The following is a 57671-nucleotide window of genomic DNA, read 5'->3' as shown; positions in this document are numbered from 1 at the left end:
GTCGAAGACGCATTAGGCATATTAGTTGGGAAATGGAAGCCGATTATTCTTTTACATTTAATGAAGCACGGAACTCAGCGATTCAGTGAATTAAAACGAAATGTGCCTGGCATTACGCAAAAAATGCTCACCAAGCAACTTCGTGAACTTGAGGATGAGGATATAATTGAACGCGTGGTCTACCCACAGGTTCCTCCGAAAGTGGAATACTCTATTACGGAATACGGAAGAAGCTTGGATCCTATTTTAGCAGCCATGCACGAATGGGGAACGAATCATACCATTCATAAACAGCAAAAACTAATGAAAAAAACGACTGAGCAATCTTCTTAGTTTTTTACAGTATTTGTGCTACACTGACGGTAATCTATTACCCGTGAGGTGTTGTATATGAAAATCGAAGTATGGTCTGATTATGTCTGTCCATTTTGTTATATAGGGAAACGTCGACTAGAAATGGCTATTGAACAATTTCCACATCAGGATCAAGTAGAGGTTGAATTTAAGAGCTTTCAACTCGATCCAAATACTGCAAAGTATACAGAGCAAAGCATCTATGAAGCTTTAGCTGCAAAATTCGGTACAAGTGAAGCGCAGGTTCGAGAAATGAACAAAGGCATGATCGCACAAGCTGCTGAAATTGGTTTAACGTATAACTACGATAATATGAAACCAACAAATACGTTTGATGCCCACCGCTTAGCTAAATTTGCAAAAACAGTTGGAAAAGAAAAAGATCTGACTGAGAATCTTCTTCATGGTTATTTCACTGAATCTAAAAATGTCGGAGACCTTGAAACACTAGCAGATATTGCCGAGGCTTCTGGCATCGATCGAGCACAAGCATTAGAAATATTAAATGATGAAAAAGCATTTGCTGTCGATGTCAACAATGATCAAATCATTGCTCAGCAATTTAGAATAACAGGAGTTCCATTCTTTATCATCAATCAAAAATATGCTATTTCTGGTGCACAGCCGCTTGAAACGTTTACGAACGCTCTTGAAAAGGTGTGGGAGGAAGAAAATCCGAAGCCCCTTTTTGAGGATTTATCTCAAGACACGGGTGCAGTATGTACAGATGAAAGCTGCATCATCCCAACGAAAGAATAACGCAAAAATGCCTCCCCTTGTGGGAAGGCATTTTTTATTGAACTGCTTCGGAAACCACTTTTTTAGAAGGGCGAAAATTTCTAATCATTAGGAATCCATAAATTCCAAATACGACATATAGATACGCGGGGAAATTATAAAAGCCTACCATTGGTGAAAGAATGAAAATGGGTAAAAGCAAGGCTAGTAGAATGACGAGCCAAGTAGGAAAAACTTTTGCTTTCCAAAAGCAAAATGCTGCCCATAGCGGTCCAATTAAACTTAAAAGTATAACCGGGAAAAAGTAACCGAATGGGTCTTGATCATAAATCGTTGTGACGGCTGTATAGATTTCATCCTCCGTGCTAGTATTTGCTAACACAAACGGATAGGCGATGATACGAATAACAGGTTGAATCAAATCTGCGTATAAAATTCCAATTGCCGTTGCCGGATAGGCAATCCACCCCCACCACTTTAAGCTCCCACTTTGGCGAAGAAATATCCCAACTAACCCAAGAACAACAATCGGTATTCCAACGACAAGGAACGAATCTGATAATAAAGCCTGTGAAATAAACGGCTCAATTCCCGCTTCCGTTGTCGGCTCTTGTGGCTTCAACAAATGCCCAATCGCCGCAATTAACCCTCCAAATATTAACAGTACTCCTGAAAACTTAAAGAATTTTTCCGAAATCTGCATATTGCTCATTCCCCTTTACATGATAATTTACAATTTAAAATTACCATGCACCTTTTCCCGTCGTCATGGGAGTCGCGACCCGACTAGGTCGGGAATTTTTCAAGGAGGGTTCGGGAATAGCAAATCAGAATCTTTTCTTTCCCATTCCTTTGTTTTTCGCTTGAGCAATGGCCTCAGCCCTGTCAGCAACCTGGAGTTTACTATAAATATTAGATATATGATTTCGAACTGTTTTTAAAGTAATACCAAAATGTCTCGCAATATCAGCATTTTCTTTCCCAGCGACAATGAGCTCGAGGATGTCCTTTTCCCTCTCTGTTAATTCTGGAAAAATAAGAGTCGGTGCCGGCTGAAACACTTTAAAAAAGTCTAATAGATTGACAGCAATAGTTGGACTAAAAATCGACTCCCCATTTGCAATCGCTTGAATCGCACGGAGAGTTTCCATCCGGTTCGCCCCTTTTAACAAATAGCCTCTTGCCCCAGCCTTTAAAGCAGAAAAGACCGAGTCGTCATCATCAAACATCGTTAACACAAGGATGCCTACGTCAGGAAGAGAATTCGTGATGATACGAGTAGCGTCTATCCCGTTTTTAATTGGCAAATTCAAGTCCATTAAAATCACGTCCGGTTTAAGGCGTAAGGCTAAATCGATGGCTTCCTCACCATTCGTCGCCTCTCCTATAAGTTCAGCGATGTCTGTCGACTGAAGCAACGTTGCAATTCCTTCGCTAAACAATGGATGGTCATCTACTACAAGAACCTTTATCATAACAGGATCCTTTCATTCTAAATTGGTAAATCCGCTTGAATAACGGTACCACCGGTTGATTGAGACAAAATCGTAAATGATCCTCCGAGCTCTTCTGCCCGTTCTCTCATTGATTTGATTCCAATTCCATATTGAAGATGCTCTGGGAGACCTCTTCCATCATCCGTTATTTGGAGATGAAGTTTGTCATCTACCACTACAGAAATCGAACAATTTTTCCCTTTAGAATGTCGTGCAACATTTGTTATAGCTTCCTGAACAATTCGATAGACGGCAATCTCAACAGCTGCCGGGAGAGAAGGAAGCATTTCTGGACCATCAAGAGTGAAATGGATTTTACTCGTTTTATAATGAGAGATTAGTTCTTTGATAGCAGAAAGTAGTCCAAGGTCATCTAAAGTTGAAGGGCGTAAGGAGTAAACGATTCTTCTTATATCTTGGAGTAATTGCTTGATTTGCGTATCCATTTCGACGAGAAGTTCTTTTGATTTCTGAAGGTCCTTGGTCATGATACTGTTGGCAACATCCATTTTAATCGCTAAACTCGCTAGGCTCGGGCCCAATCCATCATGAAGATCTCGACGTAGCCTACGCCTTTCTTCTTCCGTTGCTTTCACAAGCTGTTGCCTCGACCACTGTAAATCTTTATGAAGTAGAATAGAATTTGCAACAATTCCTACTTGTCTCGCTAAATCTTGGAGCAATTTCTTATCCGCATGGCTGAAGGGTTCACTGGAAGAACGATTGGAAAGACTTAGTTTTCCAAGCTCTTGCCCTTGGTGAAAAAGTGGAATTTCCATTCCGACTTCGAGTGGTTCACCAATCGAAGCAATAACTTGATACGTCCCTCGTTCTCTTAGATGAATGGCGACATACGGAATTTTTAAAGCTTGGGAAATTGTTTTAACTACACGTGGAAGGACGTGCTCCGTATTTTTTGCTGCTTCTAATACGGTGTTTAACCGATTTAAAATCGAATACGGATTATCTCTGTCTCCATATATCATATGATTGACAATGGATTGAAGCTTTTCTTTTAATGGTTGAAAACAAACGGCGATGATTCCAGCCGTAATAATGGAAGCAAAGACATTCTCCTCTGTTCGCAATGCCCTGCTGATTAATCCAACGACGCCCACATAGAATAGGATCACAAATAGACTCAGCAATCCGTATAGGACTGTTCGGTGAATGACAACGTTAATATCCCATAATTTATATTTAAAAATCGCGAAGGTAATAGCGATCGGAATTAGAATCAATCCTCCTGTATAGATAAGCTCCGTGATCATTTTTAATACAACGCCAAGCTGACCTACAAAATTTAGGCATAGCAGGGAAACAAAAAAGATGACAATGCTGTAGATAACCCACTTGATTTGCTGTTTCTGTACCTGGGTTGATTTTTTCAAATATCGATACACTTGCGAAATAACGAGAACTAGGTGAAGGCCAATCCAACAAACTAGGTTGAGCCAATTCGGCCACGTTTCTACATCCAGAAAACTACTTGGAAAATAGATCGAACCGACTCCAGTTACTATCCATAGAATTGCTGCCCCTATTGTCCATTTGGGGACGAACTTTCCATCAGGAAGGACCAAAAATAAGATCAGATAGGTGCCACCAAAAATGCTGGTTAGGTGGTAAAGCACCGTTAATTCAGGATGATGGTCGAGAAAATAGTGAGAGATTTTAGCTCCAAGGGAAAGAAAAACAAGAGCCACATAGAGGTTGAATATGATTTTCTCCTTGCGAAAAAGTAGAAGTGCAGATACTCCGAAAAAAACGACAGCCACGACTATGTCGAGAAAAATTTTAAAACCAGTATACGCTTTAAGGGATAGACCAATTTCCTCTAATTCTGCGGCTTCTTTTGTTGTCAGTTGGCTCGTTTCCAAACAACCATTATTTATGGACTCACACACCGTCTCATAGGAATCCATGCGAATGGGAATATCTAAGAATAATAGATAAATAGAACACGCAGCCATGAAACCCCAGATCATTCGAAAGGGCCAATCTATCCCCTTTATACGTTGCATAGAACTCATAGGCATTCCCCATTCCCCTGATCATTTTATATAATTATTTGATCAAGTTTATGAGATTCCTACAAGCGAATATGTTACGTTGGAACATTTAATCCTCTTTTTTGCACATGACCATCCATTCATCTATCTGCATGGATTGGATTTCAGCATTTTCGCAAGAAATATTGAAGTATTTTTGAATTGCTTCGTTTGCGTCAAAAATATACTGGTTTACGCGATTAATTTGTTCCTGACTATTGGCAGTACGCTCGACCCAGGATGGAAAAGTATACGTCTTTTTCCGGAGCTGAGATTGAACTTCCTTTAAATTAGACTTAGAAAACAGCTCTTGCCACTCTTCTACAGACAAGCATCGTGAATGACTTTCATCTCTTAGTGCTTCAAGAGTATTCATAAATTGCGCTAAATGCTCTTCTTTAGGAGAAACATTATCAATCAGTAAAAATGAACCATTTGATTTTAAAACTCTTGCCACTTCTTTAATAAAGTCTTGAGGATTCGGAAAATGATGGGCTGCGATACGACAAGTAACAATATCAAAAGATTCATCAAGGAATGGAAGATTTTCCGCATCCGTAATTATGTAAGAAACATTGTCGCTAACTTTCTTTAAATGCCTTGCTGTATTCGCGAGCATATCTCTTGTTAAATCGGTCGCAAAGACATGGCTCACATGGGGAGATAAAGCCTTCGCTACATGTCCTCCACCAGTGGCAATATCTAAAACGAGCTCCGCTTTTTGCGGCTGTAACCATTCAACTAGAGTGTGAAGATCTGTACCCTTCGCGTGAATTTCACTTGTAACATACTTTTCAGCATGTTTTCCAAATTGGCTGATTACCTTATTTTTTATATTGTCCATTTCAAAAACTCCCCCTTCATCTTGTCATGTTTCTATTTTAGCAAAAAATTCCATAGTTCCAACTGCATAGATCATATTCAATACCATAAAATAAGGCTTAAATAACGTTCGTAATATAAAAACATTGGAGGTATTTCTTTTGGGGACTTCTAAAAACAATAAGAAAGAATCCACCCTAACCGCTTCAGAAATATCTGCCCTATGGCTTCAGTACTTAGGGGACAGCATGGCAATTTGCGTATATAAGTACTTTCTTCAGATCGTGGAGGATGAACAAATCAAGCCGATTTTAGAAACTTCATTACAATTATCTGAAAGTCATGTCAATACAATCGCAAAATTCCTAAAAACTGCAAATTTCCAAGTCCCACAAGGATTTACTGAGAAAGACGTCAATATAAAAGCACCGCGCCTTTTTACTGACCAATTCTTACTTTTCTACTCCTATATTATGACAATCCATGGGTTAAGCGCGTATAGCTTAGCCATTACTTCATCCCAACGCGAAGACATACAAAACTATTTTATGGAATGTCTACTTTCTTCAAAAGAACTATTCCAACATATAGAACGAATAGCAAAGAACGCACCAAACTTTTCAAGTGTACCCACTGTCCCCTCTCCAAATGGAGTACAATTTGAAGAGTCAACAGGATTTATTGAGAATTTAATCGGGGACAAACGGCCACTTAATATTACGGAGATCAGCAATCTTTTCTTTAATTCAAAAAAGACAGGCTTCATTCGTTCCTTAAGCTTGGGCTTCAGTCAGGTGGCTAAAAGCGAGGACGTTCGCAAATTTATGCTAAAAAACGTAAAACTAGCAGGACAAGACGCTGAGAGCTTTAATACAAAATTACTCGAGGACCACTTACCTATTCCTGAAAAATGGGATAACGAGATAACCGCCTCTACTGTAAGTCCTTTTTCGGACAAATTAATGATGTTTCATGCCGCTTTCTTAGTCAATACCGCACTCTCCTATTATGGAGCATCCTTAGGGTCTTCTTTAAGAACAGATGTTATTTTCATGTACAAACAGGTTTTTAATCACGCCATGCAAGCAGGAGCGATTTGTTTCAATATCATGGTCAAACATGGTTGGATGGAAAAACTGCCGGAGGCGATAAATAGAGGGGCTTTGGCGCTAGAAAAGAAAAATTGATATAGACTGAGGCGCTCCAATCAAGGAAGTGCCTCTTAATTTTTCCTTCTACCGCAAACAAAGAATGGCATGCGCCTTCTGTAATAGCTTTTGCAAGATATTGGAGAATCATAAACCTTGTAGGAATTTTTTCTATCTGCTATCATAGCTTTAATTCAATAGGATTTCCTTCGGGGTCGGGTGCAATTCCCAACCGGCGGTGATGAGGCTTAGCCCTCTTAGTCCGTGACCCGGGTTCATGTATATGAAAACGGTGGATTTGGTGAAACTCCAAAGCCGACAGTAAAAGTCTGGATGGGAGAAGGAAGATAGAATTGTTCAAAAAGCGCTATTTTTGACGCTTATTTGTGCTACGCTTTTTCTCCCTTACTAATTTTTAGTAAGGGATTTTGTGTTTCAATGGAGAATTTACAATAGAAAGGGGTTCCCTTTATTTGAAATGAATGATTATGACTATATGAATCTAGCGATTTCTCTTGCTCGCTCTACTTTGGGTCAGACTAGTCCAAACCCTTCGGTTTGTGCAGTTTTGGTAAAGGATGGTCGTTTGGTCGGGACAGGTGTGCACTTAGAAGCAGGTACACCCCATGCAGAAGTGCATGCAATTCGCTCAGCAGGAAGCTCTGCTAAAGGGGCGATTATGTATGTCACATTGGAGCCTTGCAGTCATCATGGAAAAACTCCTCCATGTGCTGACCTCATCATTGAGTCAGGCATTGAGAAGGTTTTTGTCGCGACGACAGATCCAAATCCTCTTGTTGCAGGCAAAGGGATCGCGAAATTAAAGAATGCAGGCATCGACGTTGAAGTCGGTTTATGCAAAGAAGACGCTTTACAACTTAACGAAACGTTTTTTCACTTTATCCAAACAAACACTCCATTTGTAACTATAAAAGCAGGCATGTCATTAGACGGAAAAATAGCAACAAAATCAGGTGATAGTAAATGGATTACTTCCCCTGAATCAAGGCAGGATGTCCATCAGCTTCGTCATGAGCATGATGGCATATTAGTAGGAATCAACACCGTCCTGCATGATAATCCCCTTTTAACCACCAGACGACCCCGAGGTGGAAAAAATCCCATTCGAATTGTGTTAGATACAAAATTAAAGATGCCTATTTCGGCAAATGTCGTGCAAGACACCTCTGCAAAGACGATTATTTTTACCGGAAATGAAATTGATTTGGAACGAAAGAAAGAGCTAGAAACACTGGGTGTTACCGTACTCACTCAAGATAGTCCACGCATTAAGGTAAAGGAAGTTTTGCGTACATTAGGCAAACTGAAGATTATGTCCGTATTAGTTGAGGGCGGTTCAGAGGTTCATGCTTCGTTTATAGAGGAAAGTGCCTTTCAACAAATCATTGCATATATAGCGCCAAAAATAATCGGCGGCAAAGATGCGATTCCTTTTGTTGGCGGAATTGGTCCTGAGCTTGTAAAACTCGGACCTCAACTTCATTTCACAACGGTTGTACATGTAGGTCCAGATCTTAAAATCATTGCAAAACCTCTGACTGAGGAGGCCAGATAATGTTTACCGGAATCATTGAGGAGCTAGGAACGATTCAAAATATCCAATCACAAGGAAACACAATGAGTTTAAAGATTCACGGAAAGAAAGTACTAGAAGACATAAAGCTTGGAGATAGTATCGCGGTCAACGGCGTTTGTTTAACGGTAACGGATTTTAACGCGTCCTCCTTTTGCCTTGATGTGATGCCTGAAACATTTCAGAGCACATCATTATCAGACTTGCAACGCGGCTCCCTTGTTAACTTGGAGGGAGCAATGAGTGCCAATGGTCGTTTTGGTGGCCATTTTGTCACTGGACATGTGGATGCTGTTGGAAAAATTGTTAAAAGAGTACCGAAAGAAAATGCCATTTATTTAGACATTTCTTTTCCAAAAGATTTTGGCCATCTCCCCCTACATAAAGGGTCGATTACACTTGATGGCACATCCTTAACAATATTTGGTGTGGAGAATGGGCTCATTACTGTTTCCCTCATTCCCCATACAGCTAAGGAAAGCGTCATTGGGCTTAAACAGATTGGAGATAAGGTCAATATTGAATTCGATATGCTTGGAAAATATGTTTATTCCTTTCTCCACCCAAAACAGGAAAGTCGGATATCAACGGATTTTCTTAGAGACAACGGATTTATATAGATGAAAGGAGCAACGAAACCATGTTCCATAAAATAGAGGATGCATTAGAAGACTTGAAGTCTGGAAAAGTGATTATAGTTTGTGATGATGAGGACCGGGAAAATGAAGGTGACTTTATCGGTCTTGGACAATTTGCAACACCTGAAATGATCAATTTTATGGCAAAAGAAGGACGAGGACTCATCTGTGTTCCAATTGCTGCATCGATCGCCGAAAGACTTGAACTTGGGCCCATGGTTGAGAAGAACACGGACAATCATGAAACAGCCTTTACTTGTAGCATTGATCACAATGAAACCACAACAGGAATTAGTGCCTTTGAACGAGCATTGACGATTCAAAAAATGCTTCTTGAAGATGCTGTTCCTAATGATTTTAGAAGACCAGGGCATATTTTCCCCCTAATCGCCAAGGATGGTGGCGTTTTGCGTCGAGCTGGACATACAGAGGCTGCTGTTGATTTAGCAAGATTAGCCGACTCCGAACCGGCTGGCGTGATTTGTGAAATCATGAAAGATGATGGAACGATGGCGCGAGTTGATGATTTGACAAAGATTGCGGAAAAATTTGATTTGAAAATGATTACGATAAAGGACCTGATTGCCTATCGACTGGATCATGATTCGCTCATTTCGCGGGAAGTAGAAATCAATCTCCCTACCGAATTTGGAGACTTCAGAGCAATCGGTTTTACCAGTCAAACTGATGGCAAAGAGCATGTAGCTCTTGTTAAAGGCGAAATTAGTGAGGATGAACCAATTCTTTTAAGAGTACATTCAGAATGCCTCACGGGAGATGTGTTCGGCTCGAATCGCTGTGACTGTGGTCCTCAACTCCATTCGGCCTTGGCTCAAATTGAAAAAGAAGGTAAAGGTATTCTTCTTTATATGAGACAAGAAGGCAGAGGAATTGGCCTTATCAATAAGTTAAAAGCTTACAAGCTTCAAGAAGAAGGCTATGACACGGTTGAAGCAAACCATAAACTCGGATTCAAAGCCGATTTACGTGACTACGGGATAGGTGCTCAAATCCTGCGAAATCTCGGTGTTCGAAAGCTGCGATTATTAACGAATAATCCGCGAAAAATCGCTGGTCTAACTGGATATGGTATAGAGGTAATCGAGCGAGTCCCTCTTCAACTAACTGCGAAAAAAGAAAATCTACAGTATTTAAAAACAAAGCAAGAAAAACTTGGACATTTACTAACATTTTAAGAGGAGTGAATCATAATGGTAAAAGTAATTGAAGGAAATTTGGTTGGGACTGGGTTGAAAATTGGGATTGTCGTGTCTCGTTTTAATGAATTCATTACAAGCAAACTACTCGGTGGAGCTGAGGATGCATTAGTAAGACATGGTGTGAATGATGAAGATATCACGGTGATGTGGGTTCCTGGTGCTTTCGAAATTCCTCTTGCAGCAAAAAAATTAGCAGAACAAGGTGGCTTTGATGCCATTATTACACTCGGTACTGTTATTCGAGGAGCTACGCCTCACTTTGAATACGTAAGCAGTGAAGTCGCGAAAGGTGTTGCGAACACAGGCATGGAAAGTGGCATCCCAATCATCTTCGGCGTGCTTACAACCGATTCAATTGAACAGGCGATTGAACGTGCCGGTACAAAAGCGGGCAATAAAGGTTACGAGGCTGCTGTTGGTGCGATTGAGATGGGCAATCTGTATAAAAACTTAAAGTAAGGTTTAGAGCAGTGATTTTTCACAATCACTGCTCTTTTTAATTGGCTGTTTTAGCACGGATTGTGTTTATGGAATGGTCCTATTGCCGGCCATTCCTCTTCATACCAAGCATATTGCCACGCATAGAAAGTCACGGCACTTTTCTCGTATTTTCCGATAAATCTTCTGCTTGAAATAACAATTTTGACTCTCAGTTTATCATTAAAAACCTACAATGTTTGAGAAAAGAGCCTTTTAATTACACCCATCCGAACAACTTAGCAGTTTGATATACGATAAACGGAACTAAAATCGCTAACACTGTTGGAATCAAAAATGCTAGGAACGTCCATTTCTTACTCTTAGTTTCCTTATAAATGTTTACTAAAGTTGTTCCACAAGGATAATGCAACAAAGAGAATAACATGACATTTAACGCTGTTACCCACGTCCACCCATGGTCAAGGAAAATTTGCTTCAAATCGACTAAGCTATCCACTTCTGTTAACGATCCTGTTGACAGATATCCCATTAATAGGATTGGCAGAACAATCTCATTCGCTGGCAAACCAAGAATAAACGCAAGCATGATATATCCATCGAGGCCCAACATTTTTCCAAATGGGTCAAGGAATCCGACCGCATGGAGCAGAATGCTTGTGTCGCCGATATGAATATTGGCAAAGACCCATGTTAAAATAGCTGCTGGTGCTGCAACTTTAACTGCTCTAACTAACACAGTCCAAGATTTCGTTAACGAAGAGCGAATTACTGTATCGAAAAATTTTGGACGGCGATATGGTGGTAATTCTAATGTATAGTGAGTTGGCACTCCTTTTAACAAGGTTTTGGATAAAGCCCAAGATACGAAAAAGGTAACGACTATTCCAAACAGTACAATCCCAACAATAACTCCAGTTGTCACCAGTGATTTGAATCCACCTGTAAAGCTCGCTGCCATGAATAGTGAGGCTAATACAATTAGGGTCCCCCACCGTCCATTACATGGAACAAAGTTATTCGTCAAAATGGCAAGCATTCTTTCCCTTGGTGACTCAATAATTCTTGAAGACATGACCGCAGCTGCATTACACCCAAACCCCATGGCCATTGTTAACGACTGTTTCCCATGAGCACCCACAAATTTAAATAATCGGTCCATATTAAATGCGACTCTTGGAAGATATCCATAGTTTTCGAGGAGGGCAAACGTTGGGAAAAATATCGCCATTGGAGGCAACATAACACTAATCACCCATGTTGAACCACGATACAAGCCTAAGACAAGGATGCCATGTAACCAATCTGGTGCATGCAAAAATTGAAAAGCGCTAGTTATATAGTTTTCTAGCCAGCCAAAGAACTCTGCAAGCATAGAAGAAGGAATATTTGCACCAGCAATCGTTAAGTAAAAGACCACTCCTAACATCGTTAGCATGATTGGAAATCCCCAAATCTTCGAAGTGAAAATAGCATCCAATTTTTCGGTACGTGTGTCAGCTTTTGTTTTTGTGTACGAAACCCCTACATCACAAAGCTCACGACTTCTGCTATACAATTGCTGAACGATGTCATCTCTTAATTGCGGGGATGATATCGCTTGAGCTTCTGAGTATAATTCTTTCATGTTCATGGTCTATGCCTCCCTTCTCACCTGATCATTCAATACCAATCGACGATTAAATTCATTAAGAAGTGCTTCGTCTCCATCCAATAATCTTAACGCCAACCATCTAGAAGAAATTGAATTCCCTACTAAACTACGAATCTTTGATTCTATAGTAGTAATCTTTTCTTCAATTTCTTCGCTGTATGTCGTCTGTACAGGGTTACACTCGATTGTTCCAGACACCAATCGGTCAATAGTATCTAAAAGCATTGGGAATCCAATTTTGTTTCGTGCTGATATTTTAACGACTGGAACTCCAAGTTTTCTTGTAAGAATCCGTTCGTTTATGTTAATTCCTTTTTTCTCCGCTTCATCGATTAAATTAATGCAGACAATCACATTTCTTGTCATTTCTAATACTTGCAAAGCTAAATTGAGATTCCGTTCTAAAGATGTCGCATCTAAAACGACGAGCGTCACATCTGGTTTTTCAAAAACAATATAATTACGTGCTACTTCCTCATCCACGGAATTGGAAAAGAGTGAATAAGTCCCTGGTAAATCAATAATTTGATAGGTCTTATCTTTATGTTTAACCGTACCTTCAGCTAACGAAACTGTTTTTCCGGCCCAGTTTCCCGTATGCTGCCTTAAACCAGTCAGAGCATTAAACAACGTACTTTTTCCTGTGTTAGGATTCCCTGCTAAAGCAATTCGATATGAATTAATCATGATTCACCAACTCCCCTTCAATTTTCATGCTTTCCTCTTTTCGTAACGCAATCGTGGTTTGACTAACTCGAAACGCAATTGGATCTCCCAAGGGACTTTTCTTTATAACTTCAACAATCGCTCCAGGCACAAACCCTAGGTCCAACAATCTTCTTCGCATTACACCTTCCAACGAGATCGATGAAATTTTAATTAGATTTCCCTTCTTTCCTTGAAACAATGAGATTTTGTTAGATTTGACCATATATCTTTCCCCTTGTCTTTTATTTTGCCCTAAGGCAACTTTCGGTTAAAAAAAAGTGAATTCCACTTCTATAGAATATTCCATATTATGCATGTGCCATTTGCTTAAGCGAAGAATATTAACCATAACTTAATATTTTGCCCTTGTGCAACTTTTAAGATTATAATATGAGTATATTCTCCTGTTGTCAAATATATTTCATTTAAAATGCTTATTTTTTTATCCAAGAAAAAAAGACTTGGAGTTTGTCCACGTCTTTTTTCGTGAGTCTAATTGATTTTTAAACTCAATATTGTTCTTAATTCCTCTAAATCTAGCACTTCCCTTTTCGGAAGGATATACGCACTCACCGCACTATTGTATAAATAAAGATTCCGCTCGTCCTCTTTCATTTCCTGAATCCCAGACCAACTAACTTTCGTTTCCCCCTGGGGATTCGCGTCATGAATCCCATCTTCCGAAATCGTCATCAGATGATCCCCTAATAGTCCTTCATTCTTGCCTTCTTTTATCATTTTTCGGACTTGTCGTAGAACAAAATTGTAATGATACTTAGGATAGAAAATAATCCAAAGGATACCCATGATACCAAAAATACTGAAAGAAAGAATATACGAACCGTCTAATACTCTTGCAAAAACATAAGCTACTACCATGTAGACAATGGGAATTAAATACCTTTGAACTTTTAATGCCTTCTTAGCTGTATGAGAATTTTTCATATGAAAAAGATTGAAATTTATATAGTCTTCTTCTGTAAGGCTATACTTTATTTGCATGCTAGTGACCTACTTTCTATTAATTCGTTTAATAGATTTAACATACTTTAAAAATCTAGTACTTTCAATAAGTAAAAATCATTTTGATTAAACATTCTTAATATTGTATATTTACAACATCAAAGGAGGGGTTTACTTGGAGATTAAGCTCGCGGACTGGTCAGATGCACCCATAATACATGAAATTATGATTAAGGCATTTACAGAGTATAAAGAAGAGGCAGCACCTTCAAGTGCCTTAGAAGAAACAGCCCAAGCTGTTTCAATTTCCTTAAAAGACGGAGAGAAAAGTTTCATTTGCTATAGTTCCGGACAACCTGTTGGAACAGTGCGTTTTCGTTTAAATGAAGAGCATTTATATTTTTTTAGATTAGCAGTTGCTCCCGAAATGCAAGGTCGTGGAATTGCGAAGAAACTATTAAAAGCATTAGAAGATTACGCCATTAAAGAAGAAATTGTTACCTTACGCTGTAAGGTTCGAATGGCCGTACCAAGAAACATAAATTTGTACCGTTCTGTTGGTTATGCCATCGTCGCTGAGGAAATCGTTCAAAAACCAAATGGTGTAGATGTAAAGGTTGCTACTATGGTAAAGAAGCTTGGTTAGGAGTGAGTTCAGGTGAAGCTAATCTGTGAAATTGATAGTCTTAAAGAATAGTAAGAAGCTTATACAAAGAGGTCATAATTTCGTATGACCTCTTCTTCGCATATTTTCAAATCTCTAGAACATCACAGTTACTCATTGTCTCTGATAAATTCCGATATGATGTTTTTAACTTCGAAAGTAGCTGTGCTAAGATTCTCTTTTCTTGCATTTAGCCAGTCTGCTAGCTCTCTTTGTTCCTCTAACCGTACTTTAATTGTTTTGTCCATTCTACTTGGACTTGGTCCTCCCTCTAAATCTCGGATTTGAACAAAATATTCAGGGCTCAAGCATTGTTTTAGTTCTTCTTCTGATAAATTAGATTCTTTTCCCAATAAAATTCTTAATTGGTCATTTAAAAGTTCCAACGTTAATGATTCTAACGATAGCTTTCCATTTTTCATTAATTCTTTAACAGTTGAGCTTACCACATGATGTGCCTGACGAAACGATAATCCATCCTTACGTACAATGGTATCAGCTAATTCCGTCACGTTGGCAAAACTCTCCTTCGCTCTTTTCAATAGAACATCTTTATGCACTTCCATCGTGAGTAAAACAGATGTTAGTAAATCATAAATGCCACCTAATTTTTCAATAGCTTTCCAAATGTAAGGTTGCATATCATCTTCTGTATCCACAATATCCCCAAATGGCGTATTGTGAGCCATCAGTAAGACAGTCTGACAATCTCCTGCTACACTTGATAATAGTGCTCTCATATGTTCCATCGAAACTGGATTACGTTTTTGCGGCATGATGGAGCTAATTTGCACATAAGGTGCTGAAAGAAGAAATGCACCATATTCTTGTGTTCCCCATAGTAAGAAATCTTGCATTGACCTTCCTAAATTTAAGGCTGACAACTGAACTGCAGTTGCTGCTTCAGCAATATAATCGGCACCTGCAACAGCATCCCAAGCATTATCAATCATTTCATCGAAACCGAGAAGTTCTTTCATTCTTTCCCTATTAATCGCAAACCCTGATGTTGTTAATGCTGCAGCTCCCATACTGCTTCGATTAACCGTCTTATACGCCGCCTGAAGTCTATAGATATCACGAGTAAGCATATCGGTCATTGCATTTAAATAATGACTTAAGGTTGTTGGTTGTGCCTGTTGTGTATGAGTATAACCAATCATAACAGTTTCCTTATGTTCTTTGGTCAATTCGATTAAAGCCTCACGCAGCTTTAGAGCCTTCTCCACTAAAAATAAGAGCTTTTTTCGTAGCGTCATACGATATATTGCAATCCCCATATCATTTCGACTTCTTGCAATATGAAGATTCCCAGCAATATCACCAGCATCTTCAATCAATGAATGTTCCACTTCAAAAAACAAATCCTCAAATTCACCGGTATATCTTCTACTCTTTACATTCTCCATATCCAAGTTCGCCACTGCTTTAGCAATTTTTTTTGCCTCTTCCTTACTAACAAGCCCTTGTTCCACAAGCATGATTAAATGGGCATAGTGAATCTCCAACATTGACTCAATAAATTGTTGTTTTGCTTCATTATAGGCAGGCTCGAGTACTATGGAAGTATAGGTTTTAGATGGAAAAGTTGTGCCTTCCTGTTTGATAATTTGATCCCTTAGGGAGATTTTCACTTTGGTCAATCCTTTCTGTCTACTAATTTTCAAGCCAGTTTTTGATTAACTCATTCATATTAGCTATCGCTTTTTCAACAATTTTCTTCCCCTTCTCATGAGAGCTCTGTTGAATAAGACCTGTATAACCATCCCATGCTTTAGGGGTACCTTCTACAAGAATATAAGGTTGTAAGGACAGAGGTTGAACTTCTTTTAACTCTTGGTCCTCTTTATTCACACGGACTAAATCAGGACGAAAGGCTTTTACCGCAGACATTTCAAATGGTCCTCCATGCCCTCTCCCTTTTGTACCTTCAAAGCCAATTTCTTCTGCAGCATCGATTGCAACCATTTGCCACCAGTTCACAAGTAAAAAACTTGCGTCCGAATACTTACCTGTTACATATTCAGATATTGTTCGAGACACTCCCATATTCCCATCATGTGCATTCAAAAGCACAACTTTCTTGATACCTTGTTCCATAATCCCCATCATAATATCGATCAGATATTCTTGAATAATGCTAGGGCGGACAGAGATTGTTCCTTTATATTTATTGGTCTTTCCTGGACACGCTGTATAAGGAACAGTAGGAAAAATTATCCCGCCTAAGTTTGGGTCAATCAAGTTTGCAAATCCATCTGCTAAAAAAATGTCCGTCCCTAATGGAGAGTGTGGTCCGTGATATTCAAAACTTCCTAATGGAACAACTGCAAATCTTGCATTCTCTAATAAACTGAGGTCTCTTCCATGAATCTCAATTGCGTTCAATGAAATCTCCTCCTATTAAATAGCGGAACCTGCTTTCCCGTCTGTAATCTTTTGTGAAATAAAAAGAACTGTGATAATCAAAATAATTTGTAGTACACCATATGCACACGCTGTTCCAAATTGAAAAGCATACATTTTTTGAAATATCGCAACAGATAAAGGCATCGTTCTCGTACTATAAATTAATATAGAGGCAACAAATTCACCGATCCCTTGAACCATAGCCAACAGTGTTCCAGCAAGTATACCCGAGAATACCATTGGAACAACAACTCTTCTAAACGTGTACCACCAGTTTGCTCCTAAACTTCTCGCTGCTTCTTCCACCGATTCATCCATCTGCATTAATGCGGCTGAGGTAGAACGGAAAATAAGTGGTAAATGCCTCACAAAATAGGCTAACGGTAAAATCCAAAAAGTACCAATTAATACTTGATTAAAGCTGAAAACAGTTGGTTCACTAAACGCAGCAATTAAGTTAACTGCTACAACCGTACCAGGCAGTGCCCATGGAACCATGATTAAAATATCAAGAAAGACTTTTCCCTTAAATTTCATCCGAACAAGAGCATATGCTGCTGCTACACCAAACAAAATATTTCCTGCCGTTGCCACAAAGCTCATCTGCAAACTGTTCCAAATTGGGCGCCACGTCCTTTCATCTGTAAACAAATCTATATAGTGCTCAAGTGTGTAGGCAGTTGGGATAATTTGAATCGTCCATTCTCCGTCTACTGAAAAAGAAATTAACACAAGAACAAGTATTGGAAGCATCAAAATAATGACTCCTACAAACGAAAGAAGCATTGACATATACTTAGCGAATTGGGTACGTAATTCTGTTCGATGTACACCAATCCCTTTACTTTGATTTTGAAAATTACGTCGTCCTTGATACCACCTCATTAAAATTAAGAAAGAAATCGATACAATTGAAAGGATTGTAGATTGAGTCGCTGCCATATCGAGATTTCCATTTGTTCTAGATAAATAGATTTGCATGGTCATCGTTCGCTCAACCCCAAACATTAATGGGGCCGTATAAGAAGCCATTGAAATCATGAAAACAAGTAAAGAAGATGCAACTAAAGATGGTGTCAACATCGGGAGAATGACCTTCAACCAAATACGAATCCGACCAGAACCCAGGCTTGTTGCTGCTTCTTCTAGGGAAGGATCCAAACCTTTGATCGCCGCGGCTGCGGTTAAATAAAAATATGTATACATAGTAAAGGTGTGAACAACAATTACCCCTACAACACCTTTTAATGAAAATGGAACCTGCTCTAGATTAAAAAGGGCTTGAACTGCTCTTGGAAGAATTCCGCTTTCTCCATATAAAAAGGTAAAGGATAATACACCAACCAGAGGTGGCAATGCCATTGGAACTAGAATTAAAACGGAAAGAATCTTTCGTCCTGGAAACTCATATCGCTCCATTAAAAAAGCCATCGTGACTCCAACAATCGCACAGGTAATCACACTTATTACCGAAATATATACACTTGTCCAAAGCGCTTCAAGATTAGCGGTACTAGTTAAACCAAAAAAGCGCTTATAATTTTCTAAAGTTGCCCCTTCTTCACCAACAATGCTTTGAATAAAGGTTTGGTAAAAGGGATATATAACATAAGCTAGAAGAATTAAAAATAATGGAGAGATTAACACATAAACAAAATATTTCGAACGCGTAAGCCGAGCCCACCAGTTATCCCGTGTGACAATAGCTTGATTTGTACTCATGCCTTCACCTCCTATTCACCAATCAAGTAGATTCCATTTTCCGGTACGTGAAGAGTAATTGAATCGCCGCGGTTAAGGATTTGATTCCCCTTGTTGATAATCATGATCTTCATGATGTTAGAGCCAACTTCAACAACATAATTGATGCTCACTCCTGTAAATTCCACAAGCTGAATGGTGCCTTTTAATTCATTCGTTCCTTGCCCTTCAAACACAGCCTCTGGACGAATCGAACATTTAATTTTCTCACCTACAACTAGCTTTTTCCCATTCGCTGTTTGGTTCATTGAACCATTTAAATAGAAATCATCATCCAATTTCACTTTAACTGCATCACCAATTATTTCTATTACTTCTCCATCGAGTACATTGGATTCTCCAATGAAAGAGGCTACAAAATGATTGGAAGGTTGATTATAGATTTCTTGTGGAGTCCCAATCTGTTGGACCACCCCTTCCTTCATAACCATAATACGATCAGACATGGTCATAGCTTCGGTCTGATCATGTGTCACATAAATGGTTGTAACGCCTAATTCGACTTGCAATCTTTTAATCTCAATTCTTGTTTCCTCACGTAATTTAGCATCTAAATTAGAAAGTGGTTCATCAAGAAGGAGGATATCTGGTTCAATAACTAGTGCACGTGCTAAAGCAACACGCTGCTGTTGCCCTCCAGAAAGCTCGTTAATTTTCCGAGCCCCATATTTCTCTAAATGAACAAGTTTTTGAGCACGCTCCACCTTTTCTCTAATAACTGCTTTTGACATTTTACGGACCTCAAGTCCAAAAGCAATATTTTCAAATACAGTCATATGAGGAAAAAGGGCATAGTTTTGAAACACCATTCCAATATTCCGCTTGTTTGGTTGAAGAGTCGTCACATCTCTATTATCAAAAAATATTTTCCCGTTCGTCGGATAATAAAATCCGGCAATCATCCGTAAAGTTGTCGTTTTACCACATCCTGATGGACCTAAAAAAGTAAAAAACTCACCAGGTTTGACGTCAATATCAACATTCTCCACCCCAATTGCAGTTCCAAACATTTTACTAACATTTTCAAGTCTTACATTTTTCATTACAAACACCTCGCTGTAAATAAAGTAAAACCAACAAATTATCTGTAAGACATAATAGGTCCCCTAGAAATTGCATAAAGGGGGTGAAAAAACTTCTTCACCCCTTTTATAAAAAACTATTAATTTTTGTCTCTGATGTTTTCATCCCAATATTGCATCCACTCTGCTTCTTTTTCAGCCATTACTTCCCAGTCAAGGTCTAATGCCTTAAGATCAAGATCTTGATACCAATCAGGCATTGAAGCTTTGTCAATATCCGTACGCGTTGGGATTTGGTATAAATCTTCAGCTAACGTTGCACGAGTTTCCGGAGCAAATAAGAACTCATAGAATAATTTAGCGTTATCCATACTTTTTGCACCTTTTACAAGTCCAACGGCATCTACTAAGATTGGAGCACCGCTTGTTGGATAGACGTAATCAAATGGTTGATTGTGCTGATTTTTTTGAATAAGAATATCTTGAAGATTCCAAAGGGAAAGTGCTCCCTCTTGTCGAGCAAGTTTTAAGTATAGATTTGTAGGATCTTGCGCGTATTCTTTCGTATTTGCATCAAGCTTTTTAAGCCATTCATACCCAGCTTCTGGATTATCTGCGCCTTGTTCGTGAATCATGGCGGAATAGATTGTTCTCATTGTTCCTGATGCTAATACACCACGAATGATGATTTTATCTTTCCACTTCGAATCAAGTAAATCATCCCAATCCTGTGGAACTTCCTCTTTCGAAAGCATATCAGAGTTATACATAATCACTTCTGGAAGAAGCATTTCCCCATACCAACGACCCTCAGGGTCTTTATGTTCCGGCAAAATACTAGCATCAAAGCTCGGCTTAAATGGTTCTAGTAAATCCTCATTCGCACCAGTCATAAAGGCTGATTGTGTTCCACCCCACCAAAAATCAGCTTGTGGATTCGCTTTTTCTCCACGAATACGTTCCAGCACTTCCTGAGCTCCCATCGTTAAAACATCAACCTGGATATCAGGATACTTTTCATTGAACATTCCAACAACTTGGTCAACAACGGTTTGGTCACGAGCAGTATAAATGACAAGGTTCCCACTAGCTTCTGCTGTTTCCTCAGTTGTGCCATCATCATTATCCTTTGATGGAGTCTCTTCACTTGAGGAACTATCACTACCAGAGCACGCGGACACAAAAAGCATCAATGCAACAAGAAAAAGCATAAAAAAACTTTTTTTCTTAAACATGATTTTCCCCCTAGAAATTAGTTTATTTATTCTTCATGTAGATCAAATGATCCACTAAGAACCGTAAATAGAGAACTACTTTAATAAAATGATAGTTTGAGAGTTTAAAAGATATTGTTCTAATTCAAAACGCTATCGTACTCCCTTAGAAATAGAGAAACCGCGCCTATTACCCCTGCATTTTCACCTAACTGAGATTGATATATTTCTACAGAACTTGGAAGATACTGAAAAACGATTTTTTGTAACCTAGGTAGGATAAAATCCGAAGATTTCATAACACCACCATCTAAAATAACAACCTCAGGATTTAATAAAGATGCAGCATTTATGATTCCATAGGCTAAATGTTCAATGGCATCTTCCACAACAGAAAGAGCAGTCACATCTCCTGCCTGTGCTAATGTAAATGCTTGTTTACCTGTTAATTCAGATGTAATGGCTTCTGCATACAAAGGATGATTCCTTTCTTGTTGGATAAGCCTTGTTAATTTTTCTCCAATAGCTTTTCCACCAGCTACACTTTCAAGATATCCATAACGGTGAAAAATAGGTTTAAACTCTTTTTTCATATCGTTTTTATCAGTCACAATATAGCCGAGCTCTCCCGCCCCATAAGAGGAACCACGATACAACTGATTATGAATGATAATTCCACTACCAATACCGGTACCTATAGCTATAAATAGGACATTGTCTTTATTTTTTGCTCTGCCTAACCATTGCTCTCCAAGGACCGCTACATTGACATCATTATCAACGTAAACAGGGAATGAAAAGTGACGCTCAGCCTCTGTTAAAAAGGGATATCGGACCCAATTTAAGCTTGGTGCTTCCACAACAACCCCAGTATTTGTCTCAGTAATACCCGGTACTCCAACTCCCATTCCCAATATTAAATTTTCATCCAATTGGCTCCGATGAATCATATCGTAAATTTCTTTGTGGATTTGTTTCAGTAAGTTCTCCAAATGTTTTCTAGTATTAAAATAGCTTGAACAAATAATCTTACCACTGAGATCAGAAATAACTGTTTTTACATTTGTACCTCCAATATCCACTCCAATTACATAAGCTGCCTTTTCATTAAAGTAAAGTTGAATAGGTCTTCTCCCACCTTGTGAAGAGGACTCTCCGCTCCCTTTTTCATGAATCCAGTTTTCTTGTACTAATTCATCCACGAGCAAAGAAACTGTTGGCTTACTAAAACTAAGCTTCGTCGCTATCTCTGCCCGCGATATTGGTTGATAGTTTCTAATACACTGTAAAACGAGCTTCTTGTTATTGGTTCTTATTTGTTCATTTGAAAGTTTCTTCATCATAAACATCACGGCCCTAATCATTTTTGTTAGTTAGTAAGCTTAATTAATTTATACATTAAATTGGAAATGTTTACAATCATATTTTTATAAAATTTAGATAATTAAGAAATCATCTTTTATTTTTACTTATTTTGAACTTATCCACATTACAATAGAACTATTGGCAATCATGCCCAAATAGTCATTTAGTAACATTTACAATTTTCAGAATAGTTATATAATTTGTTTTGAAAGCATCTTTCTTTAGTTAGTAATATTTACTAACCAAAATACATATAAGGAAAGGAGTTCTGAGCGTTTTATTAAAACAAAATTTGAAAGGGGTTACGGAAATTGAAAAAGTTCTTCTATTTGTTGATGTCCATTCTTTTACTTGCCTCTTTACTTCCACCAATTAGTCTTGCACAAGAACAAAGTGAAGCTGACGTCGAACTTTGGAATGTTGTTAAGCCTCTAGATACTACAGTTACTTTCTTAAACACAGGAGCACACCCAGATGATGAACGTAGTGATTTGCTTGCCTATTTATCTCGCGGTTTAGGTGTAAAAACAGCTAGTTTAATTGCGAATCGTGGTGAAGGTGGGCAAAATGCAATCGGCAATGAATTAGGAAATGCACTAGGAATTATTCGCTCCAATGAGATGATTGAAGCAGCAAAGGTGAACGGTGTAAAAGCCTATCACTTAAGTGAAACAACATCTGATGCCATTTATGACTTCGGTTTTTCTAAATCCCCAGATGAAACACTTCAAAAATGGGGAGAAGAAGTAACTTATGAACGGCTAATCAAATTTATCAGAACCTATAAGCCAGATATTTTGATGCCTTCTTTCCAGAACGTTGATAGTCAGCATGGTCATCACAGAGCAATAGCTGTATTATCCGAAAGCGCATTTGAAGATGCAGCCGACCCGACTGTCTTCCCCGAGCAAATAGCAAATGGGTTAGAGCCATGGCAGGTCAAAAAACTTTTCTTACCTGTTACATCAGCAGGAGAAAACATCACGTCTATTGAAATTGGTGACTATGACCCCATTTACGGTATGAGCTACCCACAACTTGGCGAGGCATCAAGATACTTGCATAAGAGTCAAGGAATGGGAAGCGATATTCCAGTAGCTCCTCGACAAGCACATTTAGAATTAATAAAATCAACTGCTCCTTCTGATTCAACTGATCTTTTTGCTGGAATTCCTTATGACTTCCACGAATGGGCAGATGTTATTCCTGCTAAAAATGTCAGTAATCAGTTAGATTCATTACAAAACGAATTAGAAGAAATTATCAACCTGTATCCAAACCGAGAAGCTATCTTACCAAAATCACAAAAGGCTCTAGGTGATGTACAAAAATTAATCTCTAGCACGAAATCAGCAAAATTAGATGCTGCAACTAAAAACGACTTGCTCCACAAACTTGAATTAAAGAAAGAACAGCTTCAACAAGTAAGCTATGTTTCTTCCAGTCTTGCCGTTGATATTACGATTGGTTCCTATGTATTGACACAAGGAGAACAAACACAAGTTGATGTTACGATTTCAAATGAGGGGAAACAAAAGATCCAACATATCGAAGCATCACTACTTACCCCAGAAAATTGGAAACATGAAGGTGTTACTCAGGTAAAGCATCTAAAACCAGGCGAATCTAAGACAGTTACTTTTGCTGTCACAGTTCCATCTGATGCGGAGTATTTCCAGCCATATGATGAATCCGTGTTAAAAGCACAACTCACATTCAAGGAAAATGGAGTAGAGACAACATCAGTATTGGAATTAGAAAATACTGTAAGCGTCCTTCCAGAATTAAGTGTTACACCTGAGCCGGTAAATGTTACAGTGAACACTGCTGACGTTCAAGATGAGATTCCAGTCACTGTCGAAGTGAAGAATTATTTTAATGGGGCTAAAAACGCGAAAGTTTCTCTCAATCTACCATCAGGCTGGAATAGTCAACCAGCAATTGCAGAAGTGAATTTTTCGGAAAGATTTGAAGAAAAAGAAGTAGATTTCACCTTAATTCCACCGTCCACTGTTGAGGAAGGTAATTTTACAATTGCTGCTAATGCAACATCTAATGGTACAACATTCGACACCACCGTTCAGGAAATTAAGTATGATCATATAGATGATTCTTTCTTCCTGTACCCATCTACAATTAATGGCGTCGCCTTTGAATTATTAAAACCAGATAATCTGAAGGTTGGTTATATCGATAGCGGATTTGACACAGTCGCCGATTCTCTATTAAATGCTGGGTTTGATATTACAAAGCTAACAGCTGATGATTTAGCAAATGGTGATCTTTCACAATATGATACTATTGTTACCGGAATTCGCGTAACGCTGGGTAGACCAGACTTTCTACAAAATAATCAAAGATTACTAGACTATGTGGAAAATGGCGGCCATTTAGTAGTACAGTATATGACATCAGGAGACCCTTGGGATTCTAAGCTAACGCCACCTTATCCATTAACAATAGGAAATCCTTCCATTCGCTGGCGCGTTACTGATGAAAATGCGGAGGTCACAGTTACTCAACCAGAACATGCACTATTCAATGTACCGAATAAGATCGTCGACAGCGACTGGGATAACTGGGTCCAAGAACGAGGCCTATATTATCCTATGGCATGGGATGACCATTACGAAACATTCGTATCTATGGCAGACCCTAATGAGGCACCGTTTACAAGTGGAATTTTGATGGCAGAATACGGAGAAGGTACTTATCTATATACCAATCTCGTATTCTATCGCCAAATCGGAGCACAAGTACCAGGAGGATATCGCATTTTTACGAACTTGATTAGCTACGGAGCTTATAACTAGGGGATTTGTGTAATTTAAAGAGAGAGAGACAGGGTGGTAACACTTTGGTCTCTCTTGTTCACTTCATCCAAAAGTAAACTTTAAGCTACTTTATTAAAACTCAATTTCAAAAAACGGACAGTCATCATCTTCTGCAAGTGGATTTAAGCCCAATCTTTGATAGAATTGGACAGCACTTGGGCTGGAGTTCCACTGTAGCCATGTTGTTTCATTCTGCTTGGCCCAGTCTTTTATTGAAAAAAATAGATTACGAGCAACACCCATATTTCTGTACTCTTTCAGCACAAATATATCATTTAATCGACTAATCTTTTTCCCTGCTCTTAAATGAAATCCGTAGTCTTGCACCCAACCATAGCCAACAACTTTCTGTTCTAATATCGCAACAGGTATGTAATGTTGTTCGCTATTTGTCATAGCGGTAAATCTTTCTTTAACCTTTTCCTGACTATCTGTCTTTCCCATTAGAAAGAAAAGCTCCCAAATCATATTCCAATCCTCTACTTTCGCAGCACGAATCTCCATTTTTTCACCTCAAAAATAGTTATTCTCTATTTTTGAGTACTTTCCTCTTTTCCCAATGTAACATTATCGCAACATTTGTAACAATATATGTTAGAATCCATATTCCCAATAAGTTTAAATCCCCTTTACTGACTTCTTATCGGCCTTTATATCCAGCATGTATAATAAGTCTATAACGGAATTTTTTCTTTAAATCGGGCCATTTTTACCACTATAGTGGGGTAAAACAACTTAACTATAGGTCTTCAAGAACCGCGTAATTAATGACCTTTTAACCTTGCCGTAACTTAACTCGCAGCCCCTTTCTGTATAATAAAATTATAAATACATAAGTGAGGGATAAATTTGAAAGAGTCGATTAATAATTACGATGATCTTTTAGAAATGCTTGATGTTTTATTACAAGAAAACTCGCAATTTAGTTGGAACAATTTTTACGCTAATCGAGAGAAACAAATACCTTTTTTCGTTAATGCCCCAGACGAAAACTTAGTAAGCTACTACGAACAAGGCTTTCTCCACTCGGGTAGAGCACTTGAACTTGGTTGCGGTCCAGGAAGAAACGCCATTTACCTGGCTGAACATGGATATTCTGTCGATGCGGTAGATTTATCTGAAGAAGGAATCGCCTGGGGAAGAGAAAGAGCAGCCGAAAAGAACATTTTTGTAAATTTCATCAATAAAAGTATTTTTGATCTCGAACTTGAAGAGAATACATATGACATCATATATGATTCTGGCTGTTTTCATCATATCGCCCCTCATCGCAGAATGAGTTATCTGGAATTACTCAACAAAGCATTAAAGCCTAATGGTTACTTCGGTTTAACATGCTTTATCCCAGACGGAGAACTAGGCGGGGCAAATATTTCCGATTGGGAGGTCTATCGATCACGTAGTCTTCAGGGAGGCTTAGGCTATACGGAAGAAAAGCTAAGAATGATTTTTCATGAATATGAAGTAATTGAAATTCGGAAAATGAAAGAAATAAAGCAGCCAAATTACCAATTTGGAGTTCCTTTCTTATGGACTGCTTTATTTAGAAAAAGATAGATTATAAAATCAAAAGGTGGTTTCAGAATTAACTGAAACCACCTTTTTAAATCAATTATTTACTAACGAGTGATGAACGAAAAGTTCCAACGGAAATTTCTCCAGGCTTAATCTTTGTCTTCGAATAAAGTTCCTCGAAATCCGTAATTCCATAATCATTCGTCAACTTTAACATTAAATAAGCGCATGCCTCTGCATCATCTAAAGCATGATGATGATTGACTAAGTCAATTCCAAAGTGACTACATAAGGAATTAAGTTGATAGGTTCGAAGACCAGGAAGTATTCTTCTAGACATTTGGTAAGTACATAAAAATTGATTATAACTCGGAAGCACTTCATATCGCGCCAAATTGTCACGAAGTGCATAACCATCAAATGACAAATTGTGTGCAACCATCAATTTATTTTCTATTTTTTCTTTAATAGAATGGTAGAAAACATCAAATGTTGGTGCCCCTATTACATCATCCGGTACTATACCGTGAATCGAAACATTGATCCGATCAAAATGCTCTTCTGGATCAATCAGTTGATAGATAGAATCTACAATTTTCCCATCCTCAACAAAGATCATTCCCACAGAACAAATACTATGTCTTCTTCTATTAGCCGTTTCAAAATCAAATGCTATGAAGTTTTTCAAATTACACACCCCGCTCATTTTGTATCACATAGATTCATTGTAACATCAGCGGACAAATTTCCCTAGGTCTCCTTATTAAAACAAAAAATCTCTTATAAAGAAGGTTACAAATATATCCACATTATTTACTAAGTCCACCATTCACAATACTGAATACATATTCACAAATCCTTCACAGATTCGACTCCGTTTGTGAGAAAGATCACCAATTTAGAAGGAGTTCGGAACTATGATGAAGATATAAAAGGAAATGTAAATTAAGGAGGAAACACAAATGAATAAAGGTGTAAAAATTCTTCTTACTTCAGCGTTAGGCATAGGACTTTTAACAGGATGTAACCAGCAGGCAGATTCAAAAGACAATGAAACAGAACACAAAGCAATGGCAGCAGAAACAAGTACTACAGCGGTGATTAAGCCACATGAAGGACTAAATCAGGAACCAACTCCGTTAAAAATTGAACGTGTTGGTCCGGCAGAGGTCAATGTTGAAATGACGTCCCAAATAACGGATATTGAAATCGACAAAGGAAAAATCTACAAAGCGTGGACATTTAATGGAGAGGCACCAGGACCCGTCGTGGTAGTAAACGAAGGCGATACCATTAATTTCACCTTAAAGAACATGGATCCAGCCATTCCGCATAGCATGGATTTTCATGCTGTACATGCTGCACCTTCCCATGATTTTTCAAACGTAGAACCTGACGAAACAGGCACGTTTAGCTATCCTGCAAATAACCCAGGTGTCTTTATGTATCATTGTGGAACAGCACCCGTTCTATCTCATATCGCAAACGGAATGCACGGTACCATCATTGTCAAACCAAAGGATGGTTACCCAACAGATAAAGAGATTGATAGAGAGTATGTGCTGGTTCAAAACGAATGGTATAAATATAATGATTTAGAGGATTTTACAAATGGGGTTCCTAGTCATGTTGTATTCTCTACGAAAGCATTGAAAGAAGGCGACCCAAATACAAACGGGGATACTTTTACGCTGAAAGAAAAACCATTATTAGCTAAAGTCGGCGATAAAGTGCGAATCTATATTAATAATGTTGGACCGAACGAAGTTAGTTCCTTCCACGTAGTCGGTACGGTTTTCGATGATGTATATATGGACGGCAACCCTTACAACCATATGCAAGGTCTTCAAACAGTGATGTTGCCAGCTAGTGGCGGAGCTGTTGTTGAATTCACGGTGACAAAAGAAGGTAGCTATCCAATCGTTACACATCAATTCAACCATGCAACAAAAGGAGCAGTCGCTACACTTAAAGTGACAAAGACTGGTGAAGATGATGGAACTACAACTGAAATGAGCCATTAAAAATACAAATCCCTTCTCAAATTCGGAGAAGGGATTTGTTCGAACCTTATTTTAAGTACTCATCGCTCACAACAACATCCGCTACTACATCTGTCGGAATCACAAACTCAACAACACCCATATACCCTGGTGCCACCTCAAACTCATCAAACGAAATGACTAATTGATTGTCTGCATTAATATAGAATTCCTGGTCTTTGGATATCGACTTGAAACCATCCGGTTCAGATGGTTCTAGCCAATACGTCTTTGAAGTGTCCACTTCCATTTGTTGTCTCATCTGCGCTTTGATATTTGCACTGATAGCCTCAATATACGTGTCATCTTTAAAAAGACTCGGCAATGTCACGAGCAACTGCTTCTGTTTATCAATCGTATCGTAATGTAATGTTGTCATGGAAGAACCTTGTGTCTCCTCTACATAACGACCAATTGATAATATATGATCAGTCTCAGTCTTAATCTCAAATCCGCTATCTACTCTCAGATGACCGTCCTCACCAATGGCCTTTTGAGCTTGCATATCACTCATGAACTTTTCATATAGTGCTTTACTTTCTTCTAGATACTTTGAATTTAAGCCTTCTTCTAGTGCTTCATTGTCCATTTCTACTTTCGGCACATCAAGATCAGCCTGATAATTTCCTTCATCCACCGCGATCTTTTTAAAGGTTAATACCTCAACGATATCGCCTACCACTGGCACATCCGTCAACTTTTTTGCAAAAGCAGGACTGACATTAATGCTTGTTGTAAAAATAATGATTGCCGCTGCTACTCCAACTCCCCAGCGATAAAGAGCCTTTCTCGAATTCCTTTTTTCTAAGGCTTGATAGACCACCCTGTTTAATTCTAAGGGAATGGGAATTTCTTTATATTGTTCTTTTAATTGCTCGATTTTTTTATCATTCATTTAGTTGGCCTCCTCTGAATCCATCTGTACCCTAAGTATTTTTAACGCTTTATATAACCGTGTCTTCACAGTGTTCACGTTCAAGTCTAAAATTTCCGCTACTTCCTCGAGTTTCAAATCTTCGAAATATCGAAGGATGACAACACTGCGGTATTCAGGAACTAACTCGTTCAATGACTGGTGTAAATCTATATCTGTATAGTGATCTTCATGGCCACTCATATGCAACTGAATCGTGGAATCGTCTACTACTGTTACTTTCTTTTTCCTCCTAAGAAAATCTAAGGATGTATTCACAACGATTCGATAGAACCAACTTTTAATCGCTTTTTCATCCTTTAAAGTTTTTGATGTAATGGCCTTATGAATGGAATCTTGTACAATATCAAGTGCATCATCAGGATTCTGAACATAGCTGTAAGCAAGACGATAAAAACGTTCTTTGTTTTGTATCACATACTCAGCAATCATTTCTTCCTGCCTAGGCTTCTTCCTTAACACATAACACATCTCCTTGTTTCTTCTCGTTAGCTAACGGGCTTACAGTTAATAGACGTACGAAATATGTAGAAAAGTTTTTGGGAAATCAATATTTTTTTAACAGTCTTAAGACCGTAAATTTAGTTTAATATTTTCTTTTTATATGACAATATCACGTCATGATATCGTTTTCGATTCTTTCATCAAATTGAAAACGTTTCATTGACAACCATTTTCATTTACCTTAATATAATTATGTTGATAATGATTATCATTATTATTTGAGGTTTTATAAGGAGGAAGATTACTATTAAGAAGCTCACTATTGCTACATTATTACTCTTATTTGGACTTATTCTTAGCGCTTGCGGAAATAACAATGCAACTGAAGCAACGAAATCAGCTAATACTGAAACAGAAAAAGACACATTTACATATGAATCAGAAATTGGGCCAGTTGAGGTTCCAAAAAATCCTCAAAGAATCATTGCCCTCACAAATGGACCAAATGTATTAGCATTAGATGGTAAAATCGTTGGGATTGATGAATGGACGAATGCAAATCCCTTATTCACTGATAAGCTTAAAGGAGTAGAAATCGTATCAGAGGTAAACCTGGAGAAAATTATTGAACTAGAACCGGATCTAATTATCGCTGGTTCACACATGCAAAATCTTGATAAACTGAGTGAGATTGCTCCGACTGTCGTGTACACTTGGGGGAAATTAGATTATTTAGCACAGCAAATTGAAATTGGTAAACTATTAAACAAAGAAAAGGAAGCAACCGAATGGGTTGACGATTTCAAGAAGCGTGCAGCAACTGCTGGAGAAAAAATACGAGCTAAAATTGGCGAAGATGCCACCGTTTCTGTCATTGAAAGTGGAGGCAAAGAGATGTATGTCTTCGGAAATAACTATGCCCGCGGTACGGAAATATTGTATCAAGCTATGAATATAAAAATGCCTGATATCGTAAAAGAAAAGGCACTTGAATCAGGAATTTATACAATCTCATTAGAAGTACTTCCTGATTTTGCTGGTGATTATGTGATTTTAAGTAAAAACCCAGATGTTGATAATTCATTTTTAGAGACCGATTCATGGAAGAACATCCCTGCAGTTAAGAACGGCCATGTATTTGAAATAAATACGAAGGCATCCACATACAGCGATCCTATTACTCTTGAGTATTTGCTAGAAATCTTTGAAAAATCATTTCTGCAATAATCGAAAAGCAGTCCATGTGACACAATGGACTGCTTTTTTATCATTTTGCGTTTTCGTCTGGTTGATGGATACCAAATACATTACCTTCTGGATCTAAATAATAACCTTGCCACGCCATGCCTGGTAAAGGATGCTTTGGCAATGCTACCTTGCCTCCATTTTGTAGAATTTTCGCTTCAACTGAATCATAATCTTCCACTCCCAGGGTACAAGCAAAACCGTTTAGTGCTTGGTTTGGTTCTGGTGGTGGACCTTGCCTCTTCATTAAAGCTCCATTGATTCCTAGCTCACCTTCAGCGCCAGTTACCGCTCCAAAATAAGGCATTCCCGCATAGTCACTCCAATCTTGAAATGTCCATCCAAATACCTCTCCGTAAAACGATTTAGCACGCTCCATGTCATCCACGTGAATTTCAAAATGAATTACTCTTCCCATAATTACCTCCTTCAAAATGAGATTTCCTTTTACAACCGTATGTATTCTAGCAATCGTTACAGTACTCCTTCATTATCGGGACAAAAAGGAAATTTTATTCTCATAAAAAAAACAATCAAAAACGTTGTTATTAAAAGGTGTTCTTGATTGCTTAAAGTTCATATAATCCTATTTCTTTTTTTGACGGTATAATTCAATAGACTTATACCCTTGTGATAAGATCTCCACCATTTGCGCTTGACGTTTTTCACGTGTTGCCTCTTGCTTAGCAGAAAAGATATAACGGGCCCAGTCTTTTTGATAGCCAGGTGTTAATTCTTTATAAAAGCGAAGCTCATTGGGATAATTCTCCAACAGTGCCTCAACATCTTTTACATTGTCCTCATAATCAGCAACACATTGACTTGCTGCAGATGACTTTTGAGCTTTCCTTTTTTCCTGCTTTAACCCAACAACAGTAAATACATCGTCCATACTCACCATCCGTGAAAATTTTAAATCGCTATTTGCCACATATCCATCTTCGCCAACTTTCATGGCTGGGAAGATATCATCTCTATGAACAAAGCTTTCATACCTTTTATTCCCTTTTTTCGGATAAGCAAAAAATAAGTATCCTTTTTCAAGCAATGGCTGCTCCTTTATAATTTTCTGAGTATGCTTAACCATTTCTTCAAGCGTTTCTACAAAGATGAAAATGGCATCATGTTCTCCTGATAACGTCGTCTTATATCCAGCAAATACATCATAATCGCTTGGATGGTTAAGTACAACCAAATTTTTATACTTAGTCAGCTTCAATTTATCGATAATGGTCATAATAAACTCCCCTATACGTTCCTATTATAAGCTCTTATTTTTCCAAATATTTTATTAGTGCATCTAAATCTTTCGCACAAGCTTTCTTGAAGGTACCTGCCATCATTTTGCCGAATAATCTCGCCATGCCAGTAAGCCCTTTTATTTCACCATTCAATGTAACCTCTGTAATCTCATCCACAGATGTAAGTATGTATGTAAAAACAAATTCTCCTTTACCTGTTGTCCCTTTTGTACCGTCACAACGGAGAACAATTTTATTTGGTTGATTCAGTTCCACGACTTCAAAATGCTCAGTCGCCTCTGTTCCAAACATTTTTCTTGTTTCCTTCCACTGGCTTCCTTCCTGAATAGAGCCCTCATCCAATCGCTCTATTCTTACTAATCCTTGCATCCAGCGCTCTGCAGAATCCAGATCAATCAAGCTAGCAAATACTTTTTGTTGGGATACATGTACTGTCCTTTTCACTTCAAAAGAAATACTCAATCGGTTTCCCCCTTAGAAAATTCTCCCTTTAAGAATATTATAAAGCCTAATCCAGCAAATTTACTAGATCAACAGAAATCAATATTATTCCAACAATTGATATAAATGTTTATATACTTTAAGCTTTCATTATATTTTCTTATATGAAAGGAAGTTTGAGAATGAGTACAGAACCTCAGATAACTTCTGGCCTATCCCATAAAGAGAAAGCTGTTTCTTTTCTACAACTCGTCGCACAAGGGCAAGTGCGAGAAGCCTACCAACAATACATAAGTCCCAGTTTTTCTCATCATAATCCCTATTTTCTTGGCGATGCCGATTCGCTCATGCTTGCGATGGAGGAAAATGCAGTTATAAATCCTCACAAGAAACTCGATATTAAACTTGCGATTCAAGAAGGAGATATGGTTACAGTCTATTCCCATGTAAAGCAAAATCCAGATGATCTTGGAGGGGCTGTTGTACACATCTTTCGTTTCTACGATAACCTAATTGTTGAAATGTGGGATGTCGGTCAACCTATACCAGAGGATTCTCCTAATCAGAATGGCATGTTCTAGGGTATTATTATTTCTCAGATACTGGTTGTTTTTATGGAACAATCAGTATCATTTATTGACATTGAACTCGCTACTCAAACATAAAATTGTCGAATAAGGATCAATTTTTCAGAATTATCTCCTTGAAACTCTCCTCAAAAATATTACTCCATTCATTTATTGTTTATCATTTTTCTTATGTATCTTATATTGAGAGTTAGTATATAAAAAATAAATGGATAACTTACAAGTGAATACCGTAACTTCCATTCGTTATGATAAAAAAAGTCAGTTTGTATGTAAATCCATTCAAAAACAACACCTATAATTGAACATATCAAAATATATATTAGCTGTATTGTTTTGCTTCTAGTAAAAGGATAAAAATTTAGAAATAATAGATTGACTGCCGGAAAAATTAGTATAAGTGTAGGGAGTGTTCTCCAATCTGGACCTTTATCGAAATATCCGTATAGATCATATTTTAAATCTAAATAGATATTAGCGATTAACTCGAAAACAAGAGCGAAAAGGGATGTAGAATACATTTCTATTCTAGACAGATTTTTCTTAGAAAAAATAATTACTAACCAAAATATTAGTACAGTTGAATAAATCACTATAAAAGTAGCCACAAAATTGACCTCTTCATTCGTTTTTCCTTATTTTCTTCTTTAAAAAAATCTCTATGCGATAAAATTGAATTCTCCTTAGTTAGTCAAAATACTAAATAGTTTCCTACGATACAATAAAAAACAATCACAAACATTGTTTAACACAACATTCGTGATTGCTTTATGCGAAACTACCTCTTAATTTTTACCAGAACAATCCCTTTAATATATTCCAGACACTAGTTACGATTTGAATGACCAATGCGACTGCAGGGTGTTGAGGTGTTTCATTTTTCTTTAACACGTCAACAGTTGTAGCCTTACTTACATTTCCAGCAGCATCTGTTGCTGTGACGGTTAGGACATCCTTATGTTTTTGTTTTGGTACAGTGACCTTGAAGTTACCCTTCTCATCCGCTATAGCTGTACCAATGACCTTCTTGTTTGACACGACCTTCACACTTGCACCGGCCTCAGTTTTTCCTGTGACAACCGTATCATTGTGAACGACAGGATTCACTTGTGGTGCATCCGGTGCCGTTTTATCAATAACAGTCACGACTGTTGCTTCACTAACATTGCCAGCCGCATCTTTTACCGTAACTGAAAGCTTTGTTCCAGCCACTTGCTTAGCAATTTCGATGCCAAAGCTGCCATCCTCCGCAACTGTACCAGAACCAATGCTCTCTCCTCCAACAGACACTTCCACTGTTGAACCAGCTTCTGCTGTTCCAGACACTTGTGTTGATTGGTCAGTCACTTCATTTACAGAAGGAGCTTCTGGAGCTGCACTATCCGCTACACCTTGTACAATTCTATCTTCAACCGTAGGTGCAACTGGATTGTTCGCTTCTAGATATGCAGTGAACACTTCAAAGTCAACAATATACAACTCAGTGATTCTGCCTTCATCCTTCGCAGTTTTAAACATTGTATAACCATCGCCACCGTCAGCAGTGAATGCATTCGTTGCGATACGATAGGTTTTATCTAATTGAAGCTCTTCATAGCCTTCAGCAGTTAATGCTTCTACATACCAGACACGCTCACCAACTGGTTTCGCTGGGTCATACTTAAATTTCAAGCCTGATACTTGCATGAAACCACCTGCACCAGGTGCACTCACGCTAAGCTCTAATGCAGCAAGTATTTCTTCACCTGTAAGGTCAAGAGTAACAAGGCTGTTTCCGAATGGTAAAACTGTTAATACTTCTCCTAACGTGATGTCTCCTTCATCAATAGAGGCACGAATTCCTCCACCATTTTGCATCGCAATATACGTTGGAATAAACTCATTTGCTTGTGCGACCATTCCGTCAGCAATTAAGTTTCCTAGATTTGTTTCCTTGCTCCGGACATCGGTACGCTCTCCATTTAACGCAACAGATGTACTACCCACAACTTGCTTTTGAAGTTCTGTTAATGGAGCTTTGAACTCTTCTACCTTCGCTTTTGCAGCTGCATCTTCTGTATACGTAGCTAAATCCTTCAATTCACCAGCATAATCTGTGATTACACCGTTTTCGTCGAATGTTAAATCAAGTACACCAAGGTATTTCAAATACTCATTTGCTTGAACAATTAGTGTTGGCTCTTCTTTTTCAATGACAACTGGAGCATCCAGCTTCGTATGAGAGTGTCCACCAACAATAACGTCAATTCCATCCACCTGTTCTGCTAAATCTAAATCAGGTTGATAGCCTAAGTGGGATAGTGCAATAATTTTGTCTACACCTTGTGCTTCAAGAAGTGCAATTGTTTCGTTTGCTTTTTCAACTGCATCTTCAAATACTACGTCCTCACTTGGACTAGCAAGGAATGTTGTATCTTCCGTTGTTAATCCGAAGATTCCAACCTCTTCTCCATCCACTTCTTTAATAATGGCTGGGAAGATTTCTCCTTGTTCATTATTTCCACCGATGGAATCATTGAACAGTGGTCCAAGGTCAGCATCTGCTGCCATATTAATATTCGATGACACGATTGGGAATTCTGCCTGCTTAATGAAATTCGCGAGAGTCGCAGAATCCTTATCAAACTCATGATTTCCGAGAGTCATTGCATCAAAGCCTAATTGATTCATAAAATACAAGTCAGCTAGACCTAAATACTGTCTGAAATATAATGTTCCTGAGAACACATCTCCTGCATTTAATAACAGGCTATTTTCCTTTTCAGAACGTAATTCGTTCACAGCAGTGACCAGCCTTGGGAACTGCTCAACATAGGCATGTGAATCATTTGTATGAAGAAGTGATAACGTAAATGGTCCTTCTTCAACCGCTAAATCTAACTGAGCAACAACAGCATCATGATCACTCGCGCGTCCATGCTCTTCCATATACGGAGAGTTAAAGTTTACGATATCAAACTCTGCCGCTTCTGCAAGATTATTTGTTACTAAAAGATGATCCAGCACTTGCGCATTTCCTTGATAGTTATAAGTGTACTGTTCTGAAGCTGGTAAAGTTTCAACAAGATTTGTTAAAACATCACCTTTTAATGCAGCTAGTGGAGCAGAAAATTGGAAATCGTTCAAGTCCCCTAATACAACAACATTTGCATCCTCGTTCTGTTCCTTAATATCAGAGACAAAGTTATTCACGATCGTTGCAATCTCTACACGTTGTGCTTCACTCTCAAGGTAAGGTGGTTGATTTTTACCAAACAGAGGTTGATCCCCTGTTTTTGAGTTGAAGTGATTGTTAATGACAATAACTTCTTCGCCGTTGAATGTGAACTCAGCTGCAAGTGGCTTACGGCTACTATTAAAAGCTGAATTGGTTGGATCAATGCGGCCTGGGTTTAAAGTAAGAGAGCCATTTTCATAAGCAACAGCTGTTGTTGCATCTCCTTTAGGTGCTTCATTTAGCGTCACACGTTCAGGATTGTATAGATATCCAACACGGATATTTCCGCCTGGTACTCCACCATCTTCCTTGTCAACTGGAGCAATTTCTGTCCAAGCATAAGTTGGTCCGCCAAAACTTTTGACTGCATCACTTAATGCCTTGTAGTTTGCATCCGCTTTGACCACACCATTATCTGTTTCTCCACTTTCGTCAAGCACCTCAACAAGACCAATGATATCTGGAGATCCTAAATTTTCGACCATTGATTTTGCCAGTTTATCGCGCTTAGCAGTGTCTGTTGCTACGAAGTTTTCGATATTATAACCTGCAATCGAAAGCTTGTCCCCATCTTTTTGAATTGACGTTACTTCATTCGTTCTTTCACGTTCTACTAAATCTGGTAGGTCTGATGCCTTTGTAAGAATCTTAAAGTTGCTAAATGTGTAGCTCACGACGCCAGTAACTGTTCCATCAAATCTGTCTCCAGCCTTCGTAACATAGCTACGATCATCTAACTGAAGGAACATTTTTTCAGGATTTTGATTTTCTTTTGTTAAAAGAGGAATCCCCTCTTTTGTATATGCTTTTCCTTCCACTTGACCGGTAATAACAGAAACTTCACCATATTCCTGTGGTCCTGTTACAATCGGGTTTTCAAGAGAAACACGCATCCCTTCAAGACTTTCATAAAAATCAATCGCGTCTTCTGATGGGTCAAATGTTCCTAATTGGTCGTTGTCGATTACAGAAGTCGGCGGAGTTACGTCCTTCCCGATGACGATGGAAGCCGGAAGTTCGTTTCCACTAGAAACCTTTGTAACTTTTCCTGTTTGGGCATTAATTTCAGTCATTGCTAAGTCAGTTTGTAACTTTTCATCATAACCATCAAGAACCCACTCTTTTACAAGCCCTGACACCGTTACGCTATCTCCCACAGCAACACTGTGAGATGGCTTGTACACAAGAAGACCTTCTGCTGTGCTTGCATTATCATCTGGGTTCGGATCTTGCATATAGAAATTGCTGCCATCTACGACATAAGTAACAATCCCTGGTACATCTACAACATTTTGATCTTTATAAGGTGATGTATGTGATTGACCTTGGATATCATGAATTTTTAATCCAGTTACTCCATCAATAGGCTCTTCATCTGGAGGTGGTGTTGTGCCATCAAACGACATGGCCGATGGAGATTTTAAGCCTGGTACTGAAAAATAAGCTTCAAGTGATCCAGTTATAAATACCTTTTGACCGACGATCGATGGATTCGTTAATAGTCCGAAGTCCCCACGGAAACTACTAGGAAGCTGCACCGGTAAAATTTTCGTTGCATCTCTTTCTGTAGGGCTATCGGCAATGGCAAAGTTTGTATCTGCAGAAAATGGAGCCTCAAAGTCATATGTAGCTTTTCCTCCGCCACCACTTGCTGTGTAACCTACAATATAACCTTCAACCGTAGCCGTCCCTGAATTATTCGCAATAGCCTGTGCAACGGTTATCGTTTCAGCGGCTTGTGCTTGATATGGGACAACTAGACTAAACAACATGACGAACATTGTCGTTATTGCAAATAGCTGTTTTCTAAGCCTTTTCAAGTGAGTTCCTCCTCTAATCTCATATATAGTTCCTCAGGGTAAAACATTGCTTCCATCTATTCCTCCAAATCTACTAAATGAATCCCCCTTTCTTTTGGTAGGAAGCACTTGAGGTCTACTAACAACTTACCATCTCTTCTAGTTTTTTCGTTCTTATTAACGAAAATTTAACTTTCCTAAAACAAAAAGTTAACAATTATTAGAATTTTCGACTTTTCACAACTAATTATACTAGTTTTCGATTGTTCTTTAATGAGAACATATACCTAGTACAATTCTCCTTAGTTATAAAAAAATAAAGCTTACCGAAAAAATATCGGTAAGCTTTTATAGTAAACATTAAAACTTTTGAAAGATAAAAAATTGAAATAATAGGAAAAGGATTCCCCCTGGTTGTTACTCTCTCATTCTTTCTCTATCTATTCTCTCCAGTTCCTCTTGAGACGGTCCATTATTTTTAACAAAAAACGAGATAATTAATCCGACTAGAGATAATATGGCAACCACAATAAAGGCAACGTTTGCGCCATAGATATCCGGGTTGACCAATTCTCTACTAGCAGCTGATTTCTCGGATGTCGTCATAACTGTTACAAGGATAGCTGTTCCAACAGAAGCAGCAATTTGTCGCATCGTGTTATCCATTGCTGTACCATGTGGAATTAATCTTTTTGGCAATTGATTCAATCCCGCTGTTGCAATTGGCATCATAACCATAGATAACCCAAACATGCGGACGCTGTACATTATCGTCATATAAGCTAAGGAAGTAGTCGTATCTAATCTTATAAAAGCAAAAGATGACAAGGTAATAATCGTTAGACCAATCATAACTAGTTTTTTTGCCCCAAATTTATCAAAGATTCTACCTGCAATTGGCGACATAAATCCTGTAATAACTGCACCTGGTAACAAGGCAAGACCCGCTTCAAAAGCAGTAAAATCACGCATATTCTGCATATAGAGTGGGATGAGTGTTTCCACTCCAATTAGACCCATAAATGTAATCATTCCAATGACAACAGCTAATGGAAAAATCGAATACGTAAATACACGGAATTCCAACATCGGATGCTTCATTCGTAATTGTCTTAGAATAAATAATACAAGAGCTACTGCTCCAATACCAAGAGACAAGATGGTCATCATCGCGAACCAACCGTTATTCCCAGCGGATGTAAACCCATATAGAAGACCACCAAATCCAAATGATGATAAAATAATGGATAATACATCTAATTTAGGCTTCTTCAATTCGGTTACATTTTTTAAAGCAAAAAAGGCGATAACAATATCAATAATAGCAATAGGAAGAATAATAAAAAACAAGACTCGCCAAGAATAATGCTCTGTCACATAACCAGATAAGGCCGGCCCAATGGCGGGAGCAAATGAGATAACAAGGCCAATTAACCCCATGGCCGATCCACGTTTATTTACTGGGAAAATCATTAAAAATACGGTCTGCATAAGAGGTAACATAACCCCAGCTCCAGTTGACTGGATAACGCGCCCAATTAACAGCATCTCAAAGTTAGGTGCAATTCCTGCAACGAGAGTACCAGCCGCAAAAATACTCATCGCTGTAATAAATAGCTGTCTCGTGGAAAACCGTTCTAACAAAAAGGCACTGACAGGGATCATAATACCGTTCACTAACATAAAAACAGTCGTTAGCCATTGACCAGTATTCGCTGTAATCCCCATTTCTTCCATAATCGGAGGGATTGCTGTAATCATTAACGTTTGGTTCAAAATGGCGATAAACGAACCAGCTAGTAGCAACGTTACTATTGTTTTCCTGTTGAATTCTAATTTTTGCATAACATACCCTCTTTCCTTCTTTCTCTCTCCCCCATTGGGAATTGAATCACTTTATAAAGAATACATGATTTGATCTCAATAATCTAATAGTATGTTTCCAATTTTTTTGTAGCAATTAAAAACGGTCCAAGCCCCTAGAATATGGGACAAAGACCGATTCCATTAGTATATCTCTGGCAACTCTAAAATCCAGTTAATCCAACCTGTAACAGTCGAAGCTCTTCTAAAATAAGTGCTCTCCGAATTAACATTGTAAAGATTGCATCTTTTCATGATTTCCACAATTCTCGGCTTCTCCGGAAGAGTACCATTTTGAAAATACTCGGCTAGAACTTGTTTAAAAGGTTCATGATCTAGAATACTTTTCGTTAATCTCAAAAATTTATCCTTGGTTCGAAGTCTCATGATTTCTTTTCCACTTTTAGTAAGTGTAAACATGACCTGTTTGTTTTCATCTATGTATTTTTCAATTAAACCAAGATACATTCCAGCTGAAGTGTAATAGCTCGTCTGCCTCACATCAAAATCATAATTCTGAGTAATATCTTCTTTGCTCAAATCATTTTCAACCAGTAATCCTAGCAAATCAACGAGCCTTGTGAATGAATCAGCCTGCGGGAAAGGTATCTCAGGCTCTTGTACGGGTTGGACCGTTTGAAATATTGCCACTATATCTTCTAACTCCAACTTCTCATGAGCAATAATGAAGTCTTTCTGCTCAATCAATCTTAAGGAGTTATATCTTTTAGGATCAGTAAACTCATACACAAAGAAGCTGAAAATATCATTTGAATAAGTGAAAAAAACCGGTTTAACTTCCTTATGAGTCTTTTCTTTCCATAGACGATATGGATAATAGAGTTGCCTCACAAGGAAATCATCAACAGTTTCATTTTTAGCTTCTACGATCATGAATTGATTTTGACTCTCATAGCCACCATCAATTTCAATCTGAGAGTTCTTAATTGTAATGTGCCGATCATTTCCCTTTTTCGTTTGAATATGAAAGTCAAACTCTCTTGACGACATTCTCCCAGAAATCGTTTGATAAGATTCTTCTCCCATAACCATTTCCATCATCCCCGTCACATGGGCACAATGAAGGGCTGAACTTTCGGAATAAAGATTCGTCGGATCAATCGTTGTTAAATCAGCAGGAAAGTCCACTCTAATGGGTTTTAACTTGTGATTATAATGAACCTTTTCATAGACATCAAACTCACCAATAACATAACTAGAACGAGAAATCGGTAAAATGGACAGCCCATGCTCTTTAAAAAGTTTTGGCAAGTGGCTAAAGTGATCAAACTTAGCCATTAACCTTGGCTCTCTTACCTTTTTGATCTCTTTAGCCTGTATTTCAAAGAAACCATTCTGACGGACATTTTCTAAAATCTTATGACGCTCAAATAGTATCTCCCATGCATCATCCGTTTTGCTCATAATTCATCACCAGTACTTCGTCAATTTTACCGCGCTTAGAACCGACTGAATTAATATTTCTTGTTGCTGAAACAATCTCTATATGAAATCCTTTTTCTGTATAGATTTCTTTAATAAAATCAGTTGCTGAGTTACTCAATAAGAATTTGCAACCCTTTTTATCCAACTCAACACATAGGTCTCTTAATCGGATTTGGTCTTCTCTGTTAAAACCATCTAAACTATAGCTGGTAAAAGAGGCCGTATCCGAGACTGGGTCATATGGAGGATCAAAGTAAACAAAGTCGCCTTGAGTAGCATCTGCAACCACATCGGAAAAGTCCTTATTCCAGATCGTCACATCATGATTGCTTAAATAATCATGAACCGCTCGAAGTACTGTCTCATTGACGATATTAGGATTTTTGTACTTACCAAACGGAACATTAAACTGACCTTTACTGTTCACTCGGTACAACCCATTAAAGCAAGTCTTATTTAAGTAAATCATTCTCGCAGCCTTTTCAACAGGAGAAAGCTGGCTATAAGTTTCTCTGCTTCTATCTAAGCTTCGTACTTCATAGAAATACTCACTGTTATTTCCATTCTCATGCTTTTTTAATTCTTCAATTAGCTCTTCAAGATTGTTTTTCACAATCGTGTAGACGTTCACTAACTCAATATTTATATCATTTATTACTGCTCTTTTAGGCTGAAGATCAAGAACGACCGCTCCAGCACCAATAAACGGCTCGTAATAAGTGTTAATCTCTTTAGGCATATATTTTCTAATCTCTGGAAGCAATTGACGCTTACCACCAGCCCATTTCAAGAAAGGCTGAGCTAGTTTGTTTTTCACTGCTTGTCCCACTGTGTCTCTCTCCCTTTTACTTCCACTTTGACTCGTTAAAAATACGAACAAAAATTCTACTTTATCATACCATTTTCACCAAAACAAATAAATCATCAATTATTTCTTATCAATAACGTACCCTTTGTCAAAGAATTTAACGCAAAAAAAATACGACAGCATTCACCGTCGTATCAACTCGTTTTCCTAGCCATTTTCCACATGGATAACAGAAAGAATAGAATTCCTAAAATGAGCATATACAAAAGACTGTGCCACCACTGAATCACAAAGTCTCCCATTTTAAAAAGAGAGCCCATCAATAGTTGGAAATCCTCAATGGTTGTTTCAGGCACACCCTTAAATACAGTTTCCTCGGCTGGCCCCATCATAATCTCACGCAGCATCATGGCGGCATGGGAAGGTGGAAATATTTTAACAATCATTTGGACAGCATCCGGCAAGCTCCCCATCGGGATGTAGATTCCAGTTAAGAAGCCTATCAATGTTCCTATAATGGTAGCTGCAGCCGAAAATGCGTTGCTGCTTTTGAAAAAAGACACAAAAAAGTAAAGAACAAATACAGATAAAAAATCGCTTAAAATGATAATGCCCAATACTTGAGCGAGAGCAGTCCAGCTAAGCAATTCTCCACCATTAACGACGATATAAACTTCTGCAAAAATCAACGTAACTAGAGTCAGTAGTAGACTAATGGTAAAACAGCTTAAAATATACCCACCTGCTAAACTACTTCTTTTTAAAGGAGAGGCATAAAAATCCTTATAAATCTTGAGCTTCCTGTCCTCGACCATAATCCCCAAAGCACTAATTCCGGTTGTAATAGGGGCAATCGCGATAACACCGGCCATAATCCAGGCGTCGATCAACGTTCCCGTTTCTTCCCCTTCCAAATTACTCTTCATCACATCGCCCAGAAAAAGCAGATATAAACCGATAATGATAAACACACTAAGAAGCGAGAAAAACACACTGGCCTTATCTCGGAAAAACACCAACAAGTTTCTTTTAATAAGATATCTCATTCTCTTAGCTCTTTTCCTGTAATCGTAATAAATGCATCATCCATCGTCCCCTTCACCACTTGAAACCCAATGATGTCCTCCTTGCATTGCTCTAAAATCGGCAGTGCATCCAAAGTAGAAGATAGTTTGATAGTTAAGGTGTCTACTTTTACTTCATATTCGTGTCCTGCCTGCTCCAAAATCTCACTTAGCTTCTGAATATCTGTTCCGTGGATTTCAAGATAGTCCGAACTATACTCTTCCTTTATTTGTGATGGCGTACCTTTGGCCACAATCTCCCCATTATCAATCACGACCACATAATCGGCGTTGGCAGCCTCTTCCATATAATGAGTTGTGAGAAAAACAGTCATACCCGTTTCTCGTTGGATTTCTCGGATGGTTTCCCATACTCGCTGCCTTGTTTGTGGATCGAGTCCTGTAGTCGGTTCATCTAAAATAAGAATCTTGGGTTGATTAATAAGTGCTCTCGCAATATCTGCTCTTCTTCTTTGCCCACCTGACAACTTCCCGTAAGGCTGATTCAAAAAGCCACGAACCTCCGTATAATCGATGGCAGATTCCATTCTGTTTTTTAGCTCGCTGCCCTTTAACCCATAGAGACTTCCTCTACACTGAAGATTTTCTTTTACCGTCAATAAGTCATCCTGTAGATTATTTTGAAAAACAATCCCTAACTCCGAACGGATTTTACTATCATCTCTACCAATCTCGTAATCATCAATTACTATACGACCCTCATTCGGCTCTAATAATGTGCTAAGAATATCAATCGTCGTCGATTTCCCCGCTCCATTCGGCCCCAAAAAAGCAAAAAGCGACCCTTCTTCCACATAAAAATCAATTCCCTTAACAGCCTGGATACTGCCATAGGATTTCTTAAGGCCTGATACTTCGATTATCTTATTCATCTGGTACAGTACTCCTTATTTATTTGTTTGACTTTTAAAAGTGTATTCAAGACATACGTTATGTAAGAACTTTTCCTAAAATATCCATTTGATATTTTTACTATAGCACAGGAATTGTTGAGGGGAGGTAAATTTTGTGTGAATTAGGGGTAATCGGATGTTTAATTATATGTTTGCAGGTTTCTTCAACACCACAAGGGTAAGCCTGTGAGGAAAACACAAAAAAGCTTCTACTTATATGTGCGTAAAAGCTTTAAATCAATACCAGTTGACGGGTCTAGCGACACTCCAGAAGTACACGATTTCGAGACATAAAGTTCCTCATTACTAATTTTACCTAGCGATAATTCCAAATCATTATTTATCGATAATTGTTATGTATTGGCTTAAATAAGTCGTCGTTACTGTTTCTAACTACAGAAAAATGATCGACATTGTCATGGCCATGAAGGATTTTATTATGATGATTTATAATTTTTTCAGCAGAAAGGATTGAAGAGTCTGTTGTAGAATGTCCGTCTTCAACTAGTGTTACATCAAAGCCATTTATTGTTCCCATTCTAACTGCTGTATCAATGCAATATTCTGTTTTACACCCCATAATTACAAGATGTTCAACTCCCATGTTCTCTAAATAATCCTTTAGCGCAGTACCATAGAACGAATTCGTAGCTTTTTTATCGAATATTTTAGCAGAAGGTGGCACTTTAATGACTGGATGAATTTGAAACCCTTCACCTTCACCATCAGACACATCTTTATCTCTCACAAAAACTACTGATGAGTTCGACTCCAATGCTTTTATTATGACCGAATTGATAGTATCTAACAGTCTATCTTTATTAAAAACACTCTTCTCTTTTTCATTACCATCAATTAATTCTTGCTGAGCTTCAATCACGAGTAAGGCTTGATTCACAAGAATCCCCCTTCAACTTAGTTTTGTCTATTAATTCGACAAAGGAATTTGTTTTTCCTGCTAATAGTTTTGTATAATCCTTCTACTATATTTTTACATCTTACCATTTACCTATTCCCCATTTTTATCCATGATAAAAATACCGTACAATGAGTTGGAAAAGCAATTCGCGTTTGTCACCGTTTCCCCTTTCACCTTCATAAAGAGGATAATTTCGTCATGCAATTCAACCGTCGATATTTTCCGTACAATCCATAAACCGCCAACAATGACACTTCCTTTCGATTGTTTTGTTGTTCTAATGTCACGCCATTCTTGTCCCTTACGTTGATGATCACCTTGCCTTTCGAATTAATTATCCAATAATACGACCGTTAAACACTTTTCACTTCTAGTTAGCACGATTTTTTCGTCATTGGAAACGCAAAAAAAGACGCTAATGATTTCTCATAAACGCCTTCATTTCACTATTTCGTTGATACCGGGTCGAAGCGACACTCCAGAAGGAACACGATTTTGAGTCGTGCGCGTCTGAAGAATCCGTGGAATAGGCACGGGCATAAGGTTTTTCGCCATTATATTTCAATGCTTTAATGTAATTGTCCATACGATTATTAAATACCTATGTCTCTATTCTAGTATAAGTATTTACTTATAACAATTTGAAATATTATCCAATAAACAATATTAAGCCATTTGTTAAAACATGTTAAAACCAATTATAAATTGAAACTTTGCACGAACTTTGCACGGTTTCGGCATTGGTTAAAGTCACATAAAATAAGAATTTAACACTAAGAACTCATGGTTACTACTGTGAGTTCTTTTCAGTTCTTTTGAAGTTTATTACATTTTTATTAAATCTAAAATATCTTTTGGTTCCTTTAATACAAAGTCTGCTGATTCAAATTTTTCAGTTGTTTTAGAGCCCCATAAAGCAAGTGCAAATTTCACACCAGCACTTTTTGCACATTGCATATCATATATGGAATCTCCAATATATATTGATTCATCTGGATTAGCATTTAACCCATCTAAACAAACTAATAGAGGTTCAGGGTGTGGTTTATGTTTTTCAGTATCACTTGCACATATCGTGTACTCAAAAAATGAACTTAATCCAAAAGGTTCAAATTCATCAATTAACTCTTGTTTTGTTTTTGAAGTCACAATACCAGTTCTGACAGGACTTTCAGATAATGCTTTTATAACATTTTCTAAATCCTGAAAAACACTTACCTCGTGAGAAAATTCTAGTACAGTCTCTGACCACTTTGGATGTACACGTTCCAAATCAGTCACATTTAATTTTTTTAATGTTTCTATCCCTGGTATTCCTAAAGCAAACCTTAAATCCTCTAATTGAAAATCTCTTCCTTCTTCTTTTAATACTTTTTGTAGAGATTTTAATATAGCTTTTTCAGTATCAAGAATAGTTCCATCTACGTCAAAAATCATATATTTTAACAATCCTTATCCCTCCTTAGTTTCTAATTATATAAACATTCTATCATAATAATGTAAAAATTTTTTTGAACAAACTTGCCCGTTAAAGTAGGAATTATTATTTGATTTAAAAAAGCAGGGTTGCCCCTGCCTTTTTATTACCTATTATACTGTTGGTCTGATGTATGAAATCAATTTAGGATTCATCAAAGCAAAATCACTGTTGATTCTTGCTCCCCTTTAAGAAAATTGGTCTTAAAGGTACTTAATAATCGGAAATTGTTGTCCACACGATTTGGAAATCACTTTAACAAAATAAAGCATAAAAAAAGTCAACGCCTTGATTGCTCAAAGCATTGACTTATAAAGGTTTATACCTTTTCATGATACCGGTGGTCGGGGTCGAACCGACACTCCAGAGGAACACGATTTTGAGTCGTGCTAGTGCCTACACACGTACAGCACACACCCCACATCGCATACATACCAACGTTACATAGCGTTATATAACGACACACTATTCGTTTATATTCGTATTACACACTTAAATCCACGTTTTCTATTAACTAATGTCGTGCGAATAATGGTATTATTTCACATCAAATGGATGATTACAATACTTAAAAAGTCTTTCCTGCGTAATTCCTATGTACAGGAACAGGCTAAACGCCTGTTGATGCTACGCATCGTTAAAACAAAACACTTAAATACTTCCGAATCAAAAGAATGATTAACGCTAACTGTACGTAAAACAGCACGTGCATAACACTTATTGCAACACGTATTAATTCCCTTTATTTCTTTGATGTGAAAGTATTTTAGAAGTTTTTTTTTCGTTCAAGCGAAGCGCAGAACAACCGTAGCGAAGCGTAGGTTTATGTACACCTGCTGAACAAAAAGTACGTATATATTAAACGTCCTGCTTAAAGTCAGTAATACACGTTAATTCCCCCGCTTTCTTTGATGTGAAAAAGTACTTCTAAGATATAAGAAGGAATGACCACACCAAAAAGTGCCTTCATACTTACTGCCCCAACGTGTTTCAGCTTTTTTACTAGGTATGCAAAATTGCACCTATTAAGCCAAAAAGGTATGCAAAATTGCATGTATTGTTTTAGACATCATCAAAAAAAAGGTATGCAAAATCTATACTATTTTTACACATCAATAAAAAAAGGATGCGCAACAACACGCACCCCTTACACCCTTCACATTAAATGCTTTTTGGTCTGTTGATTTGAAACAACGTTAAGAAATCGTTGCTTAACAATTCCTGCCCTTTTCCTTCTGCCAATCTACGTACAAGAAGCGGATTAACAATTACATTGCTTTCCTTTCCTATTGATACGATGCCAAAAGCGTACATTGCACGTCCATCTGGTGCAGTAAAGGTAATTTTGCGTAACTTACCAGATACCCTTTGTGCGTGTTCGTAATTCAACACATCAGCAACATCTTGTAAGTTCATTGGTTGAACCTTGTTCACATCATATTCATACGGATTATGTGTGACTAAGTTCTTGCTGTAATTGATGTATGGTAAAAGTGCATACAACACACCTAAATCCTTTGCTTTCATGCCCGCATCACGTAAAGCTTTAATCCCTGCATCCATCAGCTTAACGTTCTTTTGCGCATCAGAAGAATGCATCTTTCCTTTCCAGTGATACGTCGGATTCATGCAATACACACCTTCATCATTCACGTTCAGCACACCTGCAATACGTAATGCTTTAACTACTTTCTTCACTTGTAGTGCTTTCACATTCAGAACCGCTTCAAAGTCTTTAACCTTTGTAAATGCACGTTTTGATGTGCCTAACGTTCCATCGTATTGTAACGCTGTTTGCAAGTACAGAACGTAACCAAGCGTAGTATCGTCTATTTCACGTCGAAGCTGTCTGATCGTATCCATGTTTCCATTGGTGAACTTATCACCCGTTGTACGGAAGCTATGTTTTTCTTTAAGTTGATGCGCCCTAACGCCCTGATACGCTTCCTGTTGCTTTGACGTACGGTAAGAAACCACATCAGAAGAAATTACTTCACCAGTACTTGTATCCACTAATGCTAAATTTGTCATAATCATACCAACCCTTTCACCATGTGTAATGGTGCGTTGGTTAGTTTGGTTTGGTTTGATTTTCACGCACAAGAAATCCATTGCTTTCCTTGATGTGAAAGACGTACAGGTGATATACTTATCTTACCAAGAAGTTATATATCACCTATACACTTCATCACCTAACGCTAGACTACTGCACATAGTCTAGTGTTTTTTATTGCACTTGTTTTGCACACGACATGTGTACTATCCCCTGCATATTGTACTTGTAAGTAAGTGCGCCAATTTCACTGATAGGTGCTACTAACCTACGTCCTTGCATGCTTCGAAAAAATGCTTCAGCTTGTAGTAATTGTTCTTCTGTGTAGAACGTCCCGCACGCTTCACTGATAAGCCAATCATAGTGAACCTGCGTAATATTACTACCATTATATTCCCTTGTATCAAACGCATCAATGTTACGCTTCACTGCGTCTTGGAACGCCTTCATATCACAAAGCACAGCACCAACACCTTGCAAGAAGTACACAATGTAATTGTTCATTGTACATTCATCTAACGCCCATCCTACCTTGCCATTTTGATGTGACAGTTCAAATGTAACATTAGGTGTACTCTTTTCTGATACGTACTTGCATTCAAATGCGTATGAACGCTTTTCAATACTGTTAAAGCAAATCGCATCCACACTTGCATGTTCCAAGTACTTTGCTAATCTGCTTTCGTTGTACGTAAGGTGTGACACTTCATCAGCACCTAAGTTCTTACACATCAACTGGAAGAATCCATCACGTTGCGGTTGCATTGATTCGCTAACTTTTTGTGTAACCTTAAAACTTACCCTTTTCTTTCCCATATGCCTGTCGCTTCACACAGCAACAGATAACCACTAAGACAAATCACCATAAATTCTAACACGACCATCACCACCTTTTTTCTTCTATATCTAAAAGAACAAATGCTGTGATAAGAACAAAATGGTTTCGTTCTTTCGGTACGTTGGTTGATGTGAACATGTACTTGGCTGTACGTTCTGTACCACGCATCACCAAGCACTACTGCACTTCACACAACCAAACACCGTACGGATGTATTAACGTATTGCTAACACATCAACCCCGCAGGGCAAGAAAGTCTTGATATTCAGGCATATCAGCCACACGTTCTGTGAACGCATCCAGTGCTTTCAACAGCAGTTCTGAACGTGTTACCTTGCCTAATTCAATACGACTTTGGAAGAAATCCACCATAGTATCAATGTCTTTCACATATTCTGGCGTTACTTTCACGCCAATCGTGACTTTCACTTCACTATTCATTGATTCGCCATCCTTTCTTTATGTAATACAGGTGTATCGTTAACATTGATAACCTTATATATTAATTATATAACGCCTAAAAGTACCTGTATAATTTTTGCCTGAACGTGAAAAAGCGCATCAACACACACTTTCTAGTCACTTTCCACTACATTTAAGTACGTAGTTTTTCACATCATTCATACCTTAATGAACACATAAAAAAAAGGATATAACTGAACGTTACACCCCTTAAATCATTCAATTGATATGCACATCATAAACCCAAGCAAAAGCTGTCTAATACCTTGTCTTTTTCTTCTTGATTAATGCCAATGTATGTTAACGTAATGGAAGGCTTGCTGTGATTTAGTATATCTTGAAGCAACGCAATGTCTTTAGTCTGCTTGTACAACCAATACCCAAACGTCTTGCGCATTGTATGTGTGCCTACTGATTCGACACCTGCAAAATCCGCTGCCTTCTGTAACTGCCTGTACGCTTGTATCTTTGTTATTGGCTTATCACCTTTGCGCGAAGGAAATAAGTACTTTGATTCGTTGGTTTCTGCGTAAGCCAGCACTTCTGCGTAGATCGAATGCAAGTTGATTTCACGTTGCTTCTTTGTTTTGCCTTCCTTTACGGTTATCTTCTTCTGTTTTCTGCGACGTAACGCCAGTACTTGTTGCGTTTCCAGTGCAAGCAAATCACTTACACGTAAGCCTGTGTTAATTCCAATCAAAAACATTATGTAATCACGTCTGCTACAATGCCTGTTTAACGCCCAAAGCATATCTTTGATTTGTTCCTGACTTCTAATTGGTTGCACATCAATATCATGCTTTTTACTTTCCACGTTTACCAATCCCTTAATTATTAGTCTGATTCGCCTAAACCCTTTAATAACGCTAATTCGAATGTATACTTTTATCCTAATAAGTTAACTTTACCACTAAAACCCTTTCAACACAATAAAATCAACGAAATGAATGTTAACTTTTAGCCATTAGTTTACATTGCCGAATCAAAATAAAATTAAACAAAACAGACAAAAAAAGTGTGCTATACTTTTTACATTAATTGTATTCATACGTAATAAAAGTAAATTAATGATATTTATACCTTTACGTGTGAATGTGATTAGAATTTAATAAAAGGGGATTAGGGGTATGGGGACTTTTTTAGGATTTTTACTTGGCATTGCAATTCTAATGTTTTTGTACAGCATCATATGGAATTGGGTAGTTATCGTACCTGCAACATTGCTTCTAATGTTATTACGTTTAGACCGCTTCAAACTATCCACGTTGTTCTTAAACTTACTAGGATATTATGTAATCACATCAATGTTAGTGCTTTACACAGTAGGATTTGTAGATACTTTTGACGTATCAGACAGCTATATATTATACACAATTGTAGCAGGTATAATTTTCTTCTTTGGTTCGATGCAGGGTATAGGTGGTAAATCAGCAGAAGCACGTAATAATAACGACTATCATGCACAAGAAATATTACCTTACACATTGGTAGCCTTCTTCATTGGCATAGTTTACTACATATTTGCAGTTATTGAACCAGTAATCACTTATAACGGATTAACCGTAACATTATTGGAATGGATGTACGCGCTAAAAAATGTACCTGTACTTTCTTGGATAATTAACATTGTTGGTGTAATTTTTGTACTGAACATGTTATTTATGGGCGTTGTAGGATTATTAGCTTTAATCGGTGGTATTGCTAACAAGGTTACACGTAACGAAAGTTATTAATTAAATTACACGCATCAACAGGGCTGATATTTTCAGTCCCTTTTTTATTGATGTGGCACATACATCTACTAACGCCCTTCGGTTGTTTGCCTGATACGTTCACATGCAGTTCTATCGAACCACACGTTCCACGTACAGGAAAGTTTAACTTAAATATTTGCACATCATACAAATAGGAAGCGGGTACCTACACACTTTACACCACACCCTTTCAACACACACAGTGCGCTATCTGGAACGTTCCATTACACGTATGGTACCTTTTCGTACCACCCCTAATCTTTAAGGGCGGGGGTATTAGATCGTGTAAAACATGTGCTTCAAGTGGAAAGGGAAGAAATATTATTATTATATTGTTCTACACAACGGAACAAGTAGCGGTACCTTTTTCGCCCCTGCCCCCACCTGCATTAACGTAATATGTACGGAAAAAATAAACAAAAATAAAAAGGTGGAAGGAAGCGCACACAACACGTCACACCCCCACCACCCTATACCTTTGTTGTTGTATGTGGCAACCCTTTATAAGAACACACGTTCCTAATACGTTCCACCACATCAATAGTAAGTAACACCTTCATTCTTGATGCGCCTAGCACACGTACACATAGCGTGTATTCCCGCACTACACCACACTTTCCCACACACTAGCACCATGTTTAATCACATCAATAAGACGCAGAAACCCACCACTATCAGTACTTCACAGTGTACAAAGTTATGCAATATGACTAACAATTGCATTAGTGAAAGTGCTACTTTATATAGTTTAGTTTTAGACATTACATCAACATAAAGCACAACGTATCTTCACGTACACCCACACACAACAACGCAGATGATACACTTTATCTTCTTTTCTTATTGATTTGCAGTAAGACGCAGCTAACACTTTTACTTCGCATCATCAGAATAACCTGCACTTAAAATAACTTTTCTATCGGTGAAAATTTTCTATGATTGCCATGTATTTCATTTGAAAACATATTTACATAATTCCTAACCATATCCATTGAAGTATGTCCCAACACTGCTTGAAGCGTAAACACATCAGCACCGTTCTGCACAGACATCTTTGCAAAAGTATGTCTAAACGTATGCGGACTACAACGCACGTTCTTAACACCTGCCATACGCCCATACTTCGCTATGAACTGTTGAATCGCACGTATTGCAATAGGTTCATTATCAATGTTCACAAACAACATATCATGTTCTAACTGCCCACGTACCTGCATGTATGTACCTAGTTGCTTCTTCATGATTCGCTGTATTGGAACGTTCCTTTCCTTATAACCCTTCGCTTCCCGAATCAATACAACACCATCATTCCAGTTAATATCGTTGATGCGTATTCCACACAATTCCTTCACCCTAACACCTGTTTCAAGTAAAAACATCATCATCGTGTAATCACGTAATCCAGTGAACGTATTCATGTTAGGCTGACGTAACAGCGCGTGTATTTCATCCCTGCTAAACGTTTGAATAACTGTTTTCTTCTGCTTAACAAGTTTCACTTTCTTTAAAGGATTTTCCAACACGTAACATTCACGTTCAAGGAAGTTAAAGAAAGACCTAATTGCACGTAGGTTTGCGTTGATCGTTGTTTCCTTCAATCCTTCACGCATCATAGAAAGAATAACATGTTCTTTGATGTGTTCTTCCGTTATGGAAGCGGGTAATGTACACACAGCTTCACGTTCCAGACGCTTACAGAACTTAAACAGTTCATTCTTATAGTATTGAAGCGTATGTTCACTTAGATTGCGTATCTTACAATCACGTACAAACAAGTGAAAAAGATGTTCAAATGAATCATTACTTTGATTTGCATTCACATCAACAGAAAGAACAGGAATTATATTTTTACGACGAACCATAATACAAATACCCCTTTCGTGTAGAAACATTATTCAATACGTTGTGCAGTACGTTTTGCTGAACACCACTATACGTTCTACTGAACGTTATCCAGTACGTTTAGCTAAAGCCTACATCACGTTGCATAGCACGTTATTCGCATCACAGTACACTTTGCATAGTCAGATGAACACGCTATTACACGCCCTGCACTTCGTATTACTATTTCGCACGACAAAAAGTATCTTATAAACGTAAAAAAACGACTTCCTAATCAAAGGAAATCGTCGTTATATCACGCAAATGTTAAAGTAAAATGGTACCGGTGGTCGGGGTCGAACCGACACTCCAGAGGAACACGATTTTGAGTCGTGCGCGTCTGCCAATTCCGCCACACCGGCATATTCTTATTGTCTAAAGTAAACTTTTCAGTAACTCAAGACAAAGAATATCTTATCACGATAATACGATTCTGTCAAACCAATTTTACAATGATTTTACTGATGAAAAATACTATTTACTTCCCACTCTTCTCGCAGCAAGCCCATTCGAATGGAATCATAGTATTCCCCATTATAGTAGCTCACTTTTCTTATCCTTGCCTCTTCCTTCATCCCCAGCTTTTCGCCAACCTTAATCATTCTTACATTCCCTGACCAGGTTGTATAGCCGACACGGGCCAATGGCAAGGTATTAAACAGATGATTTGTCCACATACAGATAACCTTTTTCCATAACCACCGTTCCAATATTTCGGGTCATAGATCACAATCCCCATCTCCAGCCATTTAGAAGGTTCATGCTCCCAGTAATACCCCACTGTCCCTATAACCTCACCATTGACTTCAATCGCCCAACGTTGCTCGCTGTCCACATAATCATCTTTATTTGTTAAAAATTCTTCATAAGAGATTTGCTTCAATTCATAATAGGGTGCATCCCACTTTTTCCACTCTGGAGACTCTTCCTTGTAAATATGCTCCCACAGACTTTTTAAATCTTCATACTCTATCGGTCTTAATCTTAACTCATTTTCCTGATAACCCACTTCAACACCTCAATTACTATAGTAATAGATTAAAAGTTAAACTCTTCTCTTAAAATTGAATAGACTTTTAGATCATGATGTTGTCCTTTGATAAACATACTCTTTCTATTAATTCCCTCAAAAGACATGCCTGCTTTCTCCATGACGCGAGAAGATGCTATATTATCAACCATGCATCTCGCTTGAATACGTACAAGCTCCATTTTCTCAAATCCAAATCGAATAAGTGCCTCAGCAGCTTCTGTAGTAATTCCCTTTCCCCAATACTCAGGTGAAAGCACGTAGCCAATTTCGGCACTATGATGATTCGGCTTCCACCACACAAAATCTATCGTTCCAATAAACTCACCAGTCTCTTTATCTTCCATACCCCAAGGAGCAACCTTCTGATTGGCATATTGGTCGAGCACAAAGCTAATAAAGGCTTCCGTATCCGATATCGTTTTATGTACATCCCAAGTAACATACTTTGCAACTTCCTTATTGGAGCCATAAGAAAACATCGCAGCTGTGTCTGCAGCCGTAATTTTTCTTAAAATAAGTCTAGGCGTTTCTATTATAGGTAAATCCTTATAAATGTCCTCAACCACCATTAAAATCACCTCTGGAAAATTTATGTAGTTATAAGGACAAATTCTAACAGATATTTAGAAATCTTACAATAATAATTCTATGCATTAAAAAAAGACCTAACCAAATGGTCAAGTCTTTTGTCGTATGTATATTAGTAGCATTTCTTCTATTAAGAATGGTGCCGAGGACCGGAATCGAACCGGTACGGTAGTCACCTACCGCAGGATTTTAAGTCCTGTGCGTCTGCCAGTTCCGCCACCCCGGCTAGTTAAAACACTAGCATTATATTTTAAAATGGAGGCGGCAACCGGATTCGAACCGGTGGATAAAGGTTTTGCAGACCTTGGCCTTACCACTTGGCTATGCCGCCATAATATATTGGAGCGGAAGACGGGATTCGAACCCGCGACCCCCACCTTGGCAAGGTGGTGTTCTACCACTGAACTACTTCCGCGAAATGGCTGGGCTAGCAGGATTCGAACCTACGAGTGACGGAGTCAAAGTCCGTTGCCTTACCGCTTGGCTATAGCCCAATAATTTTTTATAAAAATGGGGCGATCGATGGGAATCGAACCCACGAGTGTCGGAGCCACAATCCGATGCGTTAACCACTTCGCCACGACCGCCATAATAAAATTGGCAGGGGTAGTAGGAATTGAACCCACACCAAAGGTTTTGGAGACCTTCGTTCTACCTTTAAACTATACCCCTATATTTAGAAATTAATCTTTCTTAAATGAAAAATTATGGAAAGCTATTTTACTCGCTTCGTAAAAAGAAAACTGTACGTTATTTTCTCCTACGTCGAAAAAACGTTGGTGGAGGGGGACGGATTCGAACCGCCGAACCCGAAGGAGCGGATTTACAGTCCGCCGCGTTTAGCCACTTCGCTACCCCTCCAAGTATATATATGCAAGATTTCTCTTTGAAGTTATAAAAATGGTGGCTCAGGACGGAATCGAACCGCCGACACAAGGATTTTCAGTCCTTTGCTCTACCGACTGAGCTACTGAGCCAACATATAAATGGCGGTCCGGACGGGACTCGAACCCGCGACCTCCTGCGTGACAGGCAGGCATTCTAACCAACTGAACTACCGGACCAAAGCAGTAATAAATTTTAAAACTGCCGATTGCGGGGACAGGATTTGAACCTGCGACCTTCGGGTTATGAGCCCGACGAGCTACCAGACTGCTCCACCCCGCGATAATAATAATTAAAGCTATTCTCAGTTTCCTAAGAGTTATGGAAACCTATTTTACCTCGCTGTGCTCGGTAAAAAGCTTTGGTGGAGGATGACGGGATCGAACCGCCGACCCCCTGCTTGTAAGGCAGGTGCTCTCCCAGCTGAGCTAATCCTCCATATTTAAGTGACCCCTACGGGATTCGAACCCGTGTTACCGCCGTGAAAGGGCGGTGTCTTAACCGCTTGACCAAGGGGCCAGAAATTTAAAAATAATGGCGGAGAGCAAGGGATTTGAACCCTTGAGACAGGTTTTGCCCGCCTACACGATTTCCAATCGTGCTCCTTCGGCCACTCGGACAGCTCTCCGTATGGCTCCGCGGGTAGGACTCGAACCTACGACCGATCGGTTAACAGCCGATTGCTCTACCACTGAGCTACCGCGGAATAATGATATAATAGAATTGCAGCCCGGCAACGTCCTACTCTCACAAGGGGACAGCCCCTAACTACCATCGGCGCTGAGAAGCTTAACTTCCGTGTTCGGTATGGGAACGGGTGTGACCTTCTCGCCATCGTCACCGGACCTAAATATTTATCAAGACATATTCTATTATACTGATTTACACCATTATTTCAAGAGAAAATTAAGGATAGTTATTTTCACTGTCGTGAAAAAACTTTATTCCCTCAAAACTAGATAATGTTGAAGAAGAATTACGTTGTCATCTATTTGGTTAAGTCCTCGAACGATTAGTATCAGTCAGCTCCACACGTCACCGCGCTTCCACCTCTGACCTATCAACCTGATCATCTTTCAGGGTTCTTACTAGCTTACGCTATGGGAA

At 38.3% G+C, this 57671-nt stretch carries 50 protein-coding genes, 15 tRNA genes, 2 rRNA genes, 1 pseudogene and 1 riboswitch (1 of these 69 running past the window's edge); of the genes and pseudogenes, 14 read left to right on the top strand and 54 right to left on the bottom strand.

The window, feature by feature from the left end; all coding sequences use genetic code 11:
• On the top strand, positions 1-333 hold the 3' portion of the coding sequence (locus FAR12_RS18345) for a winged helix-turn-helix transcriptional regulator (protein ID WP_126410242.1). 27 nt of this gene lie to the left of the window's left edge; only the last 333 of its 360 coding nucleotides appear in the window; its start codon lies off the left edge, out of view; its stop codon occupies positions 331-333.
• A gap of 57 nt (positions 334-390) precedes the next feature.
• Positions 391-1113 carry a DsbA family oxidoreductase gene (locus FAR12_RS18340; RefSeq protein ID WP_126410241.1) on the top strand — a complete coding sequence of 241 codons (723 nt, stop codon included), beginning with the start codon at positions 391-393 and terminating at the stop codon, positions 1111-1113.
• A gap of 34 nt (positions 1114-1147) precedes the next feature.
• On the opposite strand, the gene FAR12_RS18335 is transcribed toward FAR12_RS18340, so the two are convergent.
• The 4 genes from FAR12_RS18335 to FAR12_RS18320 form a co-directional block, all read right to left on the bottom strand.
• Positions 1148-1795 carry a hypothetical protein gene (locus FAR12_RS18335; RefSeq protein WP_126410240.1) on the bottom strand — a complete coding sequence of 216 codons (648 nt, stop codon included), beginning with the start codon at positions 1793-1795 and terminating at the stop codon, positions 1148-1150.
• Positions 1796-1919: 124 nt separating this feature from the next.
• Positions 1920-2567 carry a response regulator gene (locus tag FAR12_RS18330; RefSeq protein ID WP_126410239.1) on the bottom strand — a complete coding sequence of 216 codons (648 nt, stop codon included), beginning with the start codon at positions 2565-2567 and terminating at the stop codon, positions 1920-1922.
• A 17-nt stretch (positions 2568-2584) separates the two neighbouring features.
• Entirely contained in the window at positions 2585-4561 is a 1977-nt protein-coding gene (locus tag FAR12_RS18325; RefSeq protein WP_170972249.1) for a GAF domain-containing sensor histidine kinase, read from the bottom strand.
• 148 nt (positions 4562-4709) lie between these two features.
• Complete coding sequence (locus FAR12_RS18320; protein WP_126410237.1) at positions 4710-5483, bottom strand: class I SAM-dependent methyltransferase; 774 nt, start codon at positions 5481-5483, stop codon at positions 4710-4712.
• A 139-nt stretch (positions 5484-5622) separates the two neighbouring features.
• Here FAR12_RS18320 and FAR12_RS18315 point away from each other — a divergent pair, with 139 nt between their 5' ends.
• From FAR12_RS18315 to ribH, 5 genes are all read left to right on the top strand, one after another.
• On the top strand, positions 5623-6648 hold the full coding sequence (locus tag FAR12_RS18315) for a DUF3231 family protein (RefSeq protein WP_126410236.1): 1026 nt from the start codon (positions 5623-5625) through the stop codon (positions 6646-6648).
• Positions 6649-6810: 162 nt separating this feature from the next.
• Positions 6811-6958, top strand: a riboswitch (FMN riboswitch).
• A gap of 129 nt (positions 6959-7087) precedes the next feature.
• Positions 7088-8185, top strand: coding sequence for a bifunctional diaminohydroxyphosphoribosylaminopyrimidine deaminase/5-amino-6-(5-phosphoribosylamino)uracil reductase RibD (gene ribD, locus FAR12_RS18310; protein WP_126410235.1), 1098 nt, complete (start codon positions 7088-7090; stop codon positions 8183-8185).
• Positions 8185-8823 carry a riboflavin synthase gene (ribE, locus tag FAR12_RS18305; RefSeq protein WP_126410234.1) on the top strand — a complete coding sequence of 213 codons (639 nt, stop codon included), beginning with the start codon at positions 8185-8187 and terminating at the stop codon, positions 8821-8823. Before ribD ends, ribE begins: the two co-directional genes overlap by 1 nt.
• A gap of 20 nt (positions 8824-8843) precedes the next feature.
• Positions 8844-10037 carry a bifunctional 3,4-dihydroxy-2-butanone-4-phosphate synthase/GTP cyclohydrolase II gene (locus FAR12_RS18300; RefSeq protein WP_126410233.1) on the top strand — a complete coding sequence of 398 codons (1194 nt, stop codon included), beginning with the start codon at positions 8844-8846 and terminating at the stop codon, positions 10035-10037.
• A gap of 15 nt (positions 10038-10052) precedes the next feature.
• A complete protein-coding gene (gene ribH, locus FAR12_RS18295) occupies positions 10053-10520 on the top strand; it encodes a 6,7-dimethyl-8-ribityllumazine synthase (protein WP_126410232.1) in 468 nt (155 codons plus the stop codon).
• Positions 10521-10758: 238 nt separating this feature from the next.
• Here ribH and FAR12_RS18290 read toward each other — a convergent pair whose 3' ends face one another.
• The 4 genes from FAR12_RS18290 to FAR12_RS18275 all read right to left on the bottom strand — a co-directional run bounded on the left by FAR12_RS18290 (position 10759) and on the right by FAR12_RS18275 (position 13806).
• Entirely contained in the window at positions 10759-12132 is a 1374-nt protein-coding gene (locus FAR12_RS18290) for a nucleoside recognition domain-containing protein (RefSeq protein WP_126410231.1), read from the bottom strand.
• Positions 12133-12135: 3 nt separating this feature from the next.
• A complete protein-coding gene (locus FAR12_RS18285) occupies positions 12136-12837 on the bottom strand; it encodes a FeoB small GTPase domain-containing protein (RefSeq protein WP_126410298.1) in 702 nt (233 codons plus the stop codon).
• On the bottom strand, positions 12833-13084 hold the full coding sequence (locus FAR12_RS18280) for a FeoA family protein (protein ID WP_126410230.1): 252 nt from the start codon (positions 13082-13084) through the stop codon (positions 12833-12835). Before FAR12_RS18280 ends, FAR12_RS18285 begins: the two co-directional genes overlap by 5 nt.
• A 269-nt stretch (positions 13085-13353) precedes the next feature.
• A complete protein-coding gene (locus FAR12_RS18275; RefSeq protein ID WP_246010441.1) occupies positions 13354-13806 on the bottom strand; it encodes a YcxB family protein in 453 nt (150 codons plus the stop codon).
• 193 nt (positions 13807-13999) lie between these two features.
• Here FAR12_RS18275 and FAR12_RS18270 point away from each other — a divergent pair, with 193 nt between their 5' ends.
• Complete coding sequence (locus FAR12_RS18270; protein ID WP_126410228.1) at positions 14000-14470, top strand: GNAT family N-acetyltransferase; 471 nt, start codon at positions 14000-14002, stop codon at positions 14468-14470.
• A gap of 128 nt (positions 14471-14598) precedes the next feature.
• Here the strand turns inward: FAR12_RS18270 and argH are convergent, their stop codons facing one another.
• From argH to FAR12_RS18240, 6 genes are all read right to left on the bottom strand, one after another.
• Positions 14599-16122: an argininosuccinate lyase gene (gene argH, locus FAR12_RS18265; RefSeq protein WP_126410227.1), complete on the bottom strand. Its 1524-nt coding sequence runs from the start codon at positions 16120-16122 to the stop codon at positions 14599-14601.
• A 22-nt stretch (positions 16123-16144) separates the two neighbouring features.
• Positions 16145-16876 carry a creatininase family protein gene (locus FAR12_RS18260; protein WP_126410226.1) on the bottom strand — a complete coding sequence of 244 codons (732 nt, stop codon included), beginning with the start codon at positions 16874-16876 and terminating at the stop codon, positions 16145-16147.
• Positions 16877-16891: 15 nt separating this feature from the next.
• Positions 16892-18619 (bottom strand): ABC transporter permease, encoded by a 1728-nt coding sequence (locus FAR12_RS18255; RefSeq protein WP_126410225.1) that lies wholly within the window; start codon positions 18617-18619, stop codon positions 16892-16894.
• 11 nt (positions 18620-18630) lie between these two features.
• Positions 18631-19701, bottom strand: a complete 1071-nt coding sequence (locus tag FAR12_RS18250) for an ABC transporter ATP-binding protein (RefSeq protein ID WP_126410224.1) — start codon at positions 19699-19701, stop codon at positions 18631-18633.
• 119 nt (positions 19702-19820) lie between these two features.
• Positions 19821-20915, bottom strand: a complete 1095-nt coding sequence (locus FAR12_RS18245; protein WP_126410223.1) for an extracellular solute-binding protein — start codon at positions 20913-20915, stop codon at positions 19821-19823.
• A 119-nt stretch (positions 20916-21034) separates the two neighbouring features.
• The gene (locus FAR12_RS18240) at positions 21035-22237 is read right to left on the bottom strand and encodes an ROK family transcriptional regulator (RefSeq protein WP_246010440.1); all 1203 of its coding nucleotides are present in this window, start codon (positions 22235-22237) and stop codon (positions 21035-21037) included.
• Positions 22238-22570: 333 nt separating this feature from the next.
• Between FAR12_RS18240 and FAR12_RS18235 the strand changes: the two genes are divergently transcribed.
• Positions 22571-25072 carry an NEW3 domain-containing protein gene (locus FAR12_RS18235; protein ID WP_126410222.1) on the top strand — a complete coding sequence of 834 codons (2502 nt, stop codon included), beginning with the start codon at positions 22571-22573 and terminating at the stop codon, positions 25070-25072.
• A 93-nt stretch (positions 25073-25165) separates the two neighbouring features.
• Here the strand turns inward: FAR12_RS18235 and FAR12_RS18230 are convergent, their stop codons facing one another.
• Entirely contained in the window at positions 25166-25597 is a 432-nt protein-coding gene (locus tag FAR12_RS18230) for a GNAT family N-acetyltransferase (protein WP_126410221.1), read from the bottom strand.
• 345 nt (positions 25598-25942) lie between these two features.
• Here FAR12_RS18230 and FAR12_RS18225 point away from each other — a divergent pair, with 345 nt between their 5' ends.
• Complete coding sequence (locus tag FAR12_RS18225) at positions 25943-26650, top strand: class I SAM-dependent methyltransferase (RefSeq protein ID WP_126410220.1); 708 nt, start codon at positions 25943-25945, stop codon at positions 26648-26650.
• A 55-nt stretch (positions 26651-26705) separates the two neighbouring features.
• Here FAR12_RS18225 and FAR12_RS18220 read toward each other — a convergent pair whose 3' ends face one another.
• Positions 26706-27296 carry a 3'-5' exonuclease gene (locus FAR12_RS18220; protein WP_126410219.1) on the bottom strand — a complete coding sequence of 197 codons (591 nt, stop codon included), beginning with the start codon at positions 27294-27296 and terminating at the stop codon, positions 26706-26708.
• Between the two features lie 274 nt (positions 27297-27570).
• Here FAR12_RS18220 and FAR12_RS18215 point away from each other — a divergent pair, with 274 nt between their 5' ends.
• Positions 27571-28632, top strand: a complete 1062-nt coding sequence (locus FAR12_RS18215) for a multicopper oxidase domain-containing protein (RefSeq protein WP_126410218.1) — start codon at positions 27571-27573, stop codon at positions 28630-28632.
• 46 nt (positions 28633-28678) lie between these two features.
• Here FAR12_RS18215 and rsiV read toward each other — a convergent pair whose 3' ends face one another.
• Both rsiV and sigV read right to left on the bottom strand, forming a co-directional pair.
• Positions 28679-29545 (bottom strand): anti-sigma-V factor RsiV, encoded by an 867-nt coding sequence (gene rsiV, locus FAR12_RS18210; protein WP_126410217.1) that lies wholly within the window; start codon positions 29543-29545, stop codon positions 28679-28681.
• Positions 29546-30016 carry an RNA polymerase sigma factor SigV gene (sigV, locus tag FAR12_RS18205; RefSeq protein ID WP_246010445.1) on the bottom strand — a complete coding sequence of 157 codons (471 nt, stop codon included), beginning with the start codon at positions 30014-30016 and terminating at the stop codon, positions 29546-29548.
• A gap of 300 nt (positions 30017-30316) precedes the next feature.
• On the opposite strand from sigV, the gene FAR12_RS18200 reads away from it, so the two are divergent.
• Positions 30317-31255, top strand: a complete 939-nt coding sequence (locus tag FAR12_RS18200) for an iron-hydroxamate ABC transporter substrate-binding protein (RefSeq protein ID WP_342772336.1) — start codon at positions 30317-30319, stop codon at positions 31253-31255.
• 40 nt (positions 31256-31295) lie between these two features.
• Here FAR12_RS18200 and FAR12_RS18195 read toward each other — a convergent pair whose 3' ends face one another.
• The 3 genes from FAR12_RS18195 to FAR12_RS18185 all read right to left on the bottom strand — a co-directional run bounded on the left by FAR12_RS18195 (position 31296) and on the right by FAR12_RS18185 (position 32997).
• Entirely contained in the window at positions 31296-31691 is a 396-nt protein-coding gene (locus FAR12_RS18195) for a VOC family protein (RefSeq protein ID WP_126410214.1), read from the bottom strand.
• 168 nt (positions 31692-31859) lie between these two features.
• Complete coding sequence (locus FAR12_RS18190) at positions 31860-32510, bottom strand: YdeI/OmpD-associated family protein (RefSeq protein ID WP_126410213.1); 651 nt, start codon at positions 32508-32510, stop codon at positions 31860-31862.
• Between the two features lie 34 nt (positions 32511-32544).
• A complete protein-coding gene (locus FAR12_RS18185) occupies positions 32545-32997 on the bottom strand; it encodes an SRPBCC family protein (protein WP_126410212.1) in 453 nt (150 codons plus the stop codon).
• A gap of 161 nt (positions 32998-33158) precedes the next feature.
• Here FAR12_RS18185 and FAR12_RS18180 point away from each other — a divergent pair, with 161 nt between their 5' ends.
• Positions 33159-33557, top strand: coding sequence for a nuclear transport factor 2 family protein (locus tag FAR12_RS18180; RefSeq protein WP_126410211.1), 399 nt, complete (start codon positions 33159-33161; stop codon positions 33555-33557).
• Between the two features lie 152 nt (positions 33558-33709).
• Here the strand turns inward: FAR12_RS18180 and FAR12_RS24025 are convergent, their stop codons facing one another.
• The 13 genes from FAR12_RS24025 to FAR12_RS18115 all read right to left on the bottom strand — a co-directional run bounded on the left by FAR12_RS24025 (position 33710) and on the right by FAR12_RS18115 (position 51237).
• On the bottom strand, positions 33710-34084 hold the full coding sequence (locus FAR12_RS24025) for a CBO0543 family protein (RefSeq protein WP_126410296.1): 375 nt from the start codon (positions 34082-34084) through the stop codon (positions 33710-33712).
• A gap of 271 nt (positions 34085-34355) precedes the next feature.
• Entirely contained in the window at positions 34356-38600 is a 4245-nt protein-coding gene (locus tag FAR12_RS18170; protein WP_246010439.1) for a 5'-nucleotidase C-terminal domain-containing protein, read from the bottom strand.
• Positions 38601-38996: 396 nt separating this feature from the next.
• Positions 38997-40424, bottom strand: a complete 1428-nt coding sequence (locus FAR12_RS18165; protein ID WP_126410210.1) for a DHA2 family efflux MFS transporter permease subunit — start codon at positions 40422-40424, stop codon at positions 38997-38999.
• 162 nt (positions 40425-40586) lie between these two features.
• Positions 40587-41867, bottom strand: coding sequence for a type II restriction enzyme (locus tag FAR12_RS18160; protein ID WP_126410209.1), 1281 nt, complete (start codon positions 41865-41867; stop codon positions 40587-40589).
• Complete coding sequence (locus FAR12_RS18155) at positions 41851-42717, bottom strand: DNA adenine methylase (protein ID WP_170972248.1); 867 nt, start codon at positions 42715-42717, stop codon at positions 41851-41853. Before FAR12_RS18155 ends, FAR12_RS18160 begins: the two co-directional genes overlap by 17 nt.
• A 173-nt stretch (positions 42718-42890) precedes the next feature.
• Positions 42891-43742 carry an ABC transporter permease gene (locus FAR12_RS18150; protein ID WP_126410208.1) on the bottom strand — a complete coding sequence of 284 codons (852 nt, stop codon included), beginning with the start codon at positions 43740-43742 and terminating at the stop codon, positions 42891-42893.
• Entirely contained in the window at positions 43739-44653 is a 915-nt protein-coding gene (locus FAR12_RS18145; RefSeq protein WP_126410207.1) for an ABC transporter ATP-binding protein, read from the bottom strand. The genes FAR12_RS18150 and FAR12_RS18145 overlap by 4 nt, the downstream gene beginning before the upstream one ends.
• A gap of 361 nt (positions 44654-45014) precedes the next feature.
• Complete coding sequence (locus FAR12_RS18140) at positions 45015-45572, bottom strand: cysteine hydrolase family protein (RefSeq protein ID WP_126410206.1); 558 nt, start codon at positions 45570-45572, stop codon at positions 45015-45017.
• An 846-nt stretch (positions 45573-46418) separates the two neighbouring features.
• A complete protein-coding gene (locus FAR12_RS18135; protein WP_425456199.1) occupies positions 46419-47030 on the bottom strand; it encodes an HAD family hydrolase in 612 nt (203 codons plus the stop codon).
• 1201 nt (positions 47031-48231) lie between these two features.
• A complete protein-coding gene (locus FAR12_RS18130) occupies positions 48232-49101 on the bottom strand; it encodes a hypothetical protein (protein ID WP_126410204.1) in 870 nt (289 codons plus the stop codon).
• A 196-nt stretch (positions 49102-49297) separates the two neighbouring features.
• The gene (locus FAR12_RS18125; RefSeq protein ID WP_170972247.1) at positions 49298-49888 is read right to left on the bottom strand and encodes a hypothetical protein; all 591 of its coding nucleotides are present in this window, start codon (positions 49886-49888) and stop codon (positions 49298-49300) included.
• Positions 49889-50195: 307 nt separating this feature from the next.
• Positions 50196-50402 (bottom strand): hypothetical protein, encoded by a 207-nt coding sequence (locus FAR12_RS18120; protein ID WP_126410202.1) that lies wholly within the window; start codon positions 50400-50402, stop codon positions 50196-50198.
• Between the two features lie 256 nt (positions 50403-50658).
• Positions 50659-51237 (bottom strand): tyrosine-type recombinase/integrase, encoded by a 579-nt coding sequence (locus FAR12_RS18115; protein WP_126410201.1) that lies wholly within the window; start codon positions 51235-51237, stop codon positions 50659-50661.
• Between the two features lie 313 nt (positions 51238-51550).
• Between FAR12_RS18115 and FAR12_RS18110 the strand changes: the two genes are divergently transcribed.
• Positions 51551-52156, top strand: a complete 606-nt coding sequence (locus tag FAR12_RS18110; protein ID WP_126410200.1) for a hypothetical protein — start codon at positions 51551-51553, stop codon at positions 52154-52156.
• Positions 52157-53079: 923 nt separating this feature from the next.
• Here FAR12_RS18110 and FAR12_RS18105 read toward each other — a convergent pair.
• From FAR12_RS18105 to FAR12_RS18010, 20 genes and pseudogenes are all read right to left on the bottom strand, one after another.
• Positions 53080-54039: a tyrosine-type recombinase/integrase gene (locus FAR12_RS18105; protein WP_126410199.1), complete on the bottom strand. Its 960-nt coding sequence runs from the start codon at positions 54037-54039 to the stop codon at positions 53080-53082.
• Positions 54040-54336: 297 nt separating this feature from the next.
• Positions 54337-54420 (bottom strand) — tRNA-Leu (locus FAR12_RS18100).
• A gap of 96 nt (positions 54421-54516) precedes the next feature.
• Positions 54517-55067, bottom strand: a pseudogene (locus FAR12_RS18095) (GNAT family N-acetyltransferase).
• A gap of 29 nt (positions 55068-55096) precedes the next feature.
• Positions 55097-55660, bottom strand: coding sequence for a GNAT family N-acetyltransferase (locus tag FAR12_RS18090; protein ID WP_126410198.1), 564 nt, complete (start codon positions 55658-55660; stop codon positions 55097-55099).
• A 156-nt stretch (positions 55661-55816) separates the two neighbouring features.
• Positions 55817-55905, bottom strand: a tRNA-Leu gene (locus FAR12_RS18085).
• A gap of 30 nt (positions 55906-55935) precedes the next feature.
• Positions 55936-56010: transfer RNA gene (locus FAR12_RS18080), tRNA-Cys, on the bottom strand.
• Between the two features lie 9 nt (positions 56011-56019).
• Positions 56020-56094: transfer RNA gene (locus tag FAR12_RS18075), tRNA-Gly, on the bottom strand.
• Between the two features lie 4 nt (positions 56095-56098).
• Positions 56099-56173: transfer RNA gene (locus FAR12_RS18070), tRNA-Gln, on the bottom strand.
• 17 nt (positions 56174-56190) lie between these two features.
• Positions 56191-56266 (bottom strand) — tRNA-His (locus tag FAR12_RS18065).
• Positions 56267-56277: 11 nt separating this feature from the next.
• Positions 56278-56351, bottom strand: a tRNA-Trp gene (locus tag FAR12_RS18060).
• A 105-nt stretch (positions 56352-56456) separates the two neighbouring features.
• Positions 56457-56540, bottom strand: a tRNA-Tyr gene (locus FAR12_RS18055).
• Between the two features lie 40 nt (positions 56541-56580).
• Positions 56581-56656, bottom strand: a tRNA-Phe gene (locus FAR12_RS18050).
• Between the two features lie 10 nt (positions 56657-56666).
• Positions 56667-56743: transfer RNA gene (locus tag FAR12_RS18045), tRNA-Asp, on the bottom strand.
• A 29-nt stretch (positions 56744-56772) separates the two neighbouring features.
• A tRNA-Met gene (locus FAR12_RS18040) sits at positions 56773-56846 on the bottom strand.
• A gap of 80 nt (positions 56847-56926) precedes the next feature.
• Positions 56927-57002: transfer RNA gene (locus FAR12_RS18035), tRNA-Val, on the bottom strand.
• A 9-nt stretch (positions 57003-57011) separates the two neighbouring features.
• Positions 57012-57083 (bottom strand) — tRNA-Glu (locus tag FAR12_RS18030).
• A gap of 16 nt (positions 57084-57099) precedes the next feature.
• Positions 57100-57192: transfer RNA gene (locus tag FAR12_RS18025), tRNA-Ser, on the bottom strand.
• A 3-nt stretch (positions 57193-57195) separates the two neighbouring features.
• Positions 57196-57270, bottom strand: a tRNA-Asn gene (locus FAR12_RS18020).
• Positions 57271-57292: 22 nt separating this feature from the next.
• A 5S ribosomal RNA gene (gene rrf / locus FAR12_RS18015) occupies positions 57293-57409 on the bottom strand.
• Positions 57410-57556: 147 nt separating this feature from the next.
• Positions 57557-57671: ribosomal RNA gene (locus FAR12_RS18010) — 23S ribosomal RNA — on the bottom strand; the annotation flags it as partial.

The sequence above is a fragment of the Bacillus yapensis genome (assembly GCF_005280205.1).
GTDB lineage: Bacteria > Bacillota > Bacilli > Bacillales > Cytobacillaceae > Robertmurraya > Robertmurraya yapensis.
Note: the sequence above shows the minus strand (reverse complement) of the source record. Positions and strands in the feature narration are given on the sequence as shown.

Bases quoted from the DNA above. Each gene is read 5' to 3' on its own strand.
- FAR12_RS18340 (WP_126410241.1), top strand. From the start codon at position 391: ATGAAAATCGAAGTATGGTCTGATTATGTCTGTCCATTTTGTTATATA.
- FAR12_RS18335 (WP_126410240.1), bottom strand. From the start codon at position 1,795: ATGCAGATTTCGGAAAAATTCTTTAAGTTTTCAGGAGTACTGTTAATA.
- FAR12_RS18330 (WP_126410239.1), bottom strand. From the start codon at position 2,567: ATGATAAAGGTTCTTGTAGTAGATGACCATCCATTGTTTAGCGAAGGA.
- FAR12_RS18325 (WP_170972249.1), bottom strand. From the start codon at position 4,561: ATGGCTGCGTGTTCTATTTATCTATTATTCTTAGATATTCCCATTCGC.
- FAR12_RS18320 (WP_126410237.1), bottom strand. From the start codon at position 5,483: ATGGACAATATAAAAAATAAGGTAATCAGCCAATTTGGAAAACATGCT.
- ribD (WP_126410235.1), top strand. From the start codon at position 7,088: ATGAATGATTATGACTATATGAATCTAGCGATTTCTCTTGCTCGCTCT.
- ribE (WP_126410234.1), top strand. From the start codon at position 8,185: ATGTTTACCGGAATCATTGAGGAGCTAGGAACGATTCAAAATATCCAA.
- FAR12_RS18300 (WP_126410233.1), top strand. From the start codon at position 8,844: ATGTTCCATAAAATAGAGGATGCATTAGAAGACTTGAAGTCTGGAAAA.
- ribH (WP_126410232.1), top strand. From the start codon at position 10,053: ATGGTAAAAGTAATTGAAGGAAATTTGGTTGGGACTGGGTTGAAAATT.
- FAR12_RS18290 (WP_126410231.1), bottom strand. From the start codon at position 12,132: ATGAACATGAAAGAATTATACTCAGAAGCTCAAGCGATATCATCCCCG.
- FAR12_RS18280 (WP_126410230.1), bottom strand. From the start codon at position 13,084: ATGGTCAAATCTAACAAAATCTCATTGTTTCAAGGAAAGAAGGGAAAT.
- FAR12_RS18275 (WP_246010441.1), bottom strand. From the start codon at position 13,806: ATGAAAAATTCTCATACAGCTAAGAAGGCATTAAAAGTTCAAAGGTAT.
- FAR12_RS18255 (WP_126410225.1), bottom strand. From the start codon at position 18,619: ATGAGTACAAATCAAGCTATTGTCACACGGGATAACTGGTGGGCTCGG.
- FAR12_RS18250 (WP_126410224.1), bottom strand. From the start codon at position 19,701: ATGAAAAATGTAAGACTTGAAAATGTTAGTAAAATGTTTGGAACTGCA.
- FAR12_RS18245 (WP_126410223.1), bottom strand. From the start codon at position 20,915: ATGTTTAAGAAAAAAAGTTTTTTTATGCTTTTTCTTGTTGCATTGATG.
- FAR12_RS18240 (WP_246010440.1), bottom strand. From the start codon at position 22,237: ATGATGAAGAAACTTTCAAATGAACAAATAAGAACCAATAACAAGAAG.
- FAR12_RS18230 (WP_126410221.1), bottom strand. From the start codon at position 25,597: ATGGAGATTCGTGCTGCGAAAGTAGAGGATTGGAATATGATTTGGGAG.
- FAR12_RS18215 (WP_126410218.1), top strand. From the start codon at position 27,571: ATGAATAAAGGTGTAAAAATTCTTCTTACTTCAGCGTTAGGCATAGGA.
- rsiV (WP_126410217.1), bottom strand. From the start codon at position 29,545: ATGAATGATAAAAAAATCGAGCAATTAAAAGAACAATATAAAGAAATT.
- sigV (WP_246010445.1), bottom strand. From the start codon at position 30,016: ATGATTGCTGAGTATGTGATACAAAACAAAGAACGTTTTTATCGTCTT.
- FAR12_RS18195 (WP_126410214.1), bottom strand. From the start codon at position 31,691: ATGGGAAGAGTAATTCATTTTGAAATTCACGTGGATGACATGGAGCGT.
- FAR12_RS18190 (WP_126410213.1), bottom strand. From the start codon at position 32,510: ATGACCATTATCGATAAATTGAAGCTGACTAAGTATAAAAATTTGGTT.
- FAR12_RS18180 (WP_126410211.1), top strand. From the start codon at position 33,159: ATGAGTACAGAACCTCAGATAACTTCTGGCCTATCCCATAAAGAGAAA.
- FAR12_RS24025 (WP_126410296.1), bottom strand. From the start codon at position 34,084: ATGTATTCTACATCCCTTTTCGCTCTTGTTTTCGAGTTAATCGCTAAT.
- FAR12_RS18165 (WP_126410210.1), bottom strand. From the start codon at position 40,424: ATGCAAAAATTAGAATTCAACAGGAAAACAATAGTAACGTTGCTACTA.
- FAR12_RS18160 (WP_126410209.1), bottom strand. From the start codon at position 41,867: ATGAGCAAAACGGATGATGCATGGGAGATACTATTTGAGCGTCATAAG.
- FAR12_RS18150 (WP_126410208.1), bottom strand. From the start codon at position 43,742: ATGAGATATCTTATTAAAAGAAACTTGTTGGTGTTTTTCCGAGATAAG.
- FAR12_RS18145 (WP_126410207.1), bottom strand. From the start codon at position 44,653: ATGAATAAGATAATCGAAGTATCAGGCCTTAAGAAATCCTATGGCAGT.
- FAR12_RS18135 (WP_425456199.1), bottom strand. From the start codon at position 47,030: ATGATTTTTGACGTAGATGGAACTATTCTTGATACTGAAAAAGCTATA.
- FAR12_RS18130 (WP_126410204.1), bottom strand. From the start codon at position 49,101: ATGACAAATTTAGCATTAGTGGATACAAGTACTGGTGAAGTAATTTCT.
- FAR12_RS18125 (WP_170972247.1), bottom strand. From the start codon at position 49,888: ATGCAACCGCAACGTGATGGATTCTTCCAGTTGATGTGTAAGAACTTA.
- FAR12_RS18120 (WP_126410202.1), bottom strand. From the start codon at position 50,402: ATGAATAGTGAAGTGAAAGTCACGATTGGCGTGAAAGTAACGCCAGAA.
- FAR12_RS18110 (WP_126410200.1), top strand. From the start codon at position 51,551: ATGGGGACTTTTTTAGGATTTTTACTTGGCATTGCAATTCTAATGTTT.
- FAR12_RS18105 (WP_126410199.1), bottom strand. From the start codon at position 54,039: ATGGTTCGTCGTAAAAATATAATTCCTGTTCTTTCTGTTGATGTGAAT.
- FAR12_RS18090 (WP_126410198.1), bottom strand. From the start codon at position 55,660: ATGGTGGTTGAGGACATTTATAAGGATTTACCTATAATAGAAACGCCT.